Source organism: Devosia sp., from assembly GCF_024707125.1.
In the GTDB taxonomy this organism is placed as follows: Bacteria; Pseudomonadota; Alphaproteobacteria; order Rhizobiales; family Devosiaceae; genus Devosia.
Genome location: NZ_JANQAH010000003.1, coordinates 1 through 57372, shown reverse-complemented (window position 1 = coordinate 57372; position 57372 = coordinate 1). Strand labels below are relative to the sequence as shown.

Below are 57372 nucleotides of genomic sequence, written 5' to 3'. Positions count from 1 at the left end.
TCTCCACCGCTGCCTACGAAAAGGCCGGCACGCCCGTTCCGAAGGATTGGAACGAGTATGTCGCTTCGTGGCCGAAGCTCCAGGAAGCCGGCATTCTGCCGTTCGGTCTCGCCACCGGTTGGCCCATCTCGGGCGTCCCGGGCGTTCTGATGTCGGGCATTGGCGGCAGCGAGCTGGTTCTCCAGGTCAACCGCGACAAGTCGGGCGAAGCTGTTCGTGGGCCGGAATTCCGCAAGGTTGCCGAAGCCATGGACTCGCTCCGTCAGGTGATCTCGCCTGAAATGATGGTCCCGTCCTTCGGTGACGTTGGCACCCAGCTCCTTAAGGGCGAAGCTGCCGGCAACATCCACGGCGACTGGCTGCAGGGCGACCTTCAGGTTGCTGGCGGCGTTCCCGGTGAAAACTACGAATGTCTCCCGGCTCTCGGCCTCGGCGATCAGCTGACCGGCGGCGGCGACTCGTTCTACTTCCCGGTTCTGCCCGAAGGCACCGATCAGGCCGTCATCGACGCCCAGACCGAACTGGCCAAGATCCTCATCTCGCCGGAAGGCCAGCTGAAGTTCAACCTGGTCAAGGGCTCCATGCCGATCCGCACCGACATCGACCTCTCTGCTGCCAATCCGTGCATGCAGAAGGCCCTTGGTCTGCTGAAGAACGGCCTGCTGCCGTCCGGTGACTTCGCTCTCTCCAGCGACACCCAGCAGCAGCTCCAGGATCTCAACATCGAGTTCCTCGACGACGACAGCATCACCGTTGACGACTACGTCGAGCGCTACGCCTCGATCATCGAGTCGGCTGACTGATCCTTCGCTACGCTGGCGGGAGTCCGCTCCCGCCTTTGAAACTCGTGGTCGGCCTTGCTCGACAAGGTCGACCACGTCCTCTTGAGAGATACATGGCGGACACTGCCGTTCCCCTTGAGGCGGGCGCCGAGACGGCCCATCGGCCCGGCCTGCTGAAAAGAATTCTGTTTCACAACCTGCCCGCCAAGATCGCCGCGCTGCCGATGATGGCCACGGTGCTCGTCGTGTTTGTGGGCTGCACCATCTGGACGGTGTATTACTCGTTCACGAACTCCAAGCTCCTGCCGACCGGCAAGTTCGTTGGCTTTGACCAGTACGAGCGTCTGTTCCAGACCTCGCGCTGGAACGTGTCGGTCACAAACCTCGTCGCTTACGGCGCCATGTCGCTGGTCTTCACGCTGGTGATCGGGTTCATCCTCGCCGTGTTGATCGACCAGAAGATCCGGTTCGAAAGCGCTTTCCGCACGATCATGCTCTACCCCTTCGCCCTCTCGTTCATCGTGACGGGCCTTGTGTGGCAGTGGATCATGAACCCCACCCTGGGTCTGCAGGGGACCCTGCGCAACCTGGGCTGGAGCAACTTCAGCTTCGATTGGATCGCCAATCCGCGCATGGTGCTCTTTGCAATGCTCATCGCCGGCCTCTGGCACGGTACGGGCTTCTGCATGGTGCTGATGCTCGCGGGTCTGCGTGGCGTCGATGAAGAAGTCTGGAAGGCCGCGCGCGTCGATGGCATTCCGACCTGGCGCACCTATGTGTCCATCGTCATTCCGATGATGCGCGGCGTCCTCATCACCGCCATCGTGATCCTCGGCTCGGGCATTGTCCGTCTCTATGATCTCGTGGTGGCGCTCACCAATGGCGGCCCGGGTATCTCCTCGGAAGTGCCGGCAAAGTACGTCTTCAACTACATGTTCTCGGGCGGCAATATCGGCCAGGGTCTGGCCGCTGCCACCATGATGCTGCTTACGGTTCTCATCATCATGGTGCCGTGGGCCTATCTCGAATTTGGCGGAAAGGGCAAACGCACATGAGCCAGACCGCAACCATGACCGGTTCCGCACCCGTTGCTTCAGGCGAAGTCGTCGAAGCGCGGGGCCCGCGTCCCAAGCCGTTCTTCACTCCGCGCAAGATCATCATCTATTCGGTGCTGGTGATGTTCTCGCTCTACTATCTCTTCCCGCTCTACGTGATGGTCGTCACCTCGCTCAAGACCATGCCCGAAATCCGCTTCGGCAATATCTTTGCCTTGCCGCAGGCGCCCAATTTCGATGCCTGGGTCAAGGCCTGGACCAGCGCCTGTACGGGCCTGACCTGCCAGGGCTTGTCGCCCGGCTTCTGGAACTCGGTGAAGATCACCATTCCGTCCACCATCGTCTCGATCTTCATTGCGGCGGTGAACGGCTATGCGCTGATCAACTGGCGCTTCAAGGGTTCGGAAATCTTCTTCGCCATCCTGATCTTCGGTTCGTTCATCCCCTATCAGGTGATGCTCTATCCGCTGGTGATGATCACGCGTGAAATGGGGATTTTCGGTTCTCTTCAGGCCGTCATTCTCATCCACACCGTCTTCGGCATGCCGATCCTGACCCTGCTGTTCCGCAATTACTTTGCGTCGCTCCCGCAGGAACTGTTCAAGGCGGCCCGCGTCGACGGGGCAGGATTCTGGCGCATTTTCTTCGAGATCATGCTCCCCATGTCGCTGCCGATCTTCGTCGTGGCGCTGATCCTGCAGATCACCGGCATCTGGAACGACTTCCTGTTCGGCGTCGTCTTCGCCGGCACGCAGAACTACCCGATGACCGTCCAGCTCAACAATATCGTCAACTCGGCCCAGGGCACGCCCGAATACAACGTGAACATGGCCGCCACCGTGCTGACCGGTCTCGTGCCGCTCACTGTTTACTTCGTATCCGGCAAGTGGTTCGTCCGCGGCGTTGCCGCCGGTGCGGTGAAGGGATAACCCAATGCAACACAGTGTTTCCATCAAGGACCTCTCGCTCAACTTCGGCAATGTGAAGGTGCTTGAGCACCTCAATCTCGACATTGCCCAGGGCGAGTTCATCGTGCTGCTCGGGCCCTCGGGCTGCGGCAAGTCGACCCTGCTCAATTGCATTGCCGGTCTTCTCGACGTCTCCGACGGTCAGATCTTCATCGGTGGCAAGAACGTCACCTGGCTGGAGCCCAAGGATCGCGGCATCGGCATGGTGTTCCAGTCCTATGCGCTCTATCCGCAGATGACGGTTGAACGGAACCTCTCCTTTGGCCTCCGCGTCGCCGGCATGCCCAAGGACGAGATCGCCCGCCGCGTTGCCCGCGCTGCCGAAATCCTGCAGATCCAGCCGCTGCTCAACCGCAAGCCGGCCAATCTGTCCGGTGGTCAGCGCCAGCGCGTCGCCATCGGCCGTGCGCTCGTGCGTGACGTGGACGTGTTCCTCTTCGACGAACCGCTGTCCAATCTCGACGCAAAACTGCGTTCGGATCTGCGCGTCGAAATCAAGCGCCTGCATCAGCGCCTGAAGAACACCATGATCTACGTGACCCACGACCAGATCGAGGCTCTGACGCTCGCCGATCGTATCGCCATCATGAAGAATGGTGTGATCCAGCAGCTTGCTGATCCGCACACCATCTACAACAAGCCGACCAATCTCTATGTGGCCGGCTTCATCGGCTCGCCGTCGATGAATTTCATCGCCGGCACGGTCGATGGCACGACCTTTACCGCTGCCGATGGCACGAAGATCCCCGTCGGCGCCTATGATTTCGCCGCCGCGCCCGCTGGTTCGCTGAAGGCCGTCCTGGGCGTCCGCCCCGAGCACATCTTCCTCGGCGAAGATGCCGACGATGTGCCCTACCGGACCACGGCCGAGATCGAAATCGTCGAGCCCATGGGCTCTGAAACCCTGGCCTGGACCAAGGTCGCCGGCATTCCGGTGACCTTCCGCTGCAGCAGCGACATTCCGCTCAATGTCGGCGACAAGGTGACCATCGGCTTCGACATTGCTCGCGGTTCGCTGTTCAACGCCGAAACCGAAAACCGTCTCTAAAAGACCGTTCATATCTTCTGGCGGCGCCATCCGTGGCGCCGCTTCTTCCGCCGGACAGCCGGCGGCTTACTTTTGCGGCGATAGACCTGCCGTTGTGACGCGAATGCGCCGCCCGGTCTGGTTATCTGGCATCTCTCGATGCGGCCGCATGCAACACACCAAAGAGGCCTGTGATGGACTTTTCCTATCAGCTTTACAGCGCACGCAATGAAGCGTCGCTGGACGAAACGCTCAAGACCCTGGCTGGTCTGGGCTATACTCAGGTCGAAGGCTGGGGCGGCCAGTTCGCCGATCCCGCCGCGCTTGCCGCGAGCCTGAAGAATGCCGGCCTCTCCATGCCCACCGCCCATATGGGCTATTCGCAGCTGGAAGACACCGACGCTGCGCTCCGCATTGTCGACACCGTCGGTATCCAGACCGTCTATTGCCCCGCGCCGCCGTCCGATAATTACCGCAACGGCACTGGCGATTGGCAGGGCTTTGCCGAAGGCCTCGCCAAGATCGCTGCGGCCTTCAAGGCGGCTGGCAAGGGCTTTGGCTATCACAACCATCATTGGGAATTCGCCAAGGACGCCAACGGCAAGACGCCGATGGAACTGATCCTCGACGCGTGTCCGGACACCCAGTGGGAAATGGACCTCGCCTGGGTCATCCGCGCCAACGAAGATCCCCTGTTCTGGATCGACAAGCTGGGCAGCCGCATCACCGCCGTCCACGTCAAGGACATCGCGCCCGCCGGTGAAAAGCTCGACGAAGATGGTTGGGCCGACGTCGGCACCGGCACGCTCGACTGGCCGAATTACATCAAGGCGATCAAGGCCAAGACCAAGGCGCGCTATTTCGTCGCCGAGCACGACAAGCCAAGCGATGCCATTCGCTTCGCGCGCAATGCGGCGGCCGCTCTTAAGGGCTACGGAGTCTGACAATGGCAAAGACCTATGGCGTCGGCATCATGGGTGCCGGCAATATATCGGCCGCCTATCTGCGCCTCGCGCCCCTGTTCAAGGGGCTCGAAGTGCGCGCCGTGGCCGACATTCTCCCCGAGGCCGCCAAGAAGCGCGCTGACGAATTCGGTGTTGCCGCCCAGACCCCGGACGAGCTGCTGAAGAACAGCGAAATCGACGTGATCGTGAACCTCACGATCCCGGCGACCCACTACAAGGTGTCGTCCGACATCGTTTCGGCCGGCAAGCATGCCTATTCCGAAAAGCCCTTCGTTCTGACCGTCGAAGAGGGACTTGCGCTCAAGAAGGCAGCCGATGAGCGCGGTCTCAAGGTTGGTTCGGCTCCCGATACCTTCCTCGGTGGCGCCCATCAGCAGGCCCGCGAAATCATCGACTCGGGCAAGCTCGGCAAGATCATGAGCGGCACGACCCACGTCATGAGCCGCGGCATGGAACACTGGCATCCCAATCCGGACTTCTTCTTCCAGCCCGGCGGCGGCCCGATCCTCGATCTCGGTCCCTATTACATCACCGACCTCGTGCACCTGCTCGGCCCCGTGAAGCGTCTCTCTGCCTTCACCGGCAGTGCCCGCGCCGAACGTATCGTCAGCGCCGAAGGCCCCTACAAGGGCACCACGATCAAGGTCGGCACCCCGACCACGATCCACGGCGTGCTCGAGTTCCACTCCGGCGCCATCATCACCATCGGCGCCAGCTGGGACGTGGCGGCTCACGGCCACCACAATATCGAGCTCTATGGCACCGACGGCTCGATCTTCGTGCCCGATCCGAACTTCTTCGGCGGTGATCTCACGACCACCGGCATCGAAGGCATCCGCACGGCTGTCGCGCCCTGGACCACCCGTTCGGCAAGCCGAACCAGGACCTCGACAAGGAAGTGCCGCGTGCCAACTACCGTTGCGCTGGCCTCGCCGACATGATGCTCTCGATCGAGAACGGCCAGAACGCCCGCTGCGGCCTCGACGTTGCTCTGCACGTCGTCGAAGTGATGACGGGTCTCCTCAAGGCCGGCGAAACCGGCCAGGTTCTGACCCTGCAGACCACCTGCGAGCGTCCGCTGGCCCTCGGCATCGAGGAAGCCAAGGCCCTGCTCAAGGCCTGATAGAGAAGGGGAGTGGTATGTTCTTTCCACCACCGCTCCCCCAAACGCGATACAGCACCTCCCCTTGCCGGGGAGGTTAGGAGGGGGTGCCCGCAAGCACGATAGACTGTCGTAGAAGATAGCCTTCAAGGCCACACTTGCACGCCATAGGTCTGTAACTTATAGTTCACATATGATCGAAGTCCGCCAAACGCTGATCTTTCAGAAATGGATGCAATCCCTGAAGGATCGCAAGGTGGCAGAGATCGTCGCCCGCCGGATTGTTCGTATCCAGTCCGGCCTGATGGGCGATGTGAAACTGTTCGACGGTATTGGTGAGCTGCGTATCGATTATGGTCCGGGATACAGGGTCTATTTCGTGCAGCGAGGCAATGTGCTGATCGTGCTGCTGTGCGGTGGTGACAAGGGGTCTCAGGACCGCGACATCGCCAAGGCAAGGCAGATGGCAAAGGAGATTTGACATGGCTCTTGAAACGCTCCCCTTCGACGCTGCCGAATATCTCGGCGACGAGCAAGCTCAGGCCGAGTTCCTGGCCGAAGCCTTTGAAACCGGCGACGCCGCTTTCATTGCCAATGCGCTTGGTGTCGTCGCCCGTGCTCGTGGCATGTCCAGCATTGCCCGCGATGCCGGCGTAACGCGCGAAGCGCTTTACCGTGCGTTGAGCGACAAGGGCGACCCGAAGCTTTCTACGCTTCTCGGTGTGATGAAGGGGTTGGGAATACGGCTGACTGCCGTCCCGACCACACCGGCAGAATGAGAGGTAGGCCCATTTGATGGGCGTACCTCATTGACAGGTGTCCGGCACCGGTCAAGACTGAACTTAACATGTCAGGGCGGCGAGCAATCGTCGCCCTGATTATCAAGAGGAGCCCCGCGAGGCGGTTTTACGGGGCCACAAGAGGAGAATCTCATGGCCACCACGATCAAGGGCCCCGCAATCTTTCTCGCCCAGTTTGCCGGCGACAAGGCACCCTTCGACAATCTCGACAATATCTGTAAGTGGGCGGCAGGGCTCGGCTACAAGGGCGTCCAGATCCCGACCTGGGTATCGAGCTTCATCGACCTCGAAAAGGCCGCCAATTCCAAGACTTATGCCGATGAGATCAAGGGCATCGTGAACAGCCACGGCCTTGAGATCACCGAACTCTCGACGCACCTCCAGGGCCAGCTCGTCGCCGTTCACCCGGCCTACGACGCCGCCTTCGATGGCTTCGCTCCGGAGTCGGTCCGCAACAATCCAAAAGCCCGTCAGGAATGGGCGGTCCAGGTGATGCTCAACGCCGCCAAGGCGTCGAAAAACCTCGGCCTCAATGCCCACGCGACCTTCTCGGGTGCGCTCGCCTGGCCCTATCTCTATCCGTGGCCGCAGCGTCCCGCTGGCCTTGTCGAAGAAGCCTTTGACGAACTCGCCCGCCGCTGGACGCCGATCCTCAACGCCTTCGATGAAGCCGGCGTCGACGTCTGCTACGAGATCCATCCCGGCGAAGACCTGCACGATGGCGTCTCCTACGAGATGTTCCTCGAGCGCGTGAAGAACCACCCGCGCGCCAACCTGCTCTATGATCCGAGCCACTTCGTCCTGCAGCAGCTCGACTATCTCGACTACATCGACATCTACAAGGACCGCATCAAGGCTTTCCACGTGAAGGACGCCGAGTTCAACCCGACCGGTCGTCAGGGTGTCTATGGCGGCTTCCAGTCCTGGGTTGATCGGGCAGGGCGCTTCCGTTCCATCGGCGATGGTCAGGTCGACTTCCCAGCAATCTTCGCCAAGATGGCCGCCAACGATTTCAAGGGCTGGGCCGTGCTCGAATGGGAATGCGCCCTAAAGCATCCGGAAGATGGTGCCCGTGAAGGCGCCGAGCTTATCAAGAGCTACATCATCCGCGTCACCGAAAAGGCCTTCGACGATTTCGCCTCGGGCGGTACCGACAAGGCCGCCAACCGCAAGATGCTTGGCCTGAGCTGAGCCGAACAGCGGGTCATTGACGCATTGGCGCCAATGACCCTCTCGATGCTAACAGTCTGCTAACGTTAAGGAGCCGCAAAATGGCTGAAAACGGCGCAAAGCGCATTCGTCTCGGCATGGTCGGCGGCGGCACGGGAGCCTTCATCGGCTACGTCCACCGCATCGCCGCCCGCCTCGATGGCGACTATGACCTCGTGGCCGGCGCACTCTCCTCGCGCCCTGAAGTCGCCAAGGAATCCGGCAAAAACCTCGGCCTCGCCGAAGACCGCATCTACACGTCCTACGAGGAAATGGCCAAAGCCGAAGCCGCCCGCCCGGACGGCATTCAGGCGGTTTCCATCGTCACGCCCAACCACATGCACTTCGGCCCGGCCAAAGCCTTCCTCGAAGCCGGTATCCACGTCATCTGCGACAAGCCGATCACGTCCACCCTCGAAGACGCGCGTAAGCTCTTGGAAATCAAGCCGAAAAACGGCGCGAAATTCCTCCTCACGCACAACTATACCGGCTATCCGCTGATCCGTCAGGCCCGCGAACTCGTGGCATCAGGCGCTCTGGGCAAGATCCGTGTCGTCCAGGCCGAGTATCCGCAGGACTGGCTGACCGAAGCCACGACCGACGACAACAAGCAGGCCTCCTGGCGCACCGACCCGGCCCGCTCCGGCGCCGGCGGCGCCATCGGCGACATCGGCACCCACGCCTACAACCTCGCCCGCTTTGTTACTGGCCTCAAAACCGAAGCAGTATCAGCGGACTTAACCGCATTTGTCCCCGGTCGTCAGCTTGATGATAATGTGCACATCATGCTGCGCTTCGAAGGCGGCGCAAAGGGCATGCTGTGGGCCAGTCAGGTCGCCGTGGGCTGTGAAAACGGCCTGCAGCTCCGCGTCTATGGCGACAAGGGCGGGATCGAATGGCGTCAGGACAATCCGAACTACATGTGGTTCACCGAGTTTGGCAAACCCAAGCAGCTGCTCACCCGCGGCGGCTCGATCTCCCTGCCGCCGGCAGCGTCGATGAATGTCCGCATTCCCTCGGGTCACCCAGAAGGATATTTGGAAGCCTTCGCGACGCTTTATAGCCAGTTCGCTTCCGTCATCCGCGGCGATGGCGCTGCCTATGAAGCTTTGCTGCCCTCGCTCGCTGATGGCGTCGAAGGCATGCAGTTCATCACCGCTTCGGTGAAGTCCAGCCAGAACGAAAGCAAGTGGACGCGTCTCGCCGACGTCTGATCCCTCGTCGCCCGGCTTCGGTCGGGCGACCCACTACTGCACGCGTTCGCTGGAAAAGCCCTGCTGTTCCAATAGCTTGACGACGCTGTGATCGCCCACGAGGTGCCCGGCACCCACCACGAGGAAGGCCGCCTCGTTCTCCGCCAGCATCACCTCGATCTGCTCGACCCAGTTCTCGTTGCGGTCCACGATCAGCCGATCCATGAAGCCCTCGCCATAGGCGCCCATCTCCGCAAGGAACAGGTCGGCCAGCGTCTCCGGCGTGCCGCCGAGCCAGGCATCCTTCATCTCGTCGATCATGGTCACGATGCGCTCGGCTTCCGCCAGTGTCGCTTCAAGCATGATGATCTGATCCGCCTCGCTCCCCCCAGCGATGACGTCGATCTGCTCCTCAGCAGTTTCCAGAAAGCCTTGGCGCTCCACCGAAATTTCCTGCTGCAGCATCGTGTCGACGCCTGCATTGGGGTCGTAACCGGCCTGCACCAGGGCAGAAACTGAAATGGTGCTCGCCGCCATCCACGGCTGCATGGCCAGTAGCGTTGGCACCGGCACGGCGAACCTTTCCGCAGCCGAGCGGACCTTGCCCATCAGCTTCTCGCTGATTCTCTGGTTGAGCAGCCGACCATCCCGCGCAAAGCCGCGCTCCATGGTGAGGGCGATGATTTTTGGTTGCGCTTCCGGGCCAAGATCGGTCTCAAAATAGACCCTTTCCGCCTCGTCGATCAGATTGTCGAAAATTTCGGTGCGCCATTCCGTTCCCGGCGGCAGCAGGTGGATCGAGCCGAAAAGCCAGATGGAACTGTCTTCGTCGCTGACCTTCCAGATCGCGGGCGCAGCTTGAGCGCCGCCGGCGAAAGCGAGCACAATGGTCAGAACGGCGAGGCTGCGGCGAATGAACAATCGGGCTCTCCCTGTCTTCGGACTAGTCCGAACGATACCGGCAAAGTTTGGCCAGGGCGACCAAAAACAAAAGCGCCACAATCGCTTGTGGCGCCTTACGGAATCTCTTGCTGACGCTGAGGTCAGTGCGTCCAGGGTGTCTTGCGGTCGGACTTGAAGTTGTCCGGATAGCTCACGCGCTTGGGCGTGGCGTCATGCGCAGGCTGCACGGTGTATTCGATGCCATTGCGCTGGGCATAGGCCTCGGCCTCTTCCAGAGTCGGGAAGGAGAGCTTGATCTGCTGGCGCATATCGGAGCTGCTGGTATAGCCCATCAGTGGCTCGATCTGGCGGGCGGCGGCAGGCTCGTGAACCAGAACCCACTGCTTGGACTTACCCTTGCCAGACTGCATGGCGTTGCGGGCAGGGCGGTAGATACGGGCGGTCTGCCAACTCCCCCATTTGTGTCTTCTAGTCTTCTTTTCCAAAACTTTATCATACCACTTCTCTCTTCTTCTTACTTCTCCTTCCTTCTTTCATTTTTGTATTTCATTCCCTCCCCTCCCCCTTAAAAAAAAAAAAAAAAAACCCCCCACAACATAAAGCCCGGCCCACCCCACCATTTTCTTTTTTAAATGCTAAACCGCGACCCCCGCCCACAATAATCTCTCCCGTAGATATTCGCCAAACCCCACCCCTCGCAAAAAAAACGGCCTATTTTTAGCCCGCCGAGCCGGGTCTTCACATCCCGAGGTTGAACTCGGTTTTTCCCTGCCGCCGACGTCAGCGAGATATTCTCACTGGCAAACGTCTTCATTTCCTCGCCCACGAACATTCGCTTGGGCGTTCCCGTTTTCGGATTGATCACCCTCAGCGAGGGTACCAACTGCGCTGCGGCGAGAATGCGCAAGGTCTCGTGATTGATGCCAGCAATTGCTGCTGCATCCGACTGATCCAGCAAATCCGAGCCTGCGCTGACAAGGTGGCTGGTCTCAGCTGTTCTGCCCTTGAGACGATTACGCACCTCGGGCAAGTCGACATAGAGGTTGGCATAAGGCTTTCCGCCATCGACACGTCCCAGCCAGATCTCACCAACGAGCGCGAGCTTGTGGACTTCTTCATAGGCCCCTCGAATGTGGTGGTGAAGATCTGGAAGCGCGACCGCCCCATCGCGTAGCTCTACAAGGGGGTGGCCTATCTCGAAAGAGCGCCATCAGCTTGTTCAGGTCATTACGGCGAATAGGGAGATGTTCTCGCTCACGAAGCGACTGGGTCGATAGCGGGGTGAGCAGCCCCGCTTTTACAAGGGCGTCGAGCGAAGGGCGGCGTGCGCCGATCTCTTTTCCGGCTGTCGAGAGATTAATGAAGCCGCCACCTTTCACCGAAGTAAGCGTCCGCCTTGGGTGCGTCGATCCGAAGACTTCCATGTGCATTACGTTCGGCGACGCCAGCGGCTTCTGCGTACAGAGCAAACGTCTTTTCAGGAAGTCCAAACCGGCGTGCGGCGGCCATGATCGAGTAGGTACGACGATATGTACAGCGAACTCCGAGAACCGGACCATCCTCAGGGCCGATGGAGAGAACGTCGAATACGGCGTTAGCAACGAGATATCGCAAGAGAGAATATGCACTCTCATCGGTGCCGTTCAGGAAGGTTGAGACCTGCTTCAACAATGTGCTGGGCCCGATCGAAGGAGGCGGCGTTCCAGCCAGTTGCAAGGCGGTCATACGACGGTCAATCAGAGCTGCGATGCCTTCGGAGCCACGCGAGAGCACCTCAAATCCCTCGCGGTACGCATTGTGGCGTGTATTCTCGTCGAGCGTACGCCAGTGTTTTTCGATGTTCATGCTCAAGGCGCCAAACTTGGCGCACACGGCAATCGCCGAATAAAGCGGTAGACCGTCCAGCAGCTCCACCTGCTCAACATGTCCTTCAAGTCGGGCGATGGAATATGCCTGCAGCCCATGCGGTTCACGACGCACTGGGGATGCGAGGAGTGCATCGAGCTCCAGGGAAAGGTCCGACCATGCCAGCGTAGCGTCCCATTGCAGGTTCGAGGCGCTGATGCGTGCGATTTCGGACAGCGGACGAGAGTGAATGGGACAGGTGTCCACGCTGTTGATGACCCAGTCCCTTCGCCAGATCACGGCGATGTCCGGCGAAACGCTCAGGTTACTGGAGATGTCTTCGGCGACGCAGTCGGGGCAGACGCGAATAGTAGATCTGCTCATGACATGCTTGGTCAGCAGCGCGTTGCCCAAACGAACAGTGCCATCTGGTTGGTGGATAGTCGAAAAGCGGCGCAGGAGATCCACATCATTGTTGGTCAAATCGGCGAAGGCCTGAAGTTCCTCCTCACAGCCTTGGGCGAGATTTCGGAAGTTGATCCCGAAATCGGAGCAAAACTCGTGGACGCTTGAACTGCGGAACCGCGCTGCTAGCTCCGCAGCGTACCCGATGGTGAGCTGTCCGCCGCGAATTGGGGGGCAATCGATGCGCGTGAACATGATTATTTCTTCCTCTTGGCCGGAGGAGCAGGGGTGCGAGGGACACCATCGACGGCCTCAAGAAGGAGATTAGGGTTCGTGTTACCCCACTGGATCTCGATGAAAGGATTGCCGTGGTCATGAGCACCAGTGTGATTTCTATAAATATCGGCAAAATGCTTCGTGACGAGGAGCCTGTTATCGGATCGAGCTGCCGCAACGACGACATCCTTCAAGAAATCCAGGATCAAACCGCGGGCGCCGCTGCAAGCATGAATGAGGCGCAAAAGTACATCGCTTTCCAACTGGTAGGTGACCTGCCCTAGATCGCAGTACGCGGTCAGCGCCTCCATAAGCTGATTGACGTTGGCAGTTCCTCGAGTGACCGGGGCAATCCGCACGATGTCGCGAATTTTCTCGCGAACATGGAAGACCTCGGGCTTTTCAAGCATCTCCAACACTGACTGTGTGCCAATCAGGATTAAAGGGGTCGGCCACGATGGGACATCCAGCAACGAGCGGAAAAGACCCTGAATGTTGGCGCGAACTGTATCCATGCGCTTCTCGCCCACGCCCGTCGGCTGAAACGAGTACTGATACTCGTCGATGACCAGTGGAGCCGGGCGGGCATTAGCGAGATGCTTGCGCACGCGCTCCCAAGCTATGTTCGCAGGAAACTCTCGAGTGGCGGGGTAGCCGATCTGGTGCAAAATCTGAGATCCTAGCCCGGCTGGATCGAAAAAGGAGGAGCACTCGACAAAGATCGGATTGGGCGTAAGCACTTCGCCTTCGACCGTCTGGATCGGTTCCAATTCGGCCAAGGCTTGGCCAACAGCAAAGGACTTGCCAGCTCGTGAACTGCCAGTGACTAGGATTGCCTTTGCTTGCTGGCGATTGGACGCACTCCATTTGGTGTTCTCGTCCTTCCTGACGGCAACGGACGCAAACTGGCTCTCAATAGCCCGCATCAGGTTGGCGAATTCCGGTGGATCGAACACCTCTGCATTCAGCTTTTCACGTAGGGCAACTTCGGACAGGGATTGTGGGCTGGTTTCCATAGACATAGTCAATTTTCCGGATTCGATTTGGGAAGATGCTTGCGGGTTCGGCGGGTGGATGCCGGTGCCGATTCAGGCGACTCGGATGGCGGCACGAGGCGCTCGGGGCGATCCGCTGGAGACTGCGCGATGTCAGTTGCAAAGGTTGCAGGGGACGCAGTCTCGTCTGGCTGTGAGGAGGGCGTAGATAGTGCGCTTGACGGAGGAGCAGGGAGTGCTCCTGGGTTGCGCGTATGGATTGTGCCGAGCATTCGGCTATTGCCCATGAGGGCTTCCTCGGGGCCTTCAGCGTCCCGGTCATAGAGAATGAATGTGCGCAGGTTTCTTTCGAGATCGCGCAGCTTGCTTTCGGTCCATTCGACATCAATAATGTTGTGGAACGCACGAAGAGCCTGGGCCTGCTGGGCGAGCTCAACGATGGCCGGAGCAACGATTTCCTTGAAGTCGATGCGTTCCTGTTCGGTGTAGATTGCGCGCAGTTTGGCCTTCTGAAGAAGCCAGTCATCCAGGCGAACGCTATTGAACTCCGTGGGGCCTTCAATCGTAGTCCAGTCGTTGCCCAACAGTACAGAAACGGCGCCGAGATCTTCAGGGTCAATCTTGATCCAATAGTCGCGCACACCGCCCTTCTGCAGAACGGGTTCGAGCCAAGAATTCCAATACAGAATGTCCTGAAAACGCAGACCAGCGCGGATTCAGCTGGACGCGGTAGGAAATGCCGAAAGCCAGTCGGACCTCGTCTCGGTTCGGTAGCTGTTTGGGCTGCTGGCGGTCGTAAAGAGCATCGTATTTCCGGCGAGGTGACAGGCCCCCACGGGTCGGCGCTTTGTGGTGATGCACGTCGACGATGTACTTTGTGAGCATCATTAGAAGCTCGTGAAAGAACGCCTGCGCGCGCTCCTCGGCCGCATAGTCGCCCTTTTCGTGCACTCCGCTCCTGGTGCCACCGGTCAAAAACTTACGGACGAAGCCGACATCTATGGACCGGAACATGCGTTCAACGAGACCGCGAAGATTAGCTCGGCCGGCAGCTGCATATGTAAAACGATCAAAAATCGACATTGCAGCAGTCAGGAACAGCTGCGACTTGTAGCCAGGGCCCCAGTCGCTGATGCCGCCTTCGGGGGCGAGCCTCATATGCCAGCTAGTCGTACAGCCAGCTGCTGCTGCGATCGCGCTCTTATCGGACATCACCATGCGCAACGTGCGATGGGTCAACGCCGCGCTTTCACTGAAGCCGCCATCGAACGCAAGAAAGCACCCAGAGGCTGCGTCAACCGCGGCGGAAATAACGATCCGGCGCTTGAGGTTTGCCAAGGGGAATTGCTTTTGAAGCTCTTCCAAGACCTCCTTGCTCAAAATCGCGAAGGCGTGCGTGTTCCAACAGTCGAAAATGACCATCTCGCCAAGGCGCTTGTATTGAGGACCCTCGCCGATATGACGCAGTGCCTGTGCCGCGCTCGCCACACCCTTGCGTCCGCCGAGGACACGGTCGGCCGGCAGGTCGTTAATCGCCTGCTGAACTGTGTGTTTCGCTACGAGTGGGACTTTGCGCGTCGTCGCCACGCGAAAGGTTGTCATTCTCGATGTGCGCATTGATGTAGTCACGCAAACCGCTCGGATTGTTGAGTATCTCCCCCGCGTAGTCCTTAATGTGGATATTCACATATTCGATGGTCCGCGGATCAACCTTTGGTCCGCCTCGATTGTGGGAACGCGAAGCCGAGCAAAGCTCCCACAGATCGTGCGTCTTCTGCCATTTGCGGAAATGATCGATCAGCGTCCTATTGCAGAACACCAGCGTTTCCGGATCGATATCTGCTGCTTCGCGGGCGCGATTAGGACTGACACTCCCCGTGGACTTTGCGTTTTACCGCACCGTGGTCATAGTTTGGATCTTCGCGATAAGCGTGAAAATCCTTGATGACCTTGGCACCTTTTTGCCTCGACGACTTTCGCCATGTGGCGTTGCGTCGGATTTTCCGGGATCAGTTCTTCGGCAATGCATTCATCAACCGCAGTCACCCAAAAAAGCGAAGGAACATCGCATCACGATCGGATGGTGCAATATTTAAGCGCTTGGTGAAGAGCCCGAGGTTGTCGAACACCTTGAGGCGGCCTTCTTTTTGAAGGCGATCGAACTCTCCATGGAAAAGGAAGCGGCCTTCGCCGACTTTCTGTCCCTTGAGCTCATAACCGTCGGATACAATGCCGATTGGATCCCAGCGCTTGCCGTCGATCTCCACATAGGTATACGGATTGAGCTTGAGCTCGCGTAGAACGTTGCCACGCTGTCGAACGAAGGTCACGGCGCGACCTCCGTCGGCCGCGCTTTGACCTTCGAGCCGATGTCGATCTCGCCAGCATCGACCAGCACGAGTTCGCGTTCGAATAGGAGCTTGATCACGGTTCGAAAGCAGACCCCAGTGCCTCCAAAAGGCTCCACAGAAATCGCTGATGGTCACGGGAGAGCTAAGGTTGCGCGCATGTTCGCGCAGCGCTTCCAAGCAGACCCAAAACCTGTCATTGAGGACAGATTGGAACAGCCGGGCGTTGGCTAGCGACCATTGAGGAATGTCAAGTTCAGTGATGGTCTGGGCCTGGTCGGCAATGTCGGAAGGCACCTGATCAAGAATGAGATCATTCAGTTCGAAGTGACCGGTCTTCTCTGCCCTCACCTTCGGCTTGTGCGACACAAGCGTGCGGAGTCCGTCGTAGTAGCTGACGCGGGCATCGTACGCCGTGGACCTTTGTACACCGTCAGAATCTATGTAATTGAGGTACTCGAATTGCGTCTCGATGCGAGAGACCTTAGGATCCTGACAGAACAGCAGGATGGTATTTTGTTCTCCCTGGGATTCGGTGACCTTCACCAGCTGATCAAGTGGGTCGCGAAATAAACAGACGTTGTGCTCGCTGCTGCTCTCCGGGAGCTGGACGCCATGGATGGGAATTGGAATATCGCGGCTAGGACGATACTCTAGGTTCGCTTCCTGCTTCGTATAGAAGCGAGTATGACGGTGGGGGCGCTCAGGCGCGAAATCTGTCCGCTCCGGGCGCAGCTTTTCGCGCGTCAGCGCAGGAAGAAGAGGGGGGTATATTTATGTTTATTACGCATGACCTCTCCCAGTCATGCCTGCGGCGGCGCTCTTGACACGAGTCAGCTGAGCGCACATCCTTCAGATGCACGACGGAATTCGTGGTGACTGTGATCGGCGGTCAAGCTCCCTGCAAAAGATCTGACAGCCGTACTCGAATTAATGCGCTTGGGTTTTACCTGGGCGCATTTTCGTTTAGCGCGGGATTGCGCGACCCCCACCTGCAACCGCCGTAATTGCGACCGGTTGGGCGATGGGCGTCAGCGAGTTTTACGTTCCTTCCTTCTAAGAGAATCGCTTCGCCGAAGTCAGGTTCGCGGAATTGCTGCCGGATCTCCATAAAAAAGTGTCATGAAATCAAACGGTTAAATTCCTTCTCCCATCACGTGATGGGAGAAGCAACTCAAGCGAGCGCAATTCCGGCATTTTGTACTACAAGTGGAACTGTTGTGCCGAATTCGGCACAAAATGGCTTGCTAATGGGTGAGTGATGGGATGCCTCACTCTGGTGAGCGGTAGATCGGCGTAAGCAACAGCCTTTCTTAAGCGTAAGGCGTGTAGAGAACGGTCGAACAGGGGGTGCTCAATGACCGGAACAACGAAAAAGCTGGCGCCAGTTGATGAGAGAAGCATGGACGTCTCCTTGTGGCATTTGTTGATGCTCGCGAGGTCTGCCCAGGCGAACGTTGGCCGTCAGACAATTGAAGCAAGCTCAACCGTCATCGCTCGAGACTTGAACATAGCGCGCGAAAGGCCGCCCAAGGCGCTTCTGGCGCTGGAAGGCTTCTTCGGAAGCGACATTCAGACAGCAAGAGCCTCCAAGCATGATGTTGATCCAACAAAGCGCGCTAGGCGGTCCGGAGTGCTGTCCAAAAAGGGGAAGAGCATTGGCCGGGGCGGTTCTCGTTCTCGAATTTTGGATTGACCGAATAACGGACGAAGAAGCGGACTTTGACGCTATTGTTCGACACCTCAATTCCGACCTGAAAGCCCTCAAGGCAAAAAGCGATGCCTTTAGGCGAGAGCCAGAGTCGGATGCGCCTCCGGAATTCTGACCTAAAGGGGTGGTTCTGGAATGTGGGTGGAGCACGGAGGCAGTGTTGGATGCTCGAGCTTCGTCTCCATCCTTCCAAGCTTGACCGCAGTTTTTGGCCCCAACCCGCGGCCAAGATCCTCCATTAGCTCGATATGGCCATTGGCGATCATTGACAGCACCTGCGCCACCGCGTCTGTCGCGGAAACGCCAATGGTTTCGACGGCGTCCCGCATGCAAAAAAATTGTCTCTCCCGCCTAGGAAGTCGAGCAGCCGGTAACGGCTAACCGGGTCGATAAAAGTCCGCTTGTGTCTCCAGACGCTACGCTCGGCCGTTGCCTGCGGTTGGCGCCGGAGGTCCTCGCGTAGGACCAGTTTGCTTTGAGTGTGGTCAGGACGATATTGAAAGGCGCCGAACCCCGACGATCTTACCAAGACCAACAATGTGACGGATCCGGATCTCTCTGTACTCAAACCCGTGTTCGTCTTCGTCATGGCTTTCATAGGCGGGCGCTGGAGCGACTTCGTCCACTGCGGGGCTGAGCGTCGACCGAATTAGGGCATCGCGAAACCATCTATGGCGATATCGCACCGGCCAAGAAGTCTTGAAGCTTTGAAAGCCGGGGTACTTCGCCGCCAGGTCGTCCGGCGACTGATGGGCAAGTTGATACATCGGGACATCCCGCTCTTGATTATTGATAAGAGCCCGTCTGCATCGAACTGACTGAAGTAAACCAACATCTTGCTGGTGGAGTCAAGATAGCTAGCTTTCTAGATATCTACAGGTTGCTGAGTTTGCCTCGCCAAAGTATCGTGATCGTGGATTTTGTGAATGCAGGCATGCCTGCGGAGATGTCTAAAATGTCGAAAGCAGTTCCCCGCGATGACGGACGAAAGCCTTTGCTCGTCTACCTGAAGCCCGAGGTTATCCAAGCACTTAAGAGACGTGCCCTTGATATGGATACCTACGCCTACCTCGTTCTCGAAGAGATACTGGAGCGTGAGCCTGCACTGAAAATTAAGCCAGCGAGCGCGGAGTCACAATGCTCCGAGGCTTCATAGGGTTGGCGGCTCGGCAAATGCTCGATCACCCATCAGCGACAGCCATGCCACTGTTTGAAAAGCTATAGCGCAGGCATCAAACTGGTCGCTTGACAATGTTCTCTATTTGTTCTTTCTTGCCGTTGCTCATGCATGCAGCGCGTGACCTCCCACTAACTCGACCGTGATCGGCTTGGAGCTGACGCGGTCCATTCTGGAGGCCGTGATGCAAAAGCCATCCGCCAGTCAAGATATTCCTGCAAGGGCCGAGGTGCTGGCCCGCGTCTACATGGACGCAATTGCCGGCTCCGAGGGGGTGAAGATTCACCCGATGTTCAATCTCCATGATGACGACGCCGTCGATGAATTCCTCAAGGGGTTGGAATCCAAGGACGACGCCAATCTTCCCCACATTCGCGTGGACCTTCTCGTTGCCGCAGCCCTCAGCGCGCGAATGATTGCCGCCGAGGCGGACTTGGCTCACCGCTTAAGGAACCAAGGTCCCGTGGTTCTGGTCAAAACTCATACGAGCGAGCTGGTAGATGCTTTCAAGGAGGTGTTCGAAGCATGCGCAACGAACGCCGGGGCCATCCGCAAGCTGATCGTTGCCCGCGATGGCACTGAACGCAGCAGCGGCTCTGGGCGTACCGACAGGGATGTCCTGTCGGCATTGAAGGCGCAATGGCCGGTTATCGGGATCGCTCCGAATCCGAAAAAGCAGCTTCCCGCGTCGTTGCTGCGCATGGCGCAGTACGAGCTTTCGGTGCCGCCAATCGACGAGTGGGATATCGAACTTGTCCTCCAGGCGATTACCGGAAAAAAGCCCGAACGCATCATTGACCCAGACGTCATTCGTAATGCCGACATTACGGATTATGCCTTAGCGTTTCACCGCGGTTATTCGGCCGAAAAGTGCATCGAGCGCTTGGAAGAGCTGGTTACGAAGAAGCGCGTGGTGGACCAAGATGGTCCTTTGCTCGAAGACCTCGCGGGCTATTCAGAAGCCAAGGTCTGGGGGCTGGAGCTTGTGGCTGACATCGCCGCCTACCGCAAGGGCGAGGTATCTTGGGCCGACGTCGACCACCGGGGCCTCTTGCTCTCGGGACCGCCAGGGGTCGGTAAGACCAGTTTTGCCAAGGCGCTGGCAAGGTCCGCAGGAGTACCGCTCATTGCGACGAGCGTTGCCGACTGGAACGCCGCAAGCTTCCTTTCGGGCACCCTTCAGAGCATCCGCGATGTCTTCGGTAAGGCCCAGAGGTCGGCGCCATCGATCTTGTTCATCGACGAAATCGACGGAATTTCCGATCGAAGCGCACTGAGGGGCGACTACGTCGAGTATTGGACCCAGATCGTCAATTTGGTCCTTGAGCAGCTCGCCGGGGTCGACGAGCGCCCCGGGGTTACTGTCATTGCCGCGACCAACCATCCCGACAAAATCGATCCAGCGCTCCTGAGGTCTGGGCGCCTCGATCGGCACATTTCTCTTCAGAAGCCGGATGTGACCTCAATGGCAGCAATCTTGCGCTTTCATCTCGGTGCCGGTGTTCTGCCCGAGGCTGACCTGATGCCTATCGCCCTTGCCGCCCGCGGCAGTACAGGCGCCGACTGCGAGGCCTGGGTCCGTCGCGCGAAAGCCGATGCCCGTCGGGCCGGCCGCGATCTCACGGTGGACGATCTGATCAATCAGGTCATTGCCAACAATACCATGACGCCGACCCTCCGCCGTCGCATTAGTATTCATGAGGCGGGACACGTCGTGGCTGGTCATGTGCTTGGTGTCGGCAAGCTTCAGGAAGTCGGCATCGGCCACAATGCCGGCTTCACGCTTGTCCAAGGCCTCGTTCCGGCTGGCGGCTGCGAACGGGATATGGACAATGCGGTCAGCTTTTTTCTCGCCGGCCGTGCTGCCGAAAAGATCCTGCTCGGTGATGTTGGTACCGGCTCGGGAGGCAATCCAGAGAGCGATCTTGCCAACGCAACCACAATCGCGCTGCAGGCTGATGCCCAATTTGGCTTTGGCGCGCTGGGCCTGCAATACGTGCCAGACACCCAAGTCGCTTACGGTTGGGTCGCTCCTCAGCTTTCGGTGTCGGTCCGCAAGCGGCTCGACCTCGGCCTTCAGAAGGCGGAAGAAATCCTCGGCCACAATCTTCACTTGTTGAAGACGCTCGCCGACGCCCTCGACCGCCATGGATACCTTTCGGCTGCCGAGGTCGCTGACGTCATTGATAAGGCAACACAGGGCTCGGCCGCTGGCGTAAAGGATGCAGCAGAATGAACCGGCTGGATCTTGAGTCTCATCGCTCGGGGCTCCGCCTGCCCGAGGACCTCGAACACCTGCTAGACGCTGCTGACGACTTTTTCACGTCAGTTCGACATCGACGTCGATGATATCCTGCGAGAGGTCACGGCGACGCTCCACCGTCGGGTCGAATTTGACCGACTGCGCCAGCGCTTCGGTGTTTCACTGCCCAGACAGTAGCAGAGACCATAGGGCAGGGCCTCGCTCCTGCCTGTCCTTCCCAAAAACCAATTCCCTTTCAGGCCCTCGCGCAAGTTGCAGGGCGAAGCTATGCCATGAAGATCTGGTTGTTCAGCGATATCCATCTTCCCGGTCAGGAAGTTCCATTCAGCGCTGTTTTCCCGACTGCTCCCGAAGCAGATGTCTGCGTCGTCGGTGGCGATCTCGTCGAGGGCGATCCGGTCGCCGGAATTCGATGGCTTTCTCGCCACATCAAGCCGCTGATGAACGTCGTGTATGTCCTCGGAAATCACGAGTTCTATTCCCGTCATCGCCCAATGGATCGTGCTCGTGCTGAGGCCCGCCTGGCAGCCGACCTAGAAGGCATTCATCTCCTCGACGACACCTCCGTCACCATCGACGACGTCACCATCTACGGCTCAACTTTGTGGTCGGATTTCGATATTCTTTCGTATGGCAATCTGGATCAGCGCCAGCGGGCGCTGGATGTTGCGCGCTACGCCCTCAACGATTTCCGCGTCATACGGACATGCGAGAATTCGTCAGAGCTGTGGACCCCAGAGCTCGCCAGATTGCAGCACTTTGCATCGCGCTGGTGGCTCGATGGCGAGTTGGCGCAAAGCACAGGCCGCAAGGTCGTCGTAACCCATCATGCGCCGCACCGTATGTCTATTGCACCGCAATATGCGAAGGATCCCGTTACCGCGGGGTTTGTCAGCGACCTGAGCGAGCTGATCGGCCGCCACCAACCCGATCTCTGGCTGCATGGACACACGCATTCGTCTTTCAACTATTCCGTGGGATCGACGAGGGTAATTTGCAATGCGCGTGGATACCGCCATGAGAGGGTTAGCGGCTATGATCCCGGCTTGGTGATCGAGATCTGACACGAAAAAAAGGGCGGGTCGTCAGAGATGGCGGCTCGCACGCAACTGTCACCCGAAGGTCGAAATTGCGGTGCTGCGCATGACTGAGATTGGTAGCCTGGCTGGGCGATTAACGGATGCGACGAAACGTTTGGCAACGATCATAGGTCTTTCCGAAGCCGGAATCGTCAATGCGGCCAATCAGGTTCAAGTCGTCACCGCACCGGTATCGCAGAGCGAGCACTTGATTAAATACCTGAGGGCTAGAGTCGTTCTCCTTGCCGCATTGCCCCATCGAACCGCGCGGGATGATGCCAAACTCAATGACGAGATTGACGCTATCGATGGGCTTCAATCAGCCTTTTGAGACTTGCTTGGCAAAGCGCACTGTCCGGGGTCAATTGGTAGGTAATTTCCCGGAGATTGAGCGGCAGCTTTCGACCCCTTTTCGGAAGTTCAAACTGACTTTGCGCTTTCCCAAAAGCTGCCGAAAGTCTTCCGAGTTTCGGCTGACAGTGGTGGGGCTCGCCAAGAAGCGGCAGCCCGAGGGCCGCCGCTGAACTTAATGTCAGACTATTTCAGTCCAGAACGCTGTCGCCGAAGGGGTGATCTATCACCATCTTCCACCCTCCCTCAGGCTGCCGCGTCAACACTGCGACAGATAGTGCTCTCATAGTGCCGTCCGGGCTGGGCGCTTCCCATGCCATAAGGTGCAGCGCCGTGTCTCCCGACACAATGACCTCATGATCGCCATAGGTAAAGTTGACCCCTGCGGCGATAAAGTCAGCGAACATCGCACGCATCGCCTGCTCGCCCGTGACGACTTGTCCGGGGGCAGCGACGACACTTGCCGGGCTGACATAGGTGGCCATCACCTGCTCGATATCGCCCCTGGCGAAGGCATCGGTCATCGTGCTGATGGTGTGCAGTACGGCATCTTCGTCGGACATGACTCTTGGTTCTCCGGCATGGCTCAGGGCAGGCAGCATCGCGGCGACGATCATGGTCGCCATCAGTTTTGGGCGCATCGGCCCCTCCGTTTTGTTGACGGCCATGTCATAGAATGCGGGACTGACAGAAACCGGCAGGGTGTCCATTCTATGCGTCTATTCAGACTGTTCGATCTGCTCGACCGGCTGCGGACCCGCAGGGTTCCGGTCAGCGCGGAGACGCTGGCGAAGGAGATGGGTATCTCGTTGCGCACCGTCTATCGCGATCTTGCCGACCTCCAGTCGCTGGGCGCGCCGATCCGTGGCGAAGGTGGGGATGGGCTATGTGATGGACCACGGATACTTCATGCCCTCTCTCCACCTTTCGCAGGACGAGCTTGAAGCGCTTGCGTTTGGCGCACGGCTCGCCGCGTCACGGGGAGGCGATGCCGTGGCGCAGGCCGCTGCCACGGCCATGGCCAAGCTGGCGTCAGCTATCGGAGAGGATGATCGGGCGCGTTTGCTGGATACTCCACTCGAGGTTGGGCCAAGTGCCACGGCACCCGCGCCGCTCCTTGACCGTCTCCGACTAGCGGTGCGGGATCGGTCAGTGCTCCAGGTTGACTACCGGGACCTATCCGGACGTCAATCCAGCCGCATCGCACGCCCTCTGGGCTTGACCATGTTTGATGCAGTCTGGCTCCTGACCATCTGGTGTGAACGATCAGCCGATTTTCGGCATCTGCGTGTTGATCGCATCGAGAACGTCCATAAGACGGGGGAGCGCTTCCGCCAAGAGCGGGGGAAGCGCTTTATCGACTGCCTAGCGTTAGAAAAAGCGCGATAGTCTGTAGCCGCTACGCCACGATCGCCGGTAAACCGACCGCCCTACGGCCTTCGTTGGTTTTCAATGAAAAATCAGAACCAAGGAAGAGATCGGCTTCTTTTGTTGTCAGCCAAGCTATCGCCTGCGCCACCCATTGGGGCGGTATATGCGAAGACCATTCGAGCCGGCTAACGGGGTTGATGGCGGACGCCTTAATCTGCTCCTGCATACAGGTTGCAACGGTTCCGGGGCTGAGCCCAACCACGCGTATGCCTTGGCTTCGGTACTCCAAGTCTGCCACGCGGGTAAGCGCCAGGACCGCTGCCTTGGTGGCGCAATAGTGGCTCCATCCTTCAAGAGCTGAGGTGGCGGCTCCGGAGGAGATATTGACGATGGTGCCCCCTCCACCCGCCAACATGGTCGGAATGGCGTAGCGCAGGCCATGGTACACGCCCTTTAGATTGACATCGACAACGCGCCCCCCAGTCGTCCACTGGGCTGTCGGCGAGACGGGCAATCGGGTCGATCACACCGGCATTGTTGACCAGAAGATCCAGCCGACCCGTTTTGTCTCCTGACGTGTTCTATGAGGCGCTTGACCTGGTCGGCATCTGAGACGTCGCAGGTCAAGGCATGTGCAGTCTGGCCATCGCTACGCAACGAGGCCGCAATCTGTTCAATAGATTGGGTATTGCGCGCCGACAGGAAGACCTCGGCACCAAGGGATGCAAGGTGTCTGGCAGTGGCTTCGCCGATGCCGCGGCTCGCACCGGTCACCACGACCACATTGTTCGTAAGGTTCATGGGGATAGTCCTTTAGAGGGCCGCGGGCCTTCCCCGCGGCCAACGGTTACTCGGCGGCCAGTGCCGCTGCCGGCGACCAGGCGATGGCGGGATCGGACATAAAGGCTTCAAGCGGTATGTCGGCCAGTGCGGCGCTGTAGTTGGCGATCACCTTGGCGGCGATGACGGCCACCACATCCAGCACGTTGGCCTTGGTGAAGCCGGCCCCAAGGAATGCCGGAATGGCCTCTCGCGCTTCGCCGCGCGCCTCAGCAACGGTACGCGCAAAGGTCCAGAGCGCAGCAAGCTTGCTGTCTTCCGGTGGCAAGCCAGCGCGCAGGCGCACAACGGTCCCCTCACTCATACCCACCTGTCGCGACAGGTAGGTATGCCCCATCGTGCAATAGGCGCACCCGTGAAGGACATTCACCGCCTGGTAGGCGACCTGCTGCTCTACTGGGCTCAAGGTAGAGGCGCTGATATGACTCCAGAGCGTTTCGTAGCCTGCGAGGGCGCTGGGACTTTCCGCGAGGGTCGCGTGCATGGTGGGAATGAACCCCCAGGCCTCTTTCACCGCCAGTAGCAGGGTTTTTGACTCTTCCGGAGCCGTGTCAGGGGTGTGCTGTACGAAGTTGGACATGTGTTTTCCTGTTCGGTTGGATACCGAAGCAGGACATATTGCGGACAGATTGAACGATAAATGGCATGAGAAGCCGGATGATCATGCAGGGATTGCACGAATGAACCTGAGCGATTTGGCCCTGATACAGGATGTGGCTCGGCAGGGGAGCTTTGCCGCCGTGGCCCGCCAACGGGACAGCGATCCATCATCGATTGGTCGAATAATTGCCGGAATCGAGGAGGAGCTCGGCTTTCGGCTCTTTGCCAGGACCACCCGGCGCATGGAGCTAACGGAGGCGGGCACCCTTTATCTGGGCCGCATCATGCCGGCCTATGAAGAGCTGCAGCAGGCGGCCGACGATTGCCGGGCCATGCAGCACCAGCCGAGCGGAACCCTGCGCATTTCTGCTTCCGCGACGTTTGGGCAGAGATACATCGTGCCCCGGCTGGCGGAGTTTCGGCGCGCTTATCCAGCGGTGTCAGTGGAAGGCATATTTTCCGACAGCAACGTCGATCTGCTGTCTGACCACATTGACTTGGCAATTCGCCTGGCGCCCGCGGTCGAGGGCGACTTCGTTATCAGCAAGCTGATGGACACCCATTACCATGTGGTCGCCGCGCCGGACTATCTCCGCATAGCGCCGCCGCTGGAGCGTCCCGAAGATTTGGTACGGCACCGCGCTATACTCTTTCCCTATGCCGATTACCGCTCCCGCTGGATCTTCCGAGACGCTGAAGGTCGGGTCATTGAACAGAAGGTCGCTGGCGACTTCGTGCTCTCACCTGCCGGCGCCCTTCGAGATGCTGCAATAGCCGGTCTTGGACCGGCTCTGTTGCCAGACTGGCTGGTCAGGGAGGACGTCGACAGCGGAGCGCTCCGCCTTTGCTTAAGCGCCTGGCAAGCGACCGCTACCAATTTCGACACCGCGGCCTGGATGATCTATCCCAGTCGCAAATACCTTCCCGCAAAGGTGCGCGCCATGATCGACTTTCTGCGGGGAACGTCGGCACTGCGACTGGATCACGGCGCCGTCACGTGATGCCTGGCTTTGAGATCACGGTGCGGCAAGGCTGTCAAAGAACGCTCTGACTCTTGCCGTCCGCCTCAACTCCTTGGGCGCAAGCAACCAAACATCCAGTGAAAAGGCCGTTTCGTCCGACAGCTTGATCAGCTCACCGTGGCCATCGGCCATGGTCGAGGGAACCATTCCCGCCCCCAGGCCCTGCCGCAGGGCCTCGAGCATCAGCATTGGCGTGGAAAGAAACGCCAATGGCCGGGTACCGGAGGCATTCCTGCGCATCCAACTTTCCGCGCGGGCCGCGCAGGGATGGCCGAGGTAGTCGAGCCAGGGTAGCATTGGGAGAGGCGCTCCAAGAAACGATCGGTGGGCAAAGGCATAAAAGTCCAGCCGCTCGAGCACTTTACCATAAAGGTGCTCCTCAGGCGCGTTGGTCAGTCTAAGCGCGACCTGGGCCTCCCCGCGGGACAAGCTTTTGACCTCCACATCCGTGGCGATGCTCAACTCCACACCCGGATGTCGTGCCCTGAAGTCTGCAAAACGCGGCATGTACCTCAGCGCCAGCAAGTCCACGGTCGTAAGGTCCAGCCGGCCAGACAACCGCTCATCATGCCCAGAAATGCCCCGTTCGAGCGCCGCAACTTCCTCTTCGATCCGTTCTGCCGCTTCGAGCGCACGCTGCCCTGCTTCGCTCAAGCGAAGGCGGTCGCCGGCGCGTTCCAGAAGGTTCGTTCCGAAATGCCGTTCGAGCCCCCGCACCTTGCGGGAAACAGTCGTGTGGGCGAGGCCCAATTGCTTGCCTGCCCTGCTGTAGGTCGTCGCGGTTCGGAAGGCCATCAGAACGGGAAGGTGATGGTGCGGGCTATCGCTGTGCAATTTTGCTCATGTGTTGTGCATTGTCGGTCGTTGTCGGGGCATCATTGCACATCCATCTTTCGGTCGTCGATAGAAAGGACTTCGCATGACGTCGGAAACATCGCTGAGCAGCTCCCAAACCTATAGTTCGCGTGAAAAGTACCAGTACGACACGTTCACCACGGACCTGATCCTGCAGGATATGGTTTTCAAGCGGACCGACCTTGGCCCCGGTCAGTTCGTTCCGTCATTTGACCTGCCCGTCGTCGGGGGCGGACGCTTTCGCAGCATGGAGCTGGGGGACGGGCCCGTCCTCATGGTCTTCGGGTCTCTGACCTGCCCGGTGACGGAAAGCTCCGGGCCGGTCCTGAATGACCTGCACCGCCGTTATGGAGATGCTGTTCGCTTCGTCATGGTCAACACCCGCGAAGCGCATCCCGGCGAACTCATTCCCCAGCCGAAAGCCTTCGAGCAAAAAGGAGAGGCACGCCCGCCGGTTGAAGGAACATCATGGCTTCGCCTTCGAAGTGGCAGTGGACGATATAGACGGCACGCTGCACCGGGCGTTGAGTCCCAAGCCCAACTCCGCCTACTTGCTGAGCCCACAGGGGCTGATTTTGTTCCGTGCGCATTGGGCGAACGATCGAGCGGCTCTCGAAAAGGCGATTCAGCAGGCTTTAGCGGGTCGCGCGCTCACCCGGAGCAAAAGCGCCGCGATGGCCTGGCCCTTGCTGAAAGCGATCGGATATCTACCCGGGGTCGTCCGGAGCGGTGGACGAAAGGTGTCCCACGACGTGTGGCGCGCGGTGCCGCCTTTCGGCATAATGGCCGGCGCCAGCCGGCTATTTCCCTTCTTGCCGCGGGATTTTCGCGGTGCTGCTGCGGCCCTCATGCTGGTGGGCACACTGGTGGGTATGGGCCTCGCCGCAGCAATATTCTGACGACTTTCCTTGTCTGCAGCAAAGTCCGCTTCCCGCAGTTCGTTCCGGAAAGCGGACCTTCGGCTTTCCACCCCGAGGCGGCGTTGGGGTAGCGGCTAACTGCGACCCCATCTCGGACATTCGCGCCGAACGACCGTTCACCTGAAAGCAGACGTCTTTGTCTTGATTGACAGAGCCATCGTCCAAGTGGAATATCGATGTATGGGGACTGCGATCTCCCCAAGAGGCGGCAGCTGAAGATTCGCGTCCATTACCATCCAAGGACGCATCATGCCCTCCTACACCTCCATTTCACCTGACAAGCTCGCCCGCCTAGTGGGCACCTCCAAAGCTCCGCTCATCATCGATGTCCGCGAGAACGAGGCTTTCGAGCTCGACGCCAGAATACTTCCTGCATCAATACGCCTGCACCATGCCAGCGCTGAAGTCTGGGCGTCGAGATACTCCGGACGGCCGGTAGTCGTGGTGTGCCAACGCGGCAAGAAGCTATCTGAAGGCGCCGCGGCCTGGCTGCGGCATTACGGTGCCGAAGCGGAGGTTGCTGATGGAGGATATGAGGCCTGGCGTGACGCCGGACTGCCGCTGGTGCCAGCATCATCTATTCCCTTACGGAATGCTGCTGGCCAAACAGTCTGGGTAACGCGCTCCCGACCCAAGATCGACCGGGTGGCATGCCCCTGGCTCATCAGGCGGTTCGTTGATCCCTCGGCCGTGTTCCTGTTTGTCGCACCCGGCGAAGTCGAAGCCGTCGCCCGATCGGTTCGGCGCCACCCCGTTCGACGTGGAGGATGTGCACTGGAGCCATCGCGGCGAACTATGCACCTTCGACGTGATGGTAGAGGAATTCGGATTGTCCTCCGGCCCGCTGGATCGGCTGGCGACCATCGTCCGTGCTGCTGACACCGATCGGCTCGACCTTGCACCGGAAGCGGCGGGGCTGCTTGCTTTATCACTCGGTCTTTCCCGGATGCACGCCGACGACCTGCAGCAGCTCGACGCCGGTATGTCGATCTACGACGCTATGTACCGATGGGCGCGGGACGCCACGGAGGAAACGCACAACTGGCCCACCAACAAGGCGAGGAGCTGACGATGGACGACATCCAGGCAAAACCGGCTCCCGATACCTACAAACCCGGCGACAGCATCCCCTTCGGCGAAGCCGTCAAGGTATGGATACGGGTGGCGGCGCTGAGCTTCGGTGGTCCGGCGGGCCAGATCGCCGTTATGCATCGTATCTTAGTGGACGAGAAGCGCTGGATCGGCGAAAGCCGTTTTCTCCACGCCCTCAACTACTGCATGCTCCTCCCCGGACCGGAAGCCCAGCAGCTCGCCGTGTACATCGGCTGGTTGCTTCACAAGACAAAGGGCGGTTTGGTAGCCGGCGCAATCTTCGTGCTGCCAGGCTTTCTGTCCATCCTGGCGCTGAGCTACGTTTACGTCGCCTTCGGAAACGTAACAGCAATCGAAGGTCTCTTCTTCGGGCTAAAGGCCGCTGTTCTGGCAGTCGTGGTCCAGGCGGTGTTGCGAATTGGTGGCCGTGCGCTGAAGAACCCGGTGACGGTCGGCATCGCAATCGCGGCCTTCATCGCCATTTTCCTGTTCCGTGTGCCTTTCCCCATCATTATTGTCCTAGCCGGCCTCGTTGGTTTCCTGGGCGGCAGATCCGGTTCGCCGCTTTTCAGGGTCGGTGGCGGGCACAGCGCTGCCAAAGGCAATGTTCTGGCTGATGCGGACTCTGTTCTTGGGGAAGCTACTCCGGCCCACGCGCGCCCGAACCTACGCTGGTCATTGTCGATATCAGCTGTATTCCTGGCGCTTTGGCTGGTGCCCGTCGCCGCCGTCCTGGTATTCTTGGGGCCGGACAACGTCTTTTCCAAAATCGCTGTTTTCTTCAGCCAGATGGCGGTGGTGACGTTCGGCGGTGCCTACGCCGTCCTGGCCTATGTGGCTCAGGAGGCGGTACAGAACTACGGGTGGCTGCAGCCCGGAGAAATGCTGGACGGACTCGGTATGGCCGAGACGACACCCGGGCCTCTGATCCAGGTGGTGCAGTTCGTTGGCTTCATGGGGGCCTTCAGAGATCCGGGTACGTTGCACCCCATGCTTGCCGCAACGCTGGCGGCGGTGCTCACCACCTGGGTGACCTTCGTCCCCTGCTTCCTCTGGATATTCCTCGGCGCCCCATTCATTGAAGTGCTGCGAGACAACAAGGCGCTCACCGGGGCGCTGTCGGCGATTACCGCGGCAGTGGTCGGTGTCATTGCCAATCTTGCTGTCTGGTTCGGGATGCACACCTTGTTCCGGCAGGTAGTCCAGTGGCAGGGTGCCGGCTTCAACGTGGATGTGCCGGTATGGACGACGATTGACCTGCCTGCTACGGCGTTGGCAGCAGCCGCGATCGTTGCGATCTTCGGCTTAAAAGCAAAGATGATCCCTGTGCTGCTTGCATGCGCCGTTGGTGGTATGGCGTGGGCACTGGTTACCGGTGCTTAGCCGAGCAACTCGGCCGACGCGAAACCGATCAGCGCCAGTCCGGCGAGGACGTTACACCATCGGGCGAAGCGGTCCACGGATTGCCCGTGCCTGTCCAGCAGCGCCAGGATGGCCCTGCTCGCGAATACGCTAACCAGTGCCACGGCGACCAGGATCGAGCCAACTCCGACGAGCATGGCGACGGCAAAGACCAGGCCCGCTTCCGGCACTCCCTGCGATACAGCGTAGACCATGATAAAAAGGGTCAGCGGGCATGGCGCCAGGCCAGCGAAGAACCCCACGGCGGCGCCCTCGCCATGGTGATGGGGACGATGCCGGAATGCTGCAACGACCAGCCAGACACCGATCGCGACCAGGAGCAACCGGCTGGTCAGTTCGAGCACCGGTGCCTGGCCGGCTCCAACGATGGTTCGGGTGACCAGTGCGGTACCGACCAGCGCCAACACTACCGCCGACCCGATATGTGTGACGGACAAAGCAAACGCTGTTCCCAGCGCATTCCAGGGCGACATGCCGGACCCGACGACATAGGCGGCAAGGACAGCCTTGCTGTGCCCCGGCGTGAGGGCATGGATGGAGCCGAACAGCATTCCCAGCGGCAGCACGGCCAGGAGCGCCAGCCAGTCGCCCGTGGCCGCGAATGCCGCGACGTCACCAGAGAGGGTGCCGTGTATGCCGCGCTGCAGGCCGACGAGGAACTCGAACACTAGCCGTGGCTATGCCCGTGGCGGTGGTGGAGATCGGGATAGTGCGGGTGCTTATGCCGCATCGGTTCGTGGCGGTGCCAGTGGGAGTGCGGTTCCGTTACCGCGCCGTCGTGGGCGTGCTGGTGGTGCTGGTCATGGGTATGGGCATGATCGTGCTCGAGCGCTTCATGGTCATGCTCATGGTCGTGCCGTTCGGCAAGGTGCAGGTATAGCCCGATGGCCATCAGTATCCCCGCGCCGACGAGCTGCCAGGTGATCCCGTCACGGAAGATGGCGATGGCGAGCACCGCTCCGACGAAGGGCGCCAGCGAGAAGTAGGCACCGGTGCGTGCAGTACCCAGGTGCCTCAGCCCCAGCATGAACATGACGAGGCTGACCCCGACACCGAGGAAGCCGACGACCGCGCCGGCGCCGATGAGGCCGACTCCTGGAAGGCTGGCCCCCAGTGAAAGTGCCAGCACCAGGTTCGTCGAACCTGCCACCAGTCCCTTGATCATAGCGATCTGGACCGGATCGGCCGACGACAGCTTGCGCGTTAGATTGTTGTCGATGCCCCAGCACAGACAAGCTGCGGCGATGAAGAGGCTGCCGGTATCGAGGCTGAGGCCCGTCCCGGTCCACGATAGGAGTACTGCGCCCGCTAGAATCGCGCCGGCGCCGAGGATGAGCTGCCGGTCCACGTTTTCGCGGAACACGATCCAAGCGATGGCCATCGTGGCCAGGCCCTCGAGGTTGAGCAGGAGCGACCCGGACGAGGCACTGGTCTGCGACAGGCCCAGCATGAGGAACAGCGGACCCAGCATGCCGCCGAAGAGGATCACCGCAGCGAGCCATGGCAGGTCGCCGCGTTGGAGTGACGCCTCGGGTGATGGGAGTCCAATCAGAGGGCGACCAATGTGCACGATCGCCAGCCCGATGCCGGCACCGAGATAGAGGATGCCGGCCAGGAGCCATGGATCGACGGACCCGATCAGGAGCTTGGACAGCGGTGCGGAAGCGCCGAACAGGATTGCGGATCCGAGGGCAAGGGGAACGCCCGGCCAGAGATAGGATTTGGATGCCATGGGGTCTCTACGGATTTCGGTGGCGATATATCGCTCGGATCAGGTCAATCTCGGCCTGCAGCTGTGGATGAAGTGACTCTACGGCATCCAGACGATCTATCGCAGCGCGAAGTTCTGCCGTGGCCCGGTTGCTAAGATTTGGTCCATCCCAACCTCGCAGGAGCAGACGTGCTTCAAATACAAGGTTTGTGGCGTCGTCAGCGGTCATAGTCCACATAGTATAACATTCGCACTCAAGTCGAACTAACGGATTGCTTGATCTGCTACCGACCCCATTTCCGACGTTCGCGGCTTAAGTGTTATCGCCCAACAGCGGACCTTCGACCCCGAACAAAACCCGAAAATTTAGGGCATACATTCTCTTTCCTCCTCCTCGTGACGACTTCTCAGCCTCGCTCGTGCTTTCGCAAGTGATGCTTTGGGCCGAGTTTCTCGCGGCGGCGGAGGCGACTTGGCCATCGGCTTCCCGTTTTTCCCGCATTTCGTTCGACGGCCTCTGAGCTTCGGAACCAGGTTTTCCGCACTTGGCAGAAGGCAAAATGAACGGTTCTAATCTCAAAATGCGCAAGCGATTGCGCAAGCTATCATCCGCGCTCTAAAAGAAGATATTGACATCAAGTGCGCAAGCGCTTTACCAATGTGAGGTGTCTGGGGTCGGCGTGTTGGCTAGGTGGTCCCGACATAAAGCTGATTGGGAGGAAATATGTTCAGAAACCTGCTTCGCGGCAGCGCGATTGCTGCTGTCTCATTGCTGGCGGCAAGCACCAGTTTTGCGGCCGAGATCACCCTATGGATCCGAGCCGATGGCGCAGCGTTCATGCCGCCTTTGGTCGAGGCGTTTAATGCTCAAGGTGAAGACAAGGTCACCTTGGAAATTATTCCGGCGGCCCAGCTGCTGCAAAAGTATGCGACCGCACTTGCAGGTGGCAGCGCACCCGACGCGCTGTCCCTCGATCTGATCTTCACACCGTCTCTTGCGGAAAAGGGACAACTGGAAGACATGACCGCTTGGGCGAAATCGCTAACATATTTCGATGCCTTGTCGCCGGCACATGTCAGTGTTGGTACCTATCAAGACAAGATCTACGGCCTTCCTTTTGCGGCGGATGCCTCGATCCTCCTCTGGAACAAAGACCTGTTCGCCGAAGCCGGTCTTGACCCCGAGACCCCGCCAAAGACTTGGGCCGAGATCGAGTCCTTCGCTGAGGCGATCAACGATCCCGCCAACGACACATACGGGTACTATTTCTCTGGCTCATGTGGCGGCTGCGGCATCTTCACTTTCACGCCTTTCGTCTGGGCGGGTGGCGGCGAGATCATGAGCGCCGACGGGAAGTCCGTCATGCTGGACAGCCCGCAGCTACGCAGCGCGATGGAGCTACACCGAGGGTATGGTGGAGAAGGGGCTTCTTCCAGAGGGCGCCGCATCGGATCCTGGCAGTAATTTCCTTGCCTTCCAGAACGGTAACATCGGCATTCAGGCACTCGGCGCATTCGCGATCGGCGTATTTGCCGGCAATGCCGACCTGAACTATGGCGTGACACTGATCCCGAACGAAGAAGGCACCGCTGCGTCGTCATTCCTGGGTGGTGAAAATCTTGTCGTCACCAAAGGCACTGCCCCAGACAAGATAGCCGTTGTGCAGAAGTTCCTCGAATTCGCTTACACAGCTGAGCGCCAAGCCGAGGCCGCAAAGTTGGGCAGCCTTCCAGTACGAACCGATATCGCTGACGAAGCTTTGGCTGGCTTAGATGCCCGCTATGCCGAGGCAGCGAAGGCAGTCGCCATTGGACGCACTCCGTATTCCACGGTTTTCAATGAGCTCTTCAACGATCCCAATGGCCCATACGCCCAGTTCATGGCTGACGGCATGTTCGGTGACGACCTCGACGCTGCAATCGCGGCAGCGCAGGAAGACATGCAGGCCATCGTAGACAGCGCCAACTAAAGGGCGCAGCGGCGGCGCCATCCTCCCCATCTCCCAGGTGCCGCCGCAAATTCTCCTCTTAAATCGGACTTGCACCATGCTCGCCAGGCACAAGCAGGCCATGCTGGGATTGGCTTTTTTGTGTCTCCAGCAGTCCTGATCGTCGGAATCTTTTTCCTCTATCCGCTGGTCATGACTGGTTGGATGTCGCTGCACGACTGGCCGCTTTTGGGCGTGCCGGAGTTCATCGGCCTAGAAAACTACGCCACAATGGTCGACGACCAGAAATTTTGGTCCGCCATGGGCTTTACACTCATCTATACGGTGGTGGTCACGATGGCGATTTTCGCGGTAGCATTTCCGCTCGCACTCTTTGTGGACCAGCCCCGGCGCTTGATCGGCGTTTATCGTACGGCCTTCTTTCTCCCTGTCGTCGTGGGTCTCGGCTCGGCCAGTCTGCTTTGGGTCTGGCTTCTCAATGTCGATACCGGCCTTTTCAGTCCAGCCCTCAAGATGCTCGGCCTGGTTGAGCGACCTAAGGCGTTGCTCGGCCAGTTCGATACGGCATTTATCTCGATCGTCGTCATGGTGGTCTGGAAGATCGCCGGATTTACCATGGTCATTCTACTCACCGGGCTCCAGAGCATCCCTCACGAGTTGAAGGAAGCTGCTCGAATTGACGGGGCAGGGCCGTTCCGCATCTTTTTCAAGATCACCTTTCCCCTGATGCGCAGGACTTTTGCGCTGGCTTTGGTGCTGTCCGTTGCGGGCTCAATCCTCGCTTTTGACCAATTCTACATCATGACGTCCGGAGGCCCCCGGAACAGCACGATCACGGCGGTCTATTGGATTTTCAACACGTCCTTCGTGCAGTTCAAGCTCGGCTATGGTGCCGCACTCTCGATTGTTCTCCTCGCGGTTCTTGTCCTGCTCAGCGTCCTTCAACTCATCGTCCTTCGCGACAAGGAGGCAGCGTAATGGCAAAAACACCGAATTTGCGCACCGTGACCTTTCACGGCTTTGGGTTGATTTTGTCTGCCCTCTTTGTTGCTCCCCCTGGCATGGGCCGGGTTGAGTTCGTTCAGAAATGGATCTGATGCCGGTCGCCCTCCAATACCACCGTGGCCTCAAGGTGCGCCGAGCACCGAAAACTACGCGGCGCTGGAAGCGTTCGGGTCGGGAATCCTGCGTTATTCAACCAACAGCCTAGTTGTCTCGCTTGGCACCGTTGCGCTCACCGTGGTGATTAGCCTGCTCGCTGGGTATGGCTTCTCGCGGTTTCGCTTCCCTGCGAAAAACCTGATCTTTGTGGCCATTATGACGACGATCATGATCCCGTTTCAGTCAATCCTGACACCCCTGTTTGTCATGCTCTCGCGTCTCGGGCTCCAGAACACTCATTTGGGACTGATCCTGGTTTACACCACCCTACAGCTCCCGTTTTCCGTCTTCATGATGAGGAATGCTTTCGACGCTGTCCCCACAGAGATCGAGGAGGCGGCGCGTATCGACGGAGCGGACACTTGGTTGATCCTGCGGCGGATCATGTTGCCGCTGGTTTTGCCGGGAGTGGTCACCGTGGCCATCTTCGCGTTCCTTAATTCATGGAATGAGTTTCTCGCAGCGCTCATCCTGCTGACAGAAGACAAGAACTACACACTACCTGTCATGATGTCCGCAGTTCGGGCCGGCCGAATGGGCGCCGTTGACTGGGGTGCACTACAGGCGGGTGTCACAGTGATGATGCTGCCCTGTCTCGTCATCTTCCTGTCGCTTCAGCGCTACTACGTCCGCGGCCTGACAGCTGGCGCGGTCAAATAGGACTTCAATATGATCGATACCGACACGACTTCTCCCGTCACCCGCCGTTTTCGGCCGCCAGCAGTCCCTCAAGTTGAACTGCGAGGATTCTGGGGGCAGCGCGCCGACGTTGTCGCCGACCGCACAGTCCATATTCTTTACGACCGCTGTGTTGCGGCCGGCATGTTTGACCAGATTGATCCTGACCGCACAGCACCTGGAAAAGTGGTTTCCTACGACGGCGGGCTGATGACATCCCAGATGTTCTGGGATTCCGATTTTGGCAAGATTATCGAATTGGCCTCATACACCCTCTTCCGAAAGCCGGATTCCACCCTCGAGGCGAAGGTCGACGCCATCGTCGACATCTATGAGAGGCTCCAGCAGCCGGATGGTTATCTCAACAGCTGGTTTCAACGTATTGAGCCGGGCCTTCGTTGGACAAACCTGCGCGATACCCACGAGCTCTACAATGCTGGACATATGATCGAGGGGGCCGTTGCCTATTTCCAGGCAACAGGCAAGCGCAAGTTCCTCGACATCATGTGCCGGTACGCCGACTATATCGCCAGTGTTTTCGGCCCTGATGCCGGTCAGATACGGGGATATGACGGGCACGAAGAGATTGAGCTCGCGCTCGTCAAACTCGCGCGGGTTACTGGCCGTACTGACTATCTTGAACTCGCCAAGTTCTTCATCGACGAGCGTGGGCAGCAACCACATTTCTTCGATCTGGAGGCGCTTCAACACGGGCGGGACCCCGCCGAGTATCACTTCAAGACTCATGAGTTCAGCCAGTCGGCCGAACCTGTCCGGGACCAGCGGAAGGTGGTCGGTCACGCGGTAAGGGCGATGTATCTCTATGCAGGTATGTCCGACATAGCGACCGAATTCCATGACGCCGCCTTGGAAACGGCCCTTGAAGGGCTATGGGCGGATCTCACGACGCGAAAAATGTATGTCACCGGAGGTATTGGTCCATCTAGGACAAACGAGGGGTTCACGTTTGATTATGACCTTCCCAACCTGACCGCCTACGCGGAGACCTGCGCTGCCGTTGGCCTCGTTTTCTGGTCAAGCAGGATGCTTGGACTCGGTCCGAACCGTGTCTATGCGGACATAATGGAACAGGCTCTCTACAATGGCGCCTCATCTGGACTATCTCTCGATGGATCCCGGTTCTTTTACGAGAATCCACTGGCCAGCCGGGGGGACCATCACCGTTGGGAATGGCACCGTTGCCCTTGCTGTGCGCCAAATATCGCTCGTCTCACCGCGTCTGTTGGGAGCTATATGTATGGCGAAGGGAGCAATTCCCTCGCGGTGCACCTCTATTGCGATAGCACCGCCAATCTCGATGTCGGTGGGCGCAAGGTCGAAATCGTTCAAACCACCGAGTATCCCTGGAGCGGCAGCATTCTGCTGCAGGTTAACCCAGAGCGCGGGACCGATAGCTTCACGCTCTATCTCCGCGTCCCTGGCTGGTCGTCTAGCTACACGCTCTCCATCAATGGTGAACCCGAAGTCGTCGCAATGAACGACGGCTATCTGGCGCTTCACCGCGATTGGACTCGTGGGGATGAGGTGCGCCTAGATCTGGCGATGGATGTCGAGACGATCCATGCCCATCCCTTCGTTGGCGACGACGCCGGTCGCGTTGCTCTGCGCCGAGGGCCGCTCCTCTATTGCCTTGAAGGGGGCGACAATGAGAGGCCCATTGCCAGCTTATCAATCGCAACGACGAAAGGTGCCGAGCGGGTCGCCCTCGACGGAGCTCCAGGTATTGTAGGCCTGCGGCTCAGCGGTTATGCCGATGACATGGAGGCTTGGGGCGGTAAGCTCTACCAATCTCGGCCGGCGGCTACGAAAGCGGCGACACTTACCGCAGTGCCATATTACGCCTGGGCGAACCGGGCTGCTGGAGACATGCAGGTTTGGGTGCGTAAGGCGCCGGAATAGGCATGGGATCAGCTTTTTGCCTTGTCTAGGGTCTTGCTACCGTTCAATTGATGCGTGAGCAAAACGAGGTGGGCATGAAGCCAGTCTTAAAGACGTCCGGGAAAGCCAAGGAACAAGTGACGCTTCAGACTGTGGCAGATGCCGCCGGCGTCAGCCTCGCAACGGCGTCAAAGGCTCTTAGCAATACCGGCCGGATGAAACAGGAGACGCGCGATCGCTGTCGTTCGCGTCGCAAAGTCCTTCAACTTTCGGCCGAGCGGCCTCGCTCGGTCTCTTTCGACCAATCGCAGCTTCACCATCGCCTTCTTCAATAACGACCTGACTGGACGTCTAACGTTACCGGTCATGGCGGGGGTTACGTCCGCTTTGTTCGATCGCGGTGTGTCGGTGTTCCTCTGCAGCACCGAGGATAACCCAATCCCGACACAACGGTATATGGACGCGGTGATCGACAAGCGCGTCGACGGGATCATCGCCGCCGGTAAACGCACTGACCGCCAGGTCCCGGCCGAACTTTCGTCTCTCGGGGTGCCTGTCGTTTATACCATCGTCCAGCCGGAGCCGAATTCGGTCTGCTTCACCGTGGATGACGAGGGCGGCGGGCGAATGGCGACAGAACTGCTTATTGCGAAAGGGCGGCGTCGGATCGCTCACGTCACCGGCCCAGCAAACTTCAGGGTCGTTCATGAAAGAGCGTTGGGCTACAAGTCCGCGCTGGCGTCCGCCGGGCTCGTTGAACCCGAAATCGGAACGATTATGGACGATTGGGCGGAAAGGGCGGGGCGCGACGCTGTTCGACTTCATTTCGACGGGGTGGTAGCGCCGCCCGATGGCTTCGTCTGCGGCAATGACCAGATTGCCAGAGGTGTCGTCGATGCCCTGGCGCTCAGGGGTGTCAGAGTGCCGGAGGACGTGTCAGTGATCGGGTACGATAACTGGCACTATTATGCGGAAGAGGCATCTCCTCCGCTGACCACGGTCGATATGAACCTCGAGCAGTTGGGGCGGCTGGCGGGAGAGACGCTGCTGCAGATGATCGATGGGCACGTGGTTGAGCCCGGCACGCGCAGGCTTCCCTGCCATGTGGTCGAACGTGGCTCCGCTTAATCAGGATTCACGGCGAGACGCGGTTGTCATCTCGCTGCCCACAATAGGCCTCGCTTCAAGATGGTTCGTGGTTGGGGCAGTTCGAGCTCGTCGGCGGTATGGCCAAGCGACGAGTAGAACACGCGACCCTCGCCATATGCAGTCGTGAACACCACCGGCATGGTCACGTCTTTTCGCCAAGGGTGGAATTCGCCACTGAACCTGGTGGTGGCCAGAACTTCGACCGCCGGATCATAGTTTAGGTAGTACTGCTCCGACGTGTAATCGAAGCTTTCTATGCCCCTCATGATTGGATGATCCGGATTGGTGACGTCAACGCGATACGTCACAATGTCACCGGGATGCTGGACCCAATAGACGCTGGCCGCATATCGGAATGGCACGCTTGACCGAAAGCTTGTCGCAAGGCCCATGTGAAAGCCCGCCAGACCGGTTCCTTGGCGTACGGCGCCGACGAGGTTGTCCATTTTCTGCTTACCGAGATCCCCGCCGGTGATGACGGGAACAATGAGGTTGTTGGCGCCAACCTCATCGTCTCCGAGCGCATCATAGTCGGGGGTCACGATGCAGTCGAAGTTCTCGGACTCGAGTATCTCTTGCACGACGCGCGCGCTGCGCTCGGGTGTATGCAACTCAATGCCACCCCAGACGATGAGGGCCCTTTTACGAGTGCTCATTGTCTCACTCCAGCATGTGATCTGGCATTGAGGCGTCCAAGGATCTCCGGCCCAGTAATGCCCTAGGACACTTGCATGGCACTGACATCGACACCTTCGTTAGCAAACAATTGCTCAAGCGCGGCGAGGTCTGGCGCTGGTGGCACTTGTCCCATCGCGTTCTCAGCCGCTGACCCCACGGGCATTGCCATGGCTGTAGTCACAAGGATCGTGGTCCCGGCATCAATCTCTCCCCGCAATTGCGGAACGAGGGTCTTTGCTGCAATGAGATTGGTGTTGGGCAGTGCTCGAAGCGTGCGACCCTTCCTAAGGCCGCCTAGGTCTACAATTGCGCTGATATCCGTCGTCGTGGAGGCAATCGCTCGCCGGGTGTGATCGGTGGTCGCAACCGGGTCAAAGTCGGATATTGCGATCGCAAAACCGCCCTCGGTGGAATGAAGCGGCCGCGGGGTCGAAACCCGGTGAACCCGGATGTGCCAGGGATTTGCCGGCACAAGCCAGGTCTCTACAACAACGTCTTTCCATGGCTGCCACCGGGAATAGAGGCAGTTTCCTGCTATCTGGGCCTGTTCGTTACCCTCGCGAACCCGAAAGCGACTTCCATCGTCCGAGAACGCCAACATCCCGTCGAATGCAGCATGGTCGTAGTCTCGATCATCCACTTCGACCGAGAACCCATACCGAGATGAGTAGACGAACTTGCAGTATTTCTCCGAGCTCTGCCGCAAATGCCAGCGCTTGAGGCCCGATCCCAATTGCTGCCCCGACGACAGCGCGACAACATTCCCAGGGGTCTTGATCATCACCATACCTGGATGCGGCAGAGGAACTGGGTGGGGCGCACCGACGTGCTCAATCTCGTCGGCGGTCCAAAACGGATGATCGGGCGCTAGTGCGAGCGGAAGGAAGGCCTTGAACGCCCAATATGGCGAGGCAGCAGAGTTGTAGCTCTCACTCATCAGCAGGTTGGGGTATCCGTACCCTACGGACAGAATGCCGTCGCGGTTAGCGATAGGCTTTTGCGCCCACCAGCGTAGGTGCCGAAGGTAGTGTCCCTTGATCTCTCCCCATGGCAGCGCTTCGACGTTTGCGAACGCCAGCGCTGCCCAGATGCCTCCGCAGGCAAACCGATAGGTAAGGCTGCGGCCGAAGGCCAGGGTGCCACCGTTGTCATCGTACCAATGTTTGATTTGCTGGGCGAATAGAGCGGCACGTTCCCGGTATGCCGCAGCACGCTTTTGATCATCCTTTTTGAGGGTGGCATAAAGGAGGCCGTAGAAGTGCATCGCGAAGCCGACATAGTGATCAAGCTGCCGGCTTTGCCCGTCACGATACCACCCATCGGCGATGTAGAATGCGTCCAACTGGTCCAGGTATTGTTCGGTCAGTGACCAGTCAAACGCGACGCCACACTCCTCCAGCCCGAGATCGACCAGGATGCGGAAAAATTTCCAGTTGCTGTCGGAGTATTCCAGTTGCCTGGCATGTTTCAGATATGCCGCCAGATTGTCCTTTGCCTGCTGCGGAAGGGGATCCCAGACGACACCAGGCAGCAACCGCATCGTAAAGCCAATCGCGGCAAGCTCGACCATCCTTTGGTCGGTTCCGCTGAAGGTTCCCCAGTATTCTGGGTGAGCCGGATCCGAGCCATTGGCGAGACCCTGCCGGTACATCTCCCAATGGTCGAAATTGCCGCCTCCGGCTGTTAGCGGGGCCAATCCCCAGAGCGGTCTCGCGAACCCCTCGAGATCAGCCGCAGCGCGGTCGAAATGCGCTCCAGCCGCGTCCAGTCTCACTCGGGCATTCCCGGGAGAAAAATGTCCGAGAAGAGGAGTCATCAGACCATTTAGAGCCCGCTCGATGTCGGCGCGCGTCTGCAGTGGGTTGCCGTGAAGTGGATTCGCTCTGACTGGATCGATGGTCAATTTGCCGGCCTTCTGTCGGGTGCCGGCACGAAACCTTATTCGCCACTGGGCAGGATTCGGTCTGGCGATCCGGATACTCGAGTCTAGGTCGGGCCCACGATGCGGGCCCGACCTGCACTAGTCGTTATTTGGCTCGCGAGGCGAGGTAGGCGTTGGCCTGCTTTTCCATTTCAGCCTGAAGGACATCCAGCCCTGCGGCATCTGCCGCGCTCTTGAGTTTGTCGAGTTGGGCATCGACATCAGCGACGCCGAAGAAAAGCGGATTGGCATGCTGGATGATCACGTTGTTCATCGCTGCTGCTGCTTCTCGAACCGGCGACACGTCTGGGACGAACGATGCAAAAGTGTCGGTCGTGAAGTTGTCGTAGTTCTGCGCCCAATCGAAGACCTTCTTCTCGGACTCCGTCATGAATGACGAACGGCGTTCGAGGCCAGAGCGCCATAGCAGTGCGTAGCCTGGGAAAGCGTACTGGCTCAGTTGCTTGATACCGTTGTCGCCGACTGGCTCCCAGTCGGTGCCTTCGATCCCGTACTCGATCAGGTCGTGGTTCTCCCTGACGGATAGCCAGTCCTGCAGCGCGAGCGCCCGATCAAGGTCGCCGCCGTTTGCGTTCACGACGACCATGTTATCGGCCTGGAATGTCTGCACCGGCTTCACCTCCGACAGGGGCTTTCCGAACGGCAGTACCTGTGCGAGGCGAGCCTCGGGGACATTGCGCTGCAGGTTGACGAGCTGGTTGCTCGCGGTCCCATCGGTCATCGACCAGTTGCTGGCAAAGCGCCCCGCCTGGAACTGGCTGTCGATGGTCGCCCGGTCCACGTTCATGCCGTCCGCATTGACGATGCCGTCATTATAATACTGGCGGATTTTGCGCAGGGCAGCGATGACACCTTCGTCTTCCCAGAAGGGGATCGGGCTGGACGAGCCGGTCGTCGCCGCATCCTTGGCGAACAGGAAGCGCAGACCGGAGCCAGCGAAGAGGTATTGCATCGTGTAGGGGTTCTCCCAGGAGTGCTGGTTGAACATCGCGGTCGGCGTAGGGATGGCATAGATCCAGTGAGAGCTGGCCACCATCGAGTATGGGGTGATGCCGTCTTCCTTTTCCTTGATGGTGTAGAAGAAGCGTTCAAGGGTATCGTAATCGGTGATCTCGCCAAACCCGTGCTTTTCAGCCAGATCCTGGCGGATACTGAAGTGCTGGACGCGCGCCGCGCTATTGACCTGGGGAATGCCCCAGAGCTTGCCGTTCCAGGTATTGGATTCAATCAGCTTGGGCGAGATCTGGGCCTTCAGATTGGGCCACTTGTCGATCTGCCCGGTTAAGTCGGCGAGCGCTCCATCCTGCTGCAGCTGCGCCATGTTCAACCAGAGCGCTTGCAAGGCGGAGTCGAACTGCGCGCCGGCGGTGAACTTCAGGAGGGCTTGCTGGCCATATTGGGACCAGTTGATGAACTGCGCGTCGAGGGTGAAGCCATGTTCGGCCTGGAGGGCTGCATTGGCCTTTTCGAGCACAGCCTTCCAGTTGCTTGGCGCCTCCGAAGGCAGGATGGCGAGGGAGGTCCCAGACAGCGATTGTGCCATCGCCCTCGATAGGCCCCCTGACGTAGCGGCCGCGATGCCAGTGGCGCCGGCCATGGCGAGGAAGTGGCGGCGATTGATACGAAAATTCTCCATAGCGATAGTCTCCTCCTGATGCGGGTTTGTTTGGGACCGCTACCCTTTGGTTGCGCCCAGGGTGATGCCCTTGACGAAAAAGCGTTGTGCGAACGGATAGGCGAGCAGGATCGGGCCGATGGTCAGTACAGTCATGGCGAAGCGCAGCTGATAGACTGGCGCGGCCGCCTGTGCTGCGGTTGCACCCGGAAGAGCGGCAGCGTTCGTGACGTTGGATATGAGGTTCTGCAGGATCAGCTGCAGCGGATAGCGATCCGGATCCGACAGGAACAGCAGCGGCATGAACCACTCGTTCCAGTAGGTCACCGCGTAGAACAGTGCCAGCACGGCCAGGATGGGTTTGGAAAGCGGCAGTACGATCTGGAAGAAGATGCGCAACTCGCCCGCGCCGTCGATCCGCGCTGCGTCGATCACCTCTTCCGGCAGTGCCCGAAAGAAACTGACAGCCACGAAGACCAGGAAAGGCGCCATCATGATCGGCAGGATCACGGCGAACCAGCTGTTGCTCAGGCTCAGCACCTGGGTCACCAGCAGGTAGAGCGGGACCAGGCCGCCGTGAAAGAGCATCGGGATGTATGAAAAGATCGTGAGAGGACGACTGACCAAAGCAAGCCGTCGGGCGATGACCCAGGCAAGCGAGGCGGTGCAATAGACCGACAGCGCCGTGCCGACGATGGTGATGAAGAGCGAAGCTGCATATCCGCCGAACAGCGACTGCCCGCTGAACAGCATTTCATATGCCCGAAAAGAGAAGGGCTGAGGCCAGAAGCTATAGCCGGTGCGCGCAAGCACGGATTCATCCGTCAGTGATCCCACTACGATCATCCAGAGCGGGATGAGGCAGAAGAGGCCGAACAGGGTGACCCCGGCGTAACTCACGACGGTGAAGGGCTCGCTTGCTCCCTTCAACTTGCGACGGCGTCGCGGCAAGGCACGGGCCGCCACGGTGTCGGGGCTCGGGCCTGGCGGAATCGGGGAGGTATAGTCGAGAGTGCTCACAGGATGGCGCTTTCTTTTGGAAGCGACGCTGGACGAGAACGGCCGCGGTGACGAAGACAAAGCCGACGACGGACTGGAACAGGCCGATCGCGCGGCTGTGGTCCCGAAGTTCCCGATGGTCCGCAGCGGATCGAACACGTACGTGTCGATGACGTCCGTGGTGGGAAACAGGATGCCGTTGTCCTGGACGATCGCGTAGATCGTGGCGAAGTCGCCGAAGAATATGCGCCCCACGCCCAGGACGATCAGGATGCCCATTGTGGGGAGGAGCAGGGGTGTGGTTATGGAAATAGCCATACGCGCCCGGCTGGCGCCATCGATCGCGGCGGCCTCGTAAACTTCTTCCGAAATCGAGGTGATGGCGGCGAGGAATATGACCGAGGTGTAGCCGCCCAGTTGCCAGACCTTGACGATCGCCAGGATCCACGGCCACGCGCCCGGGGTCGTGTACCAGCTCAGTTGCGGCAGATCGAAGACATTGAGCATGTCGTTGATCATGCCGCCGCGTCCGCCGACACCTGAGAGGATCGCCTGCAGCATGAGGCTGATCACGATGGGGGAGACGAAATACGGAAAGAAGATCGTCGACTGCATAAAGCGACGGTAGAACTGACCGCGGATCTCATTGAGCATCAGCGCGAGAAGCAGCCCCACGAACAGCGATGCACTCAGAAACAGCGTATTGAGGAAAAGCGTGTTCGCCACGATCGTGAATGCGTCGCCGCTCGACAGGAAGTAGCGAAAATTGGCAAGCCCATTCCAAGGGCTGCCGAAGATGCCATCCCGGATATTGAAGTTCTTGAACGCCACGACTAGGCCCACCATCGGGCCATAGGCGAAGACGACAAACCAGACGACGCCTGGTGCCGCCAGGGCGAGAAGCGCCAGAGAATCCCTGGCCGATGTACGGCGCCTTTTCCGCACCGCAGAATTCGACTGATCCACGATGTCCTCCTCCGACATTATCGTGTAACTAGTTTCACCGACCGTAGGTGACGGATCGACACAAGTCAAGCGAGGCGGTAGATGACAGGAATGAGCACAGAAAAAGCCCCCAAGAAGACTTCGCGTGGCACCCGTGGACCTGATCGCATCAGCCCAGTGAACCTGAAGGACGTCGCTGCGCATGCGCGCGTCTCGGTGGCGACTGCCTCTCGTGTTTTTGCAGACAATCCCAACGTTGCACCTGAAAGCCGGGACCGGGTGCTCGCCTCGGCGCAGGAGCTTGGATACGTCGTTAACGGGTTGGCGCGTGCGATGATGGGGCGCGGTCGACAATCGATCGCGTTCGTGGTTCGCGCGATGATCGGGCCGACATTCGCTTCGCTTGCGGCGGGCGTCGAAAGTGTTGCTGGAAGACATGGCCACATGGTCCTCATGTCAGCGACCGAAGGCGATGCCCAACGCGAAGACGATCTGATCCGCACACTTCCGGGAACTACGCGTCAGGGCCGTATTGCTCGTGGGCTCGACCGAGAGCGATGCCTCATTCGACGAGCGCGCAGCAAAATATGCGCGCGACCTGGGGCAGGTGAAGGCGTCGCTGATCCTCTGCGGTCGGCCGCCCATTGCTGCACATCCCGATCTGATCAGCGTGAACTACGACCACTCGGCAGGTGTGGCGGCGGGGGTGGACGAGCTTGTGCGGCTTGGGCACAGGCGTATCGCCTATATTGGGGAGGGCAGGGGCATGACCACTGCCGACCTGCGTCTAGGCGGCTACGAAACGGCGCTGCGTCACCACGGAATTGCGATTGTCCCCGAGCTGGTGCGAGTGGCGGCCAACACAGAAGCTGCCGGAGCGCAGGCAGCAGAGGAGCTCCTGCAATCCGGGGGTTAATGTGACGGCAATCGTCACCATGACCGATAATATTGCCATCGGCGCCTATAGAGCGGCCCGGAGCCTCGGGATCAGGTTGCCTGAGGATCTCTCCATCATCGGGTTCGACGATGCTCCGCTCGTCGCTGACTTGACCCCGGCGCTGTCGACCGTGCATCCGCCTTTCTTCGAGCTCGGCGTACGGGCAGCCGAAATCGCCCTCGACCTGGCGCCGCCGCGACACGTCCTATTGCCAACCACGTTCATGAAACGCGAGTCCTCATCCAGGCCCAAATCATAGGCTTGCAAAAGTCTGCTAATGTAACTAGTTTCACGCATTACTCGCGTGCAACTTCTAGACGGCGGAACACTCATGCTCATCCACGATCGGCTTGCCCCAAGTTCGGCACCAAGCGCGGATTTATCGGTGTCTGGTGTGAGATTTCTGGTCGTGATGGATCCGACGCACGTGGCCGACATGCTCTATGGCCCCGGGCTCGCGGCGCTGACCGCGACGGGCGCTAGGGCGGCGAGTTCAGCTGTGTTCTCCGACCTTGAGGGTGACGAAGCCAGGGCAGCTCTCGCGGAAATCGACGTACTGATCACCGGCTGGGGTGCTCCGCGATTGACGCAGGATCAGCTCGACGCTGCCCGCCGCCTTCGCTACGTTCTCCATGCAGGTGGGCAGGCCGCACACTTTCTGCCGCCGCTGGCTGGCCGCAATATCGAACTCTCCAATGCAGGGTGGATCAACGCGATTCCGGTCGCCGAATACACCTTTGCGATGATTATTCTCGCCAACAAACAGGCCTTTCGCACGCAAAACCTCTATCGGGTGCGCCGCGACTTCATAAATCGGGAGTCCGAATTTCCCTTTGCCGGGAACAGGGGAAAAAATCATCGGCATCGTGGGTGCATCGCGTATCGGTCGGATCGTGCTCGAGCGCCTCGGCGACTTAGAAGTATCGGTGCGGTTGTACGATCCTTACGTCTCCAAAGCTCAAGCAAGACTGCTCGGCGCGGAGTTGGTTTCTCTCGATGAGCTCATGTCGACCAGCGACATCGTGAGCCTGCATCCCCCCTTGAATGAGACGACGCAGGGGATGATCGACGCGCGCCATCTCTCGCTGATGAAAGACGGTGCGACTCTGATCAATACCTCGAGGGGGCTGGTCGTGGATCAGGACGCCCTGGTGCGTGAGCTATCGAGCGGGCGTATCGACGCAATCCTTGACGTAACACACCCCGATGTCCTGCCTGCCGACCATCCGCTCTATGACCTGTCCAACGTGTTCCTGACCCCGCATATCTCTGGCTCCATGGGCCCAGAAATTGGACGCATGGGGGAGCATGTTGCCAGCGAACTCAGCCGGATTGTTCATGGCCAGCCGCTGGCCTTTCCCGAGACCGCAGCATGACGATTTTGCGCACAACCTGGCTGCCCTCGGTGGGCGGTGCGCGCGGGATGCTGATCGCATTGCCCGGCCTCATCGAGTCGGTAGAAGCAATGCTTCCGACCTTGCGCCACTGGACTACCCGAGGCTTCGATGTGCTCGGCATCGACCCTCGAGGACATTCGGGTTCTGAGCGCTGGTCTGAAGACCTGCTCGAAGGCCATGCCGGCGATGTCATAGTGGAAGACATTCTGCAGGTGGTCGATCTATGGCAATTGCCGCAGGGTAAGCCGCTCGTTTTTTTTGGGCACTCTGCCGGTGGCACTGCCGCAGCGGCCGTCGCCGCACGGCTCTCGGAGCGTGTCAGCGCTGTGATCCTGGAGGACCCGTTCTGGCGCCTGCCCGTCAACCAGTTTCAAAACCCGCAGGTGGCCAGCCGTGCGCAGCTCGAATTATGGCGCATGAAGGCTTTGAGCCCTGCACAGCGCATCGAGGAAATTCGGGCGATCTTCCCTCAATGGAACGAGGATGAACTGGAGGCCTGGGCGCGCGCCAAGGACGATACAGATATTGCCCTTGTTGCCAACGGCCATGTCATCCCCCTCACGCGGATGGACTACACTGATCGCCGATTTGGTTCGCTCTAGAATTCCCATTCAGGTCCTGACTGGCACGATCAAGATCGGGATGACGTCTAACCACAGGGCGATCCTACGGGCGCTTGGTGCAGAGGTGACCGTTGTCCGCGGTGCTAGCCATTTCGTCAGGCGTGATGACCGCGAACTGTTTCACAAACTGACGGATGCCTTCCTCGATCGTCATCTGCCCTCGAGCCCATCAACAGGCGCCATGGAAAGAATGGCCGCGTCCGAAAATAACCATCACACAGCACGATCTCATGTGACGCCACGCGATCTGCTGCTCCTTGGGAGGGCCCTCATGGCCGAAGTAAAGATCGATGCCGTCGGCAAGAGCTACGGCGCAGTCGAAATTATCAAGTCCGTTTCCATCGATGTCAGGGATGGAGAGTTCCTTGTTCTGGTCGGTCCGTCGGGCTGCGGCAAATCCACGTTGCTGCGCATGATCGCGGGTCTTGAAGACATTACTTCGGGCGAAATGTGGATCGGGGATCGCATGGTGACCGATCTGCCGGCGAAAGAGCGGGACATTGCTATGGTGTTCCAGTCCTACGCGCTTTATCCGCATATGACGGTCGCGGACAACATGAGCTTCGCTCTCAAGCTCAAGGGCGCGAGCAAGGACGAGATTGCGACCAAGGTGAGGGATTCGGCCCGTATTCTGGGCCTCGAGAATCTCCTCGACCGCTTTCCGCGCCAGTTGTCGGGTGGCCAACGCCAGCGCGTTGCCATGGGTCGGGCTATCGTGCGGAATCCGCAGGTATTCCTTTTTGACGAACCTCTTTCCAACCTCGACGCAAAAACTTCGCGTGGTGATGCGCTCCGAGATCAAGGAACTACATCAACGCCTGGGGACCACCACGGTCTACGTGACCCATGATCAGGTAGAGGCCATGACCTTGGCAGATCGGATCGTGGTGATGCGCGATGGTCGTATCGAGCAGATTGGCACCCCCCTAGAGCTCTATGATGCACCACGGAACACTTTTGTTGCCGGGTTTATCGGCTCGCCAGCCATGAACTTCCTTGAGGGAGTCACGCAGGCCAGTGGCTTTCAGTTGACCGGCGGCTATTTGCTTGAGACCGGCATTCAACTGGAACGAGCCAAACTATGCGGCATGCGCCCGGAGCATTTCGAGGTAGGTCCCGATGGCATCGCCTGCGAGGTTGTCGTCGTTGAACCAACCGGCTCAGAGACGCTGATCATCGCTAGAGCCCAAGGGCAGCAGATCACTGCCGTATTCAAGGATCGGCTGGAGGTGCGGCCCGGTGACCGGATCAACCTCAAACCAAACCTGGAGAAGCTGCACTTCTTCGATGAAGATGGTCGCCGAGTATCCCAGCTAGGCTAGTGCAAAGTAGGGCGGTTGGGCCTCCTGCCGATCGCTTTCGGTACTTGAAATGGGCTGCCGGGCTGAAGTAGCAACCCGTCAGCGCCTTTTTGTCACGCCGAGCATGCATCCGCCTGGTGTCGTGAGGCATTCCCGCGATCTCGTGGTCAGTCAGGCCAAGCTGTTCGAAGCGCGCCGCCAAAAGCTGCATCCGTGCCGTGCAAAGGCGGGGAGCCCCCGATCCGATACCACGTCAGGTTCTATCCCGGTGGCAATTCGCGACTCCATTGTCTGGCTTCGTCTCTGACCGCCGAAAAGCTGCCTGTCCGAAATCCACCCCGGAAGCGCTGGTCGGTCATCGACCCCATTCCAGACGATCAGGCTTTTTGTCACGCTGCCTAGGAGCGGACATGGCGAGGCGGTGCGCTATTGGCAAGCTAAACCGGGATTGAGCGACCAGTGATCTTGCTTATCCGCAGAGTTGATGTTGGTACGCCGTGTTCCCGAGCGATCGACAGTAAATCACTAGTCGCAACATGGGGCCCCATGGCCTGCTGCATGGCGACGTAAACCGTAGACGGGGGCAACCGCCAGATAATGCCGAGTGTCCCGGCACGCATCCGGGTGAAATTTGCATTCACTGGTGTATGGACTTCGACTAGGAAGCCGGCTTGTTGCGGGTCCAGAGAGATAATCTTCGAAACATTTCCCCAAGAGATCAGGCCACATCCCAAACGTCGATCGAGGATACCGGCGCTGTCAATCTGCAGCAAAGGGCTCGGAAGCAAGAGGTCGCGTGTAAGAACTCCAGCTAGTCGCACGCACGCGCCGCCCAAAATCGCAGGCAACAAGAGCAAAAGCGACCTAGGCTCCGCGGTCACTGTTCCCGAAAAAAGCATCACCACGAAAAAAATGGCTGCCGCTCCTCCGGCAAGGGCGAACGGAAGGCACAAGAGAATTGCGAACAGGGCGAATGGTCTGTTCAAATCCGAATTCAATACTTTCGAGACGGTGGCCATTGCGCGGTCCTTGGATGCACTGTCTTAGATTGTGCCTGAAACCAGCCCTTCCGCAAACCACCCCTATTCTGACGACATCTACGTCGATGTGTTGACTTCGATGATGTTACGGTCGGGATCCATCACGTAGAGCTGGAGAAACCCAGCCATACCCGAGCGGTTGACGAGAATTTTCATCGCGTCATTGTCTGTTGCATCCTCCCGGAAGCCTACCGCCAGGAGGCGGGCAAGGACGCCTTCAAAATCATCGGTTCGAAGTGCGAAGTGGACGTCATTGTTGTCGACACCCCGCGTTCTGAAGTTTCCCGACAGGTGCTTGGTGAGGTGCAACTGGAGGCTCGGCCCACAGTCGAGCCATACGCCTTCGATTTTGAAAGGCGGTCGTGGCAGCCGCTGCAGCTGGAAGACAGACTGATAGAAATCCGCAGATACTTCAGGATCGGCGGTAACCAGCGATACATGGTGCAATTGGACTGCCACGGTTCCTCCTCGCAGACGCCCACGGAAAGCCTGATAGCCACATCATCGTGTCTGCTCGCCGACCATCATGTACGAAAGCCGACACACTGGAAACCACCCCATCACCGCCATAAGCCTGATGGTCGAACGTAGAGCGAGGAACGGTGGGCGCCGCCTCGACTCCACATCATCTCGCGTCGACGAAAGGTCAGCCGCAACGGAAGGCGGCTTCACTCGTGAGGGATATACGGCAGGGTGCACCTTCGTGCCGACACTCGCAACGAATGAAACGAACACGCCGCCAATTGCGCAACCTCGCGCCTCATGACGATTTGGCTCTGCAAATACATTAATCATCAATGGGTTAGGGCGCAACTTGGCGTGTTTCTTGGCATCGAAGGTGCGTAGTGTGTGAAAGACGAGGGGCCGGTAGTTTACGGCTACGCTGCTGTGACGAATGAGACATGGCACTAGAAGGTCAATGATGTTGAATTGGAGCGTGTCTGCTACCGAAATGACAGCAGATGAAGGGTAGGTGGGACGCCCGGTGCGCACGCCAGCACTGTGCGAGGGGCCGCTTCGGTCGAACGAACGGTATGGATCGACTGATGCGGAAAACAAGGGGCACCAACTTTGAAAGCGGTGCGGGGCTAGAGTCTGGCAGGCGACCACGTTGAGCAGAACCTGTATTATTCGTGCGTTCCAGCAAACTTGGCATAAAAGCGGCCTGTCTGTCCTCCACCAACGCGGTTGACTGAGAAGGGGGGCCGAGAGCAGTCAGGCGGCTTTTGTCGCCGCCCTGGGGAAATCAGTCATCGGGCGCGGGATGGTGCGGGCGGCACTTTGGGGGCAGAATGCGGACTGACAGCATTTGGTCGGAGCGCTGCAAAAGCGGACATGAGATTGCGAGGGTAGGAGGCGGCCGATTGGGGGGCCGTGAGCGGTCTGTCCGCTCTCGGTGACCGCATGATGGAAAGCGGCCATTCGAGCCGCGGGCGCGCCAACGGCTCAGTTGGGGCCGGTTCCGGACTGTCCGGTTTCGGCGAGGAATTTGAGAAAGCCGACGTGCGGCATCCGACCCCATTGTATCCGTTCGGAGCGCCGCGTTCGGCGCCCGAAATCTGCCGTTCATTCACTTCCACCCGACGGCAAAGTCGGGGACGTCTGCTGAAGAGGTCATCAGGTCACAAGCGGCTCCTCAAGATTGAAAAGAACCCACCCACTGTTACCCGCGCCGAAGGTCGCCTCACGCGGCGCGGTGGCTTCTTGAAGAGTACGGCCTCGTCACCGACGACTATCACCGCACACAATGGGTGTGGTTCGCTGTGACCTTCACCGCAATCTGGCGCAATTTCTCCAGCGCTAAGTGGCGGATTGCTGGCGAGGTCTCGAAGAAAAGTAGAACGGACGTTCGAGCGTGATGCCGCGAAAGTCTGGTCTGAGCCCAAAGTGACGATTGCTGCACGATGGGCGAATGTCGATTACCGACCTCACTACGCCAGCGTGCGCGTCATCTCACGGATCAGATCATTTGTCTCTGGTCTCGTCGTTTGGTGCCGATATCGAAGGGCCAAAACAGTTCTTGATATTTCAAGACCATCGATGGGTTTCGACACCAGGCCCATGTCCGAAGGAATAGCGGTGGCTGGCAGGATCACCGCACCTGACCCTTGCCGAGCAAGTTCAACTAACCAATCCACCCGATTTGACCGATAGGCCGCGTAGAGTTCGTGACCATGATCCGCGCAGGTCCCATGCAAAACATCCCGCATTTCGCAATTTAGGCGGTCAAGCATGTCAGTTTTAGCAAGAGTCGAAAGAGAGATCGCACTTAGTTCAGACAACGGATGCGACTTTGACACCACGACCTTGTAGTCCTCTTCATAGAGATGGTCTATACGATAGAGGTCTTCACTGACCTTCTCTGCGGTGACTACAACGTCAAATTCACCATCTCGTAACCCGGCAAGAAGCTCGGGGGTTGGCGCAACGATCAATTCTATTTCGGCTTGCGGCAATCGCGTACGAGTACGCTCCATAGCTGCCGAAATCCTGTTGTGGCCAATCGTTTCTCCGACACCGACAGAGATTGGCACCCGCTCCAAGCGCATATGACGGACAGCCTCCGCCTTCGCCTGTCTCGTCTCATCATGAGCCTTCTGCAATCTTGGCTGCATGAGTTTTCCCAGCGTCGTCAGCCTGCATCCCGCACGGTCCCTGACAAACAGGTCACCTCCAAGCTCGTCTTCAAGTTTCTTGATCGCAGTCGTCAAGGAAGGCTGGGAGACATTGGAGGCGCTGGCTGCGTGGGTGAAGTTTCGGTGCTCGCAGACAGCGAGAAAATACCTGATCTGGTTCATTTCCATCGCCGCATTCTCCGTTACATCTTCAGCCACACCATCAAACCAACTTCAATAGTCAATGTCTATCAAAGAATAGAATTTCGGAATTGGGTTCGGGCGCATTCGGCATGGGACAAAAGTGCATCGAAACCAAACCTGAAGCACTTCAAATCAGGAGACGACCATGAAAACGCAAATCCTTCAGACAGTCGCCGCACTGGCGCTGATCACAACTTCTGCAACTGCACAGGACAACCCAATGGTAAATCATACAGCCAGCTACATCGCCATGCCGGCCGCCGAAGGCCAGACCGGAGCTTTCGCGGAGTTTCTGGCTGGTGCCGCAGCGATCGTGCGGGACACAGAGCCGGGCACCGTCCTTTGGTTTGCTCTGCAAGCCGATGACACGCTCGCAATCTTTGACATCTTCGCAGACGAAGAAGCACGCGACGCTCACTTCTCAGGAGCGGTTGCGGCGGCTTTGAACCAAAACGCCGACGCGCTGGTCTACGGCGGATGGGACGACGGTGTTGTCGCGAATATCAACAACTCCGATGTCCTGTCGGTCAAGGCGCCGGTTGATCTCTCCACGGCAACGACCGCAACTTACATCAAGCTCAAAGCTGCTCCAGGTAAAGGCCCCGAATTGGCAGCCTTGCTGACCGCCGCCGGCCCCATCGTCGCAGAAACTGAACCCAAAACATTGTTCTGGGCGGCGCTGCAGATTGACGAGACCAACTTCGCCATCTTCGACATCTTTGCCGACAACTCTGGCCGCGAAGCGCACTTTGCCGGACAAGTCGCCGGACTCCTGAATGAAAAGGCTTCAGAATTGATCTCAGGTGGATGGGACGACGGTGTGGTGGCAAACGTCCACAATTTCGAAATCCTCGCTACCAAGTAATCTCGAGGTGACTTGAGAAAGAAGTGCCCGGTGCAACCCATCGGGCGCTTTGCTGTTTGAATTTAGATTCACGCCAAAGCGGCCGTGCCGGAACTGGCAAGCGAAGCTCGCACTCGCCTCCGGCTTGGAAAGGGCGGCTATCGGCGGGAACATGTCCGCGCCTTCATCATGCGCGATGGACCTGACACGCTTATCGATCTCGAGAAACGCGCGGTAAAGATGACCGCGGGCATCCAGCAGCGGACCAAGCGCTTCGGCAAGTGCTGGATCGGCCATAACGGCCTGGCGCGACATATCCTCGAACCGGGCATGATAGATCTGTGCTGGCAGCTTGAAGCCGTAGACCTTGAGTAGTCCACGGACCTCGTTCTCGAGGTCTATCCGCCGCCGGAGCAAAGCTCTGCGTGCTGCCAACAGCGTCTTCAGCCTCTGGCTCTCAAGGCTCTTCACATGCACCTCGCGGTACCAACCGGTGCGCAGGATTTGGGCAATGCCGCGTGCATCGTTCCGGTCGGTCTTGTTACGCAGGCTCGACAGGGTCGTCTTCACCTGGCGAGCCTCCATAACGACAACCCGGAAACCTTCTGCCCGCAGACCCGCCGTCAGCCATGGCGTAAGGTTGCCGGTCTCCAGCGCAACGCCATCGACATGCTCAGAAAAGCCTCCTATCGCGTCGGCAATCTCATCGATCTCCGAGGCAACTTCACGCTCAAGGCATACCTTGCCCTGCTCGTCGATAATGCAAAGCGACGATGACCGCAGGCCAACGTCAACACCAACATAATGTCCCATCATAGTCTCCCTGCTTCGCGGTGGTCCAAAGACCAGCGACTATATCAGGGAGGCTCGCCTCCATGTCAGAGCGAGCCGGATTACCTATGCTTTTCGGGACGCCGCAAGCGGCAGTCGAACGGCCAGAAAGGGGCGCTTCGCCGACGAAGCACAACCGGCTGCCGGCGAAGTCGCTTGCTCAGATTTCGGTTGCCTCTGACAACGACAAAGCGTCGTCGACATCCGCCAAGGTAACGAACTGTGTTCTCGATCTTGCTATGGCCTGAAGTATTGGTTGGGCGGAAGGTTGCCTGTGGCTTTGTAAAATGAGCGACGCCTTTGTACGGCCGCAGCGAATGGGTGCCATATTCCTCAGGTGTCAGCCCGATTGCAGTGACCCACTCGTCCACCAGCCTGGCGTATTGGCGGGTGCTCAGATGACCATCGTGCACTACACGGCTTGGAAAAGGCGTAGTCATCGACCGTCCCCTCCGCGTCGCTCAAGCCAAGCAAGCAGGCTGGCCCTTGTCAGCGGCGATCTCGAATTGGACGGGGTCTCCCTGTCTTTCTGCTGGATTACCATCGACCGAGTTCGATGCAGGTCCCGCCACGAGCGTGCCGATCTTGATCTTCACCAGATCGCAGCCTCGAAGCTTGCTGTCGATAGCCAAGTCAAAAGTGCTCGGTCCCTCATCCTTCCCTCTCGGTCAAGGAAGAAGCGAATTGACCAGATTTGTCTGACCTTCAACGCACGTTTAGCGCCAACCTGCCTACCGGCATTCCAAGCAGGTCTTCCTGCAGCAGCAGGGTCGTAATGCTGGGATACCCTTTCACATTTCTCCTCTGGCCGGAAGCGGCCATGAAGAGAACGAATATGGCAGGCTTATCAGCGGCAGATCCCGAGCCCCAAACTAGTCGCTGACTGGTCTGACAAACCGCCCTGGAAGCAGCCGTAAAATACCATGGTGGGATGCTCTAAGGGTGCCATTAGCTTTCGTTTTCTAACGGAGGTCACGATCTGCTATTGTTCCTTTCTTCGGTGCCGTCCTTCCGTGGAGCCGACGCGCCTAAGAGCCGACCGGCGGATTATTGCGGCACAGGGGTCAGGCGTCCGCCAGGGGGAATGCGGGAACCTCGCAACCCTCTGCTGACTTGCGCTGTTAGCGAGTTTGATTGGGAGGTTTGTTAGGTAAGACTTGGCTTATGATCATCGGGGGTTGGTTCTACTTCTGGTTGGCGGCGACCTTCTGGTGCGAGGCGCCGTGCGGGTCGCGAGCCAGTTAGGGTATCCCCTGTTGATCATAGGGCTGACGCTGGTCGGCTTCGGCACCTCGACGCCCCGAACTGGGTCACCTCGGTGCAGGCGGCGGTAAAACGGTTCTCCTGGGATCGCCTTCGGCAATATTGTGGGCTCCAGCATCGCCAACCTGCTGCTGATCCTGGGTGCATCGGCTATGCTCACCCCGATTGTGGTGCAATCGTCAGCGCTGCGCCGAGACGCCGTGCTGATGGTGGCGGTGGCCATTGTATTCGCACTTCTTTCGCCGCTGTTTCCACTGGGGCGACTGGTTGGCCTCATGTTCGTGGCCGCTTTGGGAGCATACATCTGCATCGCAATTCGTCAGGAAGAGCGCAGCAACACCCGCTCTATGGTGCGTCTACTGACAAGAGCCTCGCAGCCCAGAATGGCGATACTGCACTTGTTCCGCAGGAAATCTCCCGGCAGCTCTGTCCTTCTACCGCTTGCAACGTCACTGACAGGTTTGGCGATAGTCGTCCTTTGGGGGATACCGCCTTTCTCGTCAATGGCGCTGTGGACCTTGTCGGTCGGCAGGCATTTCCGAGACCGTGATTGGCCTCACCATAGTGGCAGTAGGCACGTCGATGCCCAGAATTGGTGACGTCCCTTGTCGCCGCCGTCCGGCGCGAGGCTGATGTCGCGTTTGGCAACATCATCGGGTCCAACATCTACAATATTTTGGGTATCGGTGCGGTGTGACGGCAATAATTGCGCCATCTCAGGTGCCGGAGCAGATTGCCAGTTTCGATAATGTTGTGATGGTCGCGGTGTCGGCGCTGGTCTTGTTGTTCGCCTATCTGGGCGACGCCTGGCGCGCGTTGGGGGGCGGCGTCCTTGTGATAGGTTTATATTGGGTATGTGTGGTGGCTATGGCCTTAGGATTGCGATGAATACGGTTCGAGCGACAGTGTTTTTCCTGATGCGCTTGCCTATGTGGGAGAGACTAACAAGTGTCGGCCCAATCGACCCCGTTTTGGACGGTCGAGGCTTACGAGCTAAAACCGCTTAAAGCTGCCG

Annotated in this window: 52 protein-coding genes and 7 pseudogenes (1 of these 59 only partly in view); 35 read left to right on the top strand and 24 right to left on the bottom strand. The window is 59.0% G+C overall.

Features of this window, described 5'->3' with window-relative positions:
• The 10 genes and pseudogenes from NVV77_RS01285 to NVV77_RS01240 form a co-directional block, all read left to right on the top strand.
• Window positions 1-803 carry the 3' portion of an ABC transporter substrate-binding protein gene (locus NVV77_RS01285; protein ID WP_295409946.1) on the top strand. The gene continues 439 nt to the left of window position 1, outside the view, so 803 of the gene's 1242 nt are visible here — the last part of the coding sequence; the start codon falls outside the window, past its left edge; the stop codon is at window positions 801-803.
• A gap of 92 nt (window positions 804-895) precedes the next feature.
• Complete coding sequence (locus tag NVV77_RS01280; RefSeq protein WP_295409944.1) at window positions 896-1837, top strand: carbohydrate ABC transporter permease; 942 nt, start codon at window positions 896-898, stop codon at window positions 1835-1837.
• A 14-nt stretch (window positions 1838-1851) separates the two neighbouring features.
• On the top strand, window positions 1852-2766 hold the full coding sequence (locus tag NVV77_RS01275) for a carbohydrate ABC transporter permease (protein WP_295410588.1): 915 nt from the start codon (window positions 1852-1854) through the stop codon (window positions 2764-2766).
• 4 nt (window positions 2767-2770) lie between these two features.
• The gene (locus NVV77_RS01270; protein WP_295409942.1) at window positions 2771-3853 is read left to right on the top strand and encodes an ABC transporter ATP-binding protein; all 1083 of its coding nucleotides are present in this window, start codon (window positions 2771-2773) and stop codon (window positions 3851-3853) included.
• 173 nt (window positions 3854-4026) lie between these two features.
• Entirely contained in the window at window positions 4027-4776 is a 750-nt protein-coding gene (locus tag NVV77_RS01265) for a sugar phosphate isomerase/epimerase (protein WP_295409940.1), read from the top strand.
• 2 nt (window positions 4777-4778) lie between these two features.
• Window positions 4779-5920 (top strand): annotated as a pseudogene (locus NVV77_RS01260) (Gfo/Idh/MocA family protein).
• Between the two features lie 172 nt (window positions 5921-6092).
• Complete coding sequence (locus tag NVV77_RS01255) at window positions 6093-6380, top strand: type II toxin-antitoxin system RelE/ParE family toxin (protein WP_295409938.1); 288 nt, start codon at window positions 6093-6095, stop codon at window positions 6378-6380.
• Window position 6381: 1 nt separating this feature from the next.
• On the top strand, window positions 6382-6678 hold the full coding sequence (locus NVV77_RS01250; protein ID WP_295409936.1) for an addiction module antidote protein: 297 nt from the start codon (window positions 6382-6384) through the stop codon (window positions 6676-6678).
• Window positions 6679-6831: 153 nt separating this feature from the next.
• Complete coding sequence (locus tag NVV77_RS01245) at window positions 6832-7890, top strand: sugar phosphate isomerase/epimerase (RefSeq protein WP_295409934.1); 1059 nt, start codon at window positions 6832-6834, stop codon at window positions 7888-7890.
• 80 nt (window positions 7891-7970) lie between these two features.
• The gene (locus NVV77_RS01240) at window positions 7971-9122 is read left to right on the top strand and encodes a Gfo/Idh/MocA family oxidoreductase (protein WP_295409932.1); all 1152 of its coding nucleotides are present in this window, start codon (window positions 7971-7973) and stop codon (window positions 9120-9122) included.
• Window positions 9123-9155: 33 nt separating this feature from the next.
• On the opposite strand, the gene NVV77_RS01235 is transcribed toward NVV77_RS01240, so the two are convergent.
• From NVV77_RS01235 to NVV77_RS01200, 8 genes are all read right to left on the bottom strand, one after another.
• Entirely contained in the window at window positions 9156-10022 is an 867-nt protein-coding gene (locus tag NVV77_RS01235; RefSeq protein ID WP_295409930.1) for a TraB/GumN family protein, read from the bottom strand.
• A 122-nt stretch (window positions 10023-10144) separates the two neighbouring features.
• Window positions 10145-10489: an ETC complex I subunit gene (locus NVV77_RS01230; RefSeq protein ID WP_295409928.1), complete on the bottom strand. Its 345-nt coding sequence runs from the start codon at window positions 10487-10489 to the stop codon at window positions 10145-10147.
• A gap of 143 nt (window positions 10490-10632) precedes the next feature.
• The gene (locus tag NVV77_RS01225) at window positions 10633-11025 is read right to left on the bottom strand and encodes a hypothetical protein (protein ID WP_295409927.1); all 393 of its coding nucleotides are present in this window, start codon (window positions 11023-11025) and stop codon (window positions 10633-10635) included.
• Between the two features lie 335 nt (window positions 11026-11360).
• The gene (locus NVV77_RS01220; RefSeq protein ID WP_295409925.1) at window positions 11361-12509 is read right to left on the bottom strand and encodes a TniQ family protein; all 1149 of its coding nucleotides are present in this window, start codon (window positions 12507-12509) and stop codon (window positions 11361-11363) included.
• A gap of 2 nt (window positions 12510-12511) precedes the next feature.
• A complete protein-coding gene (locus tag NVV77_RS01215; RefSeq protein ID WP_295409923.1) occupies window positions 12512-13552 on the bottom strand; it encodes an ATP-binding protein in 1041 nt (346 codons plus the stop codon).
• A 2-nt stretch (window positions 13553-13554) separates the two neighbouring features.
• Complete coding sequence (locus NVV77_RS01210) at window positions 13555-14166, bottom strand: hypothetical protein (protein WP_295409921.1); 612 nt, start codon at window positions 14164-14166, stop codon at window positions 13555-13557.
• Window positions 14141-15127, bottom strand: a complete 987-nt coding sequence (locus tag NVV77_RS01205) for a hypothetical protein (RefSeq protein WP_295409919.1) — start codon at window positions 15125-15127, stop codon at window positions 14141-14143. Before NVV77_RS01205 ends, NVV77_RS01210 begins: the two co-directional genes overlap by 26 nt.
• A 440-nt stretch (window positions 15128-15567) precedes the next feature.
• Entirely contained in the window at window positions 15568-16419 is an 852-nt protein-coding gene (locus NVV77_RS01200) for a hypothetical protein (protein ID WP_295409917.1), read from the bottom strand.
• Between the two features lie 811 nt (window positions 16420-17230).
• On the opposite strand from NVV77_RS01200, the gene NVV77_RS01195 reads away from it, so the two are divergent.
• From NVV77_RS01195 to NVV77_RS01180, 4 genes are all read left to right on the top strand, one after another.
• Window positions 17231-17569 (top strand): hypothetical protein, encoded by a 339-nt coding sequence (locus tag NVV77_RS01195; RefSeq protein WP_295409915.1) that lies wholly within the window; start codon window positions 17231-17233, stop codon window positions 17567-17569.
• Window positions 17570-18945: 1376 nt separating this feature from the next.
• A complete protein-coding gene (locus NVV77_RS01190) occupies window positions 18946-20997 on the top strand; it encodes an AAA family ATPase (protein WP_295409913.1) in 2052 nt (683 codons plus the stop codon).
• Window positions 20998-21296: 299 nt separating this feature from the next.
• Window positions 21297-22088 (top strand): metallophosphoesterase, encoded by a 792-nt coding sequence (locus NVV77_RS01185; protein ID WP_295409911.1) that lies wholly within the window; start codon window positions 21297-21299, stop codon window positions 22086-22088.
• Window positions 22089-22167: 79 nt separating this feature from the next.
• Window positions 22168-22434: a hypothetical protein gene (locus NVV77_RS01180; RefSeq protein WP_295409909.1), complete on the top strand. Its 267-nt coding sequence runs from the start codon at window positions 22168-22170 to the stop codon at window positions 22432-22434.
• A 211-nt stretch (window positions 22435-22645) separates the two neighbouring features.
• Here the strand turns inward: NVV77_RS01180 and NVV77_RS01175 are convergent, their stop codons facing one another.
• On the bottom strand, window positions 22646-23164 hold the full coding sequence (locus tag NVV77_RS01175; RefSeq protein WP_295409907.1) for a DUF4440 domain-containing protein: 519 nt from the start codon (window positions 23162-23164) through the stop codon (window positions 22646-22648).
• 3 nt (window positions 23165-23167) lie between these two features.
• Between NVV77_RS01175 and NVV77_RS21825 the strand changes: the two genes are divergently transcribed.
• Window positions 23168-23398, top strand: coding sequence for a helix-turn-helix transcriptional regulator (locus tag NVV77_RS21825; RefSeq protein WP_367178576.1), 231 nt, complete (start codon window positions 23168-23170; stop codon window positions 23396-23398).
• Window positions 23334-23843: a helix-turn-helix transcriptional regulator gene (locus NVV77_RS21820; protein WP_367178575.1), complete on the top strand. Its 510-nt coding sequence runs from the start codon at window positions 23334-23336 to the stop codon at window positions 23841-23843. Before NVV77_RS21825 ends, NVV77_RS21820 begins: the two co-directional genes overlap by 65 nt.
• A 10-nt stretch (window positions 23844-23853) precedes the next feature.
• Here NVV77_RS21820 and NVV77_RS01170 read toward each other — a convergent pair whose 3' ends face one another.
• From NVV77_RS01170 to NVV77_RS01160, 3 genes are read right to left on the bottom strand one after another with little or no spacing between them, the layout of a single operon-like run.
• Window positions 23854-24273, bottom strand: coding sequence for an SDR family oxidoreductase (locus tag NVV77_RS01170; RefSeq protein ID WP_295409905.1), 420 nt, complete (start codon window positions 24271-24273; stop codon window positions 23854-23856).
• Between the two features lie 5 nt (window positions 24274-24278).
• The gene (locus tag NVV77_RS01165; RefSeq protein ID WP_295409903.1) at window positions 24279-24626 is read right to left on the bottom strand and encodes an SDR family oxidoreductase; all 348 of its coding nucleotides are present in this window, start codon (window positions 24624-24626) and stop codon (window positions 24279-24281) included.
• Window positions 24627-24672: 46 nt separating this feature from the next.
• On the bottom strand, window positions 24673-25245 hold the full coding sequence (locus tag NVV77_RS01160; protein ID WP_295409901.1) for a carboxymuconolactone decarboxylase family protein: 573 nt from the start codon (window positions 25243-25245) through the stop codon (window positions 24673-24675).
• A 100-nt stretch (window positions 25246-25345) separates the two neighbouring features.
• On the opposite strand from NVV77_RS01160, the gene NVV77_RS01155 reads away from it, so the two are divergent.
• Window positions 25346-26266, top strand: coding sequence for a LysR family transcriptional regulator (locus tag NVV77_RS01155; RefSeq protein WP_295409899.1), 921 nt, complete (start codon window positions 25346-25348; stop codon window positions 26264-26266).
• Window positions 26267-26281: 15 nt separating this feature from the next.
• On the opposite strand, the gene NVV77_RS01150 is transcribed toward NVV77_RS01155, so the two are convergent.
• Window positions 26282-27121 carry a LysR family transcriptional regulator gene (locus NVV77_RS01150; protein ID WP_295409897.1) on the bottom strand — a complete coding sequence of 280 codons (840 nt, stop codon included), beginning with the start codon at window positions 27119-27121 and terminating at the stop codon, window positions 26282-26284.
• A gap of 350 nt (window positions 27122-27471) precedes the next feature.
• On the opposite strand from NVV77_RS01150, the gene NVV77_RS01145 reads away from it, so the two are divergent.
• The 3 genes and pseudogenes from NVV77_RS01145 to chrA all read left to right on the top strand — a co-directional run bounded on the left by NVV77_RS01145 (window position 27472) and on the right by chrA (window position 30537).
• Window positions 27472-28041: a hypothetical protein gene (locus tag NVV77_RS01145; RefSeq protein WP_295409895.1), complete on the top strand. Its 570-nt coding sequence runs from the start codon at window positions 27472-27474 to the stop codon at window positions 28039-28041.
• A gap of 270 nt (window positions 28042-28311) precedes the next feature.
• Window positions 28312-29131, top strand: a pseudogene (locus NVV77_RS01140) (chromate resistance protein ChrB domain-containing protein).
• A gap of 2 nt (window positions 29132-29133) precedes the next feature.
• Window positions 29134-30537: a chromate efflux transporter gene (chrA, locus tag NVV77_RS01135; protein WP_295409893.1), complete on the top strand. Its 1404-nt coding sequence runs from the start codon at window positions 29134-29136 to the stop codon at window positions 30535-30537.
• On the opposite strand, the gene NVV77_RS01130 is transcribed toward chrA, so the two are convergent.
• Window positions 30534-31244, bottom strand: coding sequence for a sulfite exporter TauE/SafE family protein (locus NVV77_RS01130; RefSeq protein ID WP_295409891.1), 711 nt, complete (start codon window positions 31242-31244; stop codon window positions 30534-30536). The two genes, chrA and NVV77_RS01130, sit on opposite strands and share 4 nt — an antisense overlap.
• Window positions 31244-32308 (bottom strand): DMT family transporter, encoded by a 1065-nt coding sequence (locus NVV77_RS01125; protein ID WP_295409890.1) that lies wholly within the window; start codon window positions 32306-32308, stop codon window positions 31244-31246. Before NVV77_RS01125 ends, NVV77_RS01130 begins: the two co-directional genes overlap by 1 nt.
• A gap of 703 nt (window positions 32309-33011) precedes the next feature.
• Here NVV77_RS01125 and NVV77_RS01120 point away from each other — a divergent pair.
• The 6 genes and pseudogenes from NVV77_RS01120 (at window position 33012) to NVV77_RS01100 (ending at window position 39102) form a co-directional block, all read left to right on the top strand.
• A pseudogene (locus NVV77_RS01120) lies at window positions 33012-34257 on the top strand (sugar ABC transporter substrate-binding protein).
• Window positions 34258-34326: 69 nt separating this feature from the next.
• On the top strand, window positions 34327-35214 hold the full coding sequence (locus tag NVV77_RS01115; RefSeq protein WP_295409887.1) for a carbohydrate ABC transporter permease: 888 nt from the start codon (window positions 34327-34329) through the stop codon (window positions 35212-35214).
• Window positions 35214-36057 (top strand): annotated as a pseudogene (locus NVV77_RS01110) (carbohydrate ABC transporter permease). The gene NVV77_RS01115 and the pseudogene NVV77_RS01110 overlap by 1 nt, the downstream one beginning before the upstream one ends.
• 9 nt (window positions 36058-36066) lie before the next feature.
• Window positions 36067-37995 (top strand): beta-L-arabinofuranosidase domain-containing protein, encoded by a 1929-nt coding sequence (locus NVV77_RS01105; RefSeq protein WP_295409885.1) that lies wholly within the window; start codon window positions 36067-36069, stop codon window positions 37993-37995.
• A gap of 50 nt (window positions 37996-38045) precedes the next feature.
• Window positions 38046-38309, top strand: coding sequence for a LacI family DNA-binding transcriptional regulator (locus tag NVV77_RS21815; RefSeq protein ID WP_367178574.1), 264 nt, complete (start codon window positions 38046-38048; stop codon window positions 38307-38309).
• A 52-nt stretch (window positions 38310-38361) separates the two neighbouring features.
• The gene (locus tag NVV77_RS01100) at window positions 38362-39102 is read left to right on the top strand and encodes a LacI family DNA-binding transcriptional regulator (protein WP_367178573.1); all 741 of its coding nucleotides are present in this window, start codon (window positions 38362-38364) and stop codon (window positions 39100-39102) included.
• Window positions 39103-39128: 26 nt separating this feature from the next.
• Here the strand turns inward: NVV77_RS01100 and NVV77_RS01095 are convergent, their stop codons facing one another.
• The 4 genes from NVV77_RS01095 to NVV77_RS01080 all read right to left on the bottom strand — a co-directional run bounded on the left by NVV77_RS01095 (window position 39129) and on the right by NVV77_RS01080 (window position 45323).
• Window positions 39129-39779 carry a ThuA domain-containing protein gene (locus NVV77_RS01095; protein ID WP_295409883.1) on the bottom strand — a complete coding sequence of 217 codons (651 nt, stop codon included), beginning with the start codon at window positions 39777-39779 and terminating at the stop codon, window positions 39129-39131.
• A 62-nt stretch (window positions 39780-39841) separates the two neighbouring features.
• Window positions 39842-41704 carry a DUF2264 domain-containing protein gene (locus NVV77_RS01090; protein ID WP_295409881.1) on the bottom strand — a complete coding sequence of 621 codons (1863 nt, stop codon included), beginning with the start codon at window positions 41702-41704 and terminating at the stop codon, window positions 39842-39844.
• Between the two features lie 124 nt (window positions 41705-41828).
• Complete coding sequence (locus tag NVV77_RS01085; protein WP_295409879.1) at window positions 41829-43379, bottom strand: extracellular solute-binding protein; 1551 nt, start codon at window positions 43377-43379, stop codon at window positions 41829-41831.
• 39 nt (window positions 43380-43418) lie between these two features.
• Window positions 43419-45323, bottom strand: a complete 1905-nt coding sequence (locus tag NVV77_RS01080) for an ABC transporter permease subunit (RefSeq protein WP_295409877.1) — start codon at window positions 45321-45323, stop codon at window positions 43419-43421.
• An 81-nt stretch (window positions 45324-45404) separates the two neighbouring features.
• Here NVV77_RS01080 and NVV77_RS21810 point away from each other — a divergent pair.
• From NVV77_RS21810 to NVV77_RS01070, 3 genes and pseudogenes are all read left to right on the top strand, one after another.
• Window positions 45405-45608 (top strand): annotated as a pseudogene (locus NVV77_RS21810) (LacI family DNA-binding transcriptional regulator); the annotation flags it as partial.
• A 232-nt stretch (window positions 45609-45840) separates the two neighbouring features.
• The gene (locus NVV77_RS01075) at window positions 45841-46218 is read left to right on the top strand and encodes a substrate-binding domain-containing protein (RefSeq protein ID WP_295409876.1); all 378 of its coding nucleotides are present in this window, start codon (window positions 45841-45843) and stop codon (window positions 46216-46218) included.
• Window positions 46219-46237: 19 nt separating this feature from the next.
• Window positions 46238-46498, top strand: coding sequence for a substrate-binding domain-containing protein (locus NVV77_RS01070; RefSeq protein ID WP_295409874.1), 261 nt, complete (start codon window positions 46238-46240; stop codon window positions 46496-46498).
• A 234-nt stretch (window positions 46499-46732) separates the two neighbouring features.
• On the opposite strand, the gene NVV77_RS01065 is transcribed toward NVV77_RS01070, so the two are convergent.
• Window positions 46733-47104, bottom strand: coding sequence for a hypothetical protein (locus NVV77_RS01065; protein WP_295409872.1), 372 nt, complete (start codon window positions 47102-47104; stop codon window positions 46733-46735).
• 28 nt (window positions 47105-47132) lie between these two features.
• Here NVV77_RS01065 and NVV77_RS01060 point away from each other — a divergent pair, with 28 nt between their 5' ends.
• The 3 genes and pseudogenes from NVV77_RS01060 (at window position 47133) to NVV77_RS01050 (ending at window position 49581) form a co-directional block, all read left to right on the top strand.
• Complete coding sequence (locus NVV77_RS01060; RefSeq protein WP_295409871.1) at window positions 47133-47615, top strand: NAD(P)-dependent oxidoreductase; 483 nt, start codon at window positions 47133-47135, stop codon at window positions 47613-47615.
• On the top strand, window positions 47612-48238 hold the full coding sequence (locus NVV77_RS01055) for an alpha/beta hydrolase (protein ID WP_295409868.1): 627 nt from the start codon (window positions 47612-47614) through the stop codon (window positions 48236-48238). The genes NVV77_RS01060 and NVV77_RS01055 overlap by 4 nt, the downstream gene beginning before the upstream one ends.
• A 292-nt stretch (window positions 48239-48530) precedes the next feature.
• Window positions 48531-49581: pseudogene (locus NVV77_RS01050) on the top strand (ABC transporter ATP-binding protein).
• A 416-nt stretch (window positions 49582-49997) separates the two neighbouring features.
• On the opposite strand, the gene NVV77_RS01045 reads toward NVV77_RS01050, so the two are convergent.
• The 3 genes from NVV77_RS01045 to NVV77_RS01035 form a co-directional block, all read right to left on the bottom strand.
• Window positions 49998-50579 (bottom strand): hypothetical protein, encoded by a 582-nt coding sequence (locus NVV77_RS01045; RefSeq protein WP_295409866.1) that lies wholly within the window; start codon window positions 50577-50579, stop codon window positions 49998-50000.
• 78 nt (window positions 50580-50657) lie between these two features.
• Entirely contained in the window at window positions 50658-51059 is a 402-nt protein-coding gene (locus NVV77_RS01040; protein ID WP_295409864.1) for a VOC family protein, read from the bottom strand.
• Between the two features lie 1472 nt (window positions 51060-52531).
• A complete protein-coding gene (locus NVV77_RS01035; RefSeq protein ID WP_295409862.1) occupies window positions 52532-53434 on the bottom strand; it encodes a LysR family transcriptional regulator in 903 nt (300 codons plus the stop codon).
• A 130-nt stretch (window positions 53435-53564) separates the two neighbouring features.
• On the opposite strand from NVV77_RS01035, the gene NVV77_RS01030 reads away from it, so the two are divergent.
• The gene (locus tag NVV77_RS01030; protein WP_295409860.1) at window positions 53565-54284 is read left to right on the top strand and encodes a hypothetical protein; all 720 of its coding nucleotides are present in this window, start codon (window positions 53565-53567) and stop codon (window positions 54282-54284) included.
• Here NVV77_RS01030 and NVV77_RS01025 read toward each other — a convergent pair.
• Window positions 54219-55076: a transposase gene (locus NVV77_RS01025; protein ID WP_295409858.1), complete on the bottom strand. Its 858-nt coding sequence runs from the start codon at window positions 55074-55076 to the stop codon at window positions 54219-54221. The two genes, NVV77_RS01030 and NVV77_RS01025, sit on opposite strands and share 66 nt — an antisense overlap.
• Window positions 55077-56305: 1229 nt before the next feature.
• Between NVV77_RS01025 and NVV77_RS01020 the strand changes: the two are divergent.
• Together NVV77_RS01020 and NVV77_RS21805 are read left to right on the top strand one after the other, a co-directional pair.
• Window positions 56306-56956: pseudogene (locus NVV77_RS01020) on the top strand (sodium:calcium antiporter).
• Window positions 56953-57054 carry a hypothetical protein gene (locus NVV77_RS21805; RefSeq protein WP_367178581.1) on the top strand — a complete coding sequence of 34 codons (102 nt, stop codon included), beginning with the start codon at window positions 56953-56955 and terminating at the stop codon, window positions 57052-57054. The pseudogene NVV77_RS01020 and the gene NVV77_RS21805 overlap by 4 nt, the downstream one beginning before the upstream one ends.
• The last annotated feature ends 318 nt before the right edge of the window (window positions 57055-57372 follow it).

Excerpts from the sequence above, each read along its gene's own strand:
- NVV77_RS01280 (WP_295409944.1), top strand. The coding sequence starts at position 896 with ATGGCGGACACTGCCGTTCCCCTTGAGGCGGGCGCCGAGACGGCCCAT.
- NVV77_RS01275 (WP_295410588.1), top strand. The coding sequence starts at position 1,852 with ATGACCGGTTCCGCACCCGTTGCTTCAGGCGAAGTCGTCGAAGCGCGG.
- NVV77_RS01270 (WP_295409942.1), top strand. The coding sequence starts at position 2,771 with ATGCAACACAGTGTTTCCATCAAGGACCTCTCGCTCAACTTCGGCAAT.
- NVV77_RS01265 (WP_295409940.1), top strand. The coding sequence starts at position 4,027 with ATGGACTTTTCCTATCAGCTTTACAGCGCACGCAATGAAGCGTCGCTG.
- NVV77_RS01255 (WP_295409938.1), top strand. The coding sequence starts at position 6,093 with ATGATCGAAGTCCGCCAAACGCTGATCTTTCAGAAATGGATGCAATCC.
- NVV77_RS01250 (WP_295409936.1), top strand. The coding sequence starts at position 6,382 with ATGGCTCTTGAAACGCTCCCCTTCGACGCTGCCGAATATCTCGGCGAC.
- NVV77_RS01245 (WP_295409934.1), top strand. The coding sequence starts at position 6,832 with ATGGCCACCACGATCAAGGGCCCCGCAATCTTTCTCGCCCAGTTTGCC.
- NVV77_RS01240 (WP_295409932.1), top strand. The coding sequence starts at position 7,971 with ATGGCTGAAAACGGCGCAAAGCGCATTCGTCTCGGCATGGTCGGCGGC.
- NVV77_RS01220 (WP_295409925.1), bottom strand. The coding sequence starts at position 12,509 with ATGTTCACGCGCATCGATTGCCCCCCAATTCGCGGCGGACAGCTCACC.
- NVV77_RS01215 (WP_295409923.1), bottom strand. The coding sequence starts at position 13,552 with ATGTCTATGGAAACCAGCCCACAATCCCTGTCCGAAGTTGCCCTACGT.
- NVV77_RS01205 (WP_295409919.1), bottom strand. The coding sequence starts at position 15,127 with ATGACAACCTTTCGCGTGGCGACGACGCGCAAAGTCCCACTCGTAGCG.
- NVV77_RS01195 (WP_295409915.1), top strand. The coding sequence starts at position 17,231 with ATGACCGGAACAACGAAAAAGCTGGCGCCAGTTGATGAGAGAAGCATG.
- NVV77_RS01190 (WP_295409913.1), top strand. The coding sequence starts at position 18,946 with ATGCAAAAGCCATCCGCCAGTCAAGATATTCCTGCAAGGGCCGAGGTG.
- NVV77_RS01185 (WP_295409911.1), top strand. The coding sequence starts at position 21,297 with ATGAAGATCTGGTTGTTCAGCGATATCCATCTTCCCGGTCAGGAAGTT.
- NVV77_RS01180 (WP_295409909.1), top strand. The coding sequence starts at position 22,168 with ATGACTGAGATTGGTAGCCTGGCTGGGCGATTAACGGATGCGACGAAA.
- NVV77_RS01175 (WP_295409907.1), bottom strand. The coding sequence starts at position 23,164 with ATGGACACCCTGCCGGTTTCTGTCAGTCCCGCATTCTATGACATGGCC.
- NVV77_RS21825 (WP_367178576.1), top strand. The coding sequence starts at position 23,168 with ATGCGTCTATTCAGACTGTTCGATCTGCTCGACCGGCTGCGGACCCGC.
- NVV77_RS21820 (WP_367178575.1), top strand. The coding sequence starts at position 23,334 with ATGGGCTATGTGATGGACCACGGATACTTCATGCCCTCTCTCCACCTT.
- NVV77_RS01165 (WP_295409903.1), bottom strand. The coding sequence starts at position 24,626 with ATGAACCTTACGAACAATGTGGTCGTGGTGACCGGTGCGAGCCGCGGC.
- NVV77_RS01160 (WP_295409901.1), bottom strand. The coding sequence starts at position 25,245 with ATGTCCAACTTCGTACAGCACACCCCTGACACGGCTCCGGAAGAGTCA.
- NVV77_RS01155 (WP_295409899.1), top strand. The coding sequence starts at position 25,346 with ATGAACCTGAGCGATTTGGCCCTGATACAGGATGTGGCTCGGCAGGGG.
- NVV77_RS01145 (WP_295409895.1), top strand. The coding sequence starts at position 27,472 with ATGACCTGCACCGCCGTTATGGAGATGCTGTTCGCTTCGTCATGGTCA.
- chrA (WP_295409893.1), top strand. The coding sequence starts at position 29,134 with ATGGACGACATCCAGGCAAAACCGGCTCCCGATACCTACAAACCCGGC.
- NVV77_RS01125 (WP_295409890.1), bottom strand. The coding sequence starts at position 32,308 with ATGGCATCCAAATCCTATCTCTGGCCGGGCGTTCCCCTTGCCCTCGGA.
- NVV77_RS01105 (WP_295409885.1), top strand. The coding sequence starts at position 36,067 with ATGATCGATACCGACACGACTTCTCCCGTCACCCGCCGTTTTCGGCCG.
- NVV77_RS21815 (WP_367178574.1), top strand. The coding sequence starts at position 38,046 with ATGCGTGAGCAAAACGAGGTGGGCATGAAGCCAGTCTTAAAGACGTCC.
- NVV77_RS01095 (WP_295409883.1), bottom strand. The coding sequence starts at position 39,779 with ATGAGCACTCGTAAAAGGGCCCTCATCGTCTGGGGTGGCATTGAGTTG.
- NVV77_RS01085 (WP_295409879.1), bottom strand. The coding sequence starts at position 43,379 with ATGGAGAATTTTCGTATCAATCGCCGCCACTTCCTCGCCATGGCCGGC.
- NVV77_RS01070 (WP_295409874.1), top strand. The coding sequence starts at position 46,238 with ATGACCGATAATATTGCCATCGGCGCCTATAGAGCGGCCCGGAGCCTC.
- NVV77_RS01065 (WP_295409872.1), bottom strand. The coding sequence starts at position 47,104 with ATGCCGATGATTTTTTCCCCTGTTCCCGGCAAAGGGAAATTCGGACTC.
- NVV77_RS01055 (WP_295409868.1), top strand. The coding sequence starts at position 47,612 with ATGACGATTTTGCGCACAACCTGGCTGCCCTCGGTGGGCGGTGCGCGC.
- NVV77_RS01045 (WP_295409866.1), bottom strand. The coding sequence starts at position 50,579 with ATGGCCACCGTCTCGAAAGTATTGAATTCGGATTTGAACAGACCATTC.
- NVV77_RS01030 (WP_295409860.1), top strand. The coding sequence starts at position 53,565 with ATGAAAACGCAAATCCTTCAGACAGTCGCCGCACTGGCGCTGATCACA.
- NVV77_RS01025 (WP_295409858.1), bottom strand. The coding sequence starts at position 55,076 with ATGGGACATTATGTTGGTGTTGACGTTGGCCTGCGGTCATCGTCGCTT.